39 protein-coding genes and 1 pseudogene (2 of these 40 only partly in view) are annotated in these 57,671 nt (G+C 70.9%); 26 read left to right on the top strand and 14 right to left on the bottom strand.

The window, feature by feature from the left end; genetic code table 11:
- Both WMF19_RS12940 and WMF19_RS12935 read right to left on the bottom strand, forming a co-directional pair.
- A protein-coding gene (locus tag WMF19_RS12940) for an SUMF1/EgtB/PvdO family nonheme iron enzyme (RefSeq protein ID WP_437899367.1) crosses the window boundary here: on the bottom strand, positions 1-1,449 show its 5' portion. 573 nt of this gene lie to the left of the window's left edge; the window shows 1,449 of its 2,022 coding nt (coding positions 1-1,449); it begins with the start codon at positions 1,447-1,449; the stop codon falls past the left edge of the window.
- Between the two features lie 200 nt (positions 1,450-1,649).
- Complete coding sequence (locus tag WMF19_RS12935; protein WP_437899366.1) at positions 1,650-4,043, bottom strand: glycoside hydrolase family 9 protein; 2,394 nt, start codon at positions 4,041-4,043, stop codon at positions 1,650-1,652.
- 316 nt (positions 4,044-4,359) lie between these two features.
- On the opposite strand from WMF19_RS12935, the gene WMF19_RS12930 reads away from it, so the two are divergent.
- From WMF19_RS12930 to WMF19_RS12905, 6 genes and pseudogenes are all read left to right on the top strand, one after another.
- Positions 4,360-4,626, top strand: coding sequence for a hypothetical protein (locus tag WMF19_RS12930; RefSeq protein WP_272103018.1), 267 nt, complete (start codon positions 4,360-4,362; stop codon positions 4,624-4,626).
- Between the two features lie 73 nt (positions 4,627-4,699).
- The gene (locus WMF19_RS12925; protein WP_437899365.1) at positions 4,700-5,164 is read left to right on the top strand and encodes a PfkB family carbohydrate kinase; all 465 of its coding nucleotides are present in this window, start codon (positions 4,700-4,702) and stop codon (positions 5,162-5,164) included.
- Between the two features lie 156 nt (positions 5,165-5,320).
- Positions 5,321-10,402: pseudogene (locus WMF19_RS12920) on the top strand (AAA family ATPase); the annotation flags it as partial.
- A gap of 220 nt (positions 10,403-10,622) precedes the next feature.
- Positions 10,623-11,117: a response regulator gene (locus tag WMF19_RS12915; protein ID WP_437901623.1), complete on the top strand. Its 495-nt coding sequence runs from the start codon at positions 10,623-10,625 to the stop codon at positions 11,115-11,117.
- 102 nt (positions 11,118-11,219) lie between these two features.
- On the top strand, positions 11,220-17,189 hold the full coding sequence (locus WMF19_RS12910) for an AAA family ATPase (protein ID WP_437899364.1): 5,970 nt from the start codon (positions 11,220-11,222) through the stop codon (positions 17,187-17,189).
- A 110-nt stretch (positions 17,190-17,299) separates the two neighbouring features.
- Entirely contained in the window at positions 17,300-19,027 is a 1,728-nt protein-coding gene (locus WMF19_RS12905) for an ATP-binding protein (protein ID WP_437899363.1), read from the top strand.
- 33 nt (positions 19,028-19,060) lie between these two features.
- Here WMF19_RS12905 and WMF19_RS12900 read toward each other — a convergent pair whose 3' ends face one another.
- On the bottom strand, positions 19,061-20,377 hold the full coding sequence (locus tag WMF19_RS12900; protein WP_437899362.1) for a metallophosphoesterase: 1,317 nt from the start codon (positions 20,375-20,377) through the stop codon (positions 19,061-19,063).
- 198 nt (positions 20,378-20,575) lie between these two features.
- On the opposite strand from WMF19_RS12900, the gene WMF19_RS12895 reads away from it, so the two are divergent.
- The 4 genes from WMF19_RS12895 (at position 20,576) to galK (ending at position 25,260) form a co-directional block, all read left to right on the top strand.
- Positions 20,576-21,478, top strand: coding sequence for a bestrophin family protein (locus WMF19_RS12895; protein ID WP_437899361.1), 903 nt, complete (start codon positions 20,576-20,578; stop codon positions 21,476-21,478).
- A 176-nt stretch (positions 21,479-21,654) separates the two neighbouring features.
- Positions 21,655-22,479: a shikimate dehydrogenase gene (aroE, locus tag WMF19_RS12890; RefSeq protein ID WP_437899360.1), complete on the top strand. Its 825-nt coding sequence runs from the start codon at positions 21,655-21,657 to the stop codon at positions 22,477-22,479.
- Between the two features lie 179 nt (positions 22,480-22,658).
- Positions 22,659-23,861, top strand: a complete 1,203-nt coding sequence (locus WMF19_RS12885; protein WP_437899359.1) for a vWA domain-containing protein — start codon at positions 22,659-22,661, stop codon at positions 23,859-23,861.
- A gap of 286 nt (positions 23,862-24,147) precedes the next feature.
- The gene (gene galK, locus WMF19_RS12880; protein ID WP_437899358.1) at positions 24,148-25,260 is read left to right on the top strand and encodes a galactokinase; all 1,113 of its coding nucleotides are present in this window, start codon (positions 24,148-24,150) and stop codon (positions 25,258-25,260) included.
- Between the two features lie 76 nt (positions 25,261-25,336).
- On the opposite strand, the gene WMF19_RS12875 is transcribed toward galK, so the two are convergent.
- From WMF19_RS12875 to WMF19_RS12845, 7 genes are all read right to left on the bottom strand, one after another.
- Complete coding sequence (locus WMF19_RS12875) at positions 25,337-26,329, bottom strand: NAD-dependent epimerase/dehydratase family protein (RefSeq protein ID WP_437899357.1); 993 nt, start codon at positions 26,327-26,329, stop codon at positions 25,337-25,339.
- Between the two features lie 24 nt (positions 26,330-26,353).
- Positions 26,354-27,358: an ABC transporter permease subunit gene (locus tag WMF19_RS12870; RefSeq protein ID WP_437899356.1), complete on the bottom strand. Its 1,005-nt coding sequence runs from the start codon at positions 27,356-27,358 to the stop codon at positions 26,354-26,356.
- Between the two features lie 2 nt (positions 27,359-27,360).
- Positions 27,361-28,443, bottom strand: coding sequence for an ABC transporter permease (locus WMF19_RS12865; protein WP_437899355.1), 1,083 nt, complete (start codon positions 28,441-28,443; stop codon positions 27,361-27,363).
- Positions 28,436-29,974, bottom strand: a complete 1,539-nt coding sequence (locus tag WMF19_RS12860) for a sugar ABC transporter ATP-binding protein (RefSeq protein ID WP_437899354.1) — start codon at positions 29,972-29,974, stop codon at positions 28,436-28,438. The genes WMF19_RS12865 and WMF19_RS12860 overlap by 8 nt, the downstream gene beginning before the upstream one ends.
- Before the next feature lie 98 nt (positions 29,975-30,072).
- On the bottom strand, positions 30,073-31,101 hold the full coding sequence (locus WMF19_RS12855; protein WP_437899353.1) for an ABC transporter substrate-binding protein: 1,029 nt from the start codon (positions 31,099-31,101) through the stop codon (positions 30,073-30,075).
- A 938-nt stretch (positions 31,102-32,039) separates the two neighbouring features.
- Positions 32,040-32,465 carry a hypothetical protein gene (locus WMF19_RS12850; RefSeq protein WP_437328920.1) on the bottom strand — a complete coding sequence of 142 codons (426 nt, stop codon included), beginning with the start codon at positions 32,463-32,465 and terminating at the stop codon, positions 32,040-32,042.
- Positions 32,466-32,677: 212 nt separating this feature from the next.
- Entirely contained in the window at positions 32,678-35,149 is a 2,472-nt protein-coding gene (locus WMF19_RS12845; RefSeq protein ID WP_437899352.1) for a DUF3656 domain-containing U32 family peptidase, read from the bottom strand.
- Between the two features lie 381 nt (positions 35,150-35,530).
- Here WMF19_RS12845 and WMF19_RS12840 point away from each other — a divergent pair, with 381 nt between their 5' ends.
- A complete protein-coding gene (locus WMF19_RS12840; RefSeq protein WP_437899351.1) occupies positions 35,531-38,284 on the top strand; it encodes an MXAN_6577-like cysteine-rich protein in 2,754 nt (917 codons plus the stop codon).
- Between the two features lie 102 nt (positions 38,285-38,386).
- Here the strand turns inward: WMF19_RS12840 and WMF19_RS12835 are convergent, their stop codons facing one another.
- Positions 38,387-39,358, bottom strand: a complete 972-nt coding sequence (locus WMF19_RS12835) for a CheR family methyltransferase (protein ID WP_437899350.1) — start codon at positions 39,356-39,358, stop codon at positions 38,387-38,389.
- 274 nt (positions 39,359-39,632) lie between these two features.
- Here WMF19_RS12835 and WMF19_RS12830 point away from each other — a divergent pair, with 274 nt between their 5' ends.
- The gene (locus WMF19_RS12830; RefSeq protein ID WP_437899349.1) at positions 39,633-40,511 is read left to right on the top strand and encodes an alpha/beta fold hydrolase; all 879 of its coding nucleotides are present in this window, start codon (positions 39,633-39,635) and stop codon (positions 40,509-40,511) included.
- Positions 40,512-40,883: 372 nt separating this feature from the next.
- Positions 40,884-41,669: a CPBP family intramembrane glutamic endopeptidase gene (locus WMF19_RS12825; protein WP_437899348.1), complete on the top strand. Its 786-nt coding sequence runs from the start codon at positions 40,884-40,886 to the stop codon at positions 41,667-41,669.
- Between the two features lie 91 nt (positions 41,670-41,760).
- On the opposite strand, the gene WMF19_RS12820 is transcribed toward WMF19_RS12825, so the two are convergent.
- The 3 genes from WMF19_RS12820 to WMF19_RS12810 all read right to left on the bottom strand — a co-directional run bounded on the left by WMF19_RS12820 (position 41,761) and on the right by WMF19_RS12810 (position 45,826).
- Positions 41,761-43,200 (bottom strand): glucuronyl esterase domain-containing protein, encoded by a 1,440-nt coding sequence (locus WMF19_RS12820; RefSeq protein WP_437899347.1) that lies wholly within the window; start codon positions 43,198-43,200, stop codon positions 41,761-41,763.
- 407 nt (positions 43,201-43,607) lie between these two features.
- Positions 43,608-44,312 (bottom strand): glutathione S-transferase family protein, encoded by a 705-nt coding sequence (locus WMF19_RS12815; RefSeq protein ID WP_437899346.1) that lies wholly within the window; start codon positions 44,310-44,312, stop codon positions 43,608-43,610.
- A complete protein-coding gene (locus WMF19_RS12810; protein ID WP_437899345.1) occupies positions 44,309-45,826 on the bottom strand; it encodes an isochorismatase family protein in 1,518 nt (505 codons plus the stop codon). The genes WMF19_RS12815 and WMF19_RS12810 overlap by 4 nt, the downstream gene beginning before the upstream one ends.
- Positions 45,827-46,164: 338 nt before the next feature.
- On the opposite strand from WMF19_RS12810, the gene WMF19_RS12805 reads away from it, so the two are divergent.
- From WMF19_RS12805 to WMF19_RS12745, 13 genes are all read left to right on the top strand, one after another.
- Positions 46,165-46,533 carry a response regulator gene (locus tag WMF19_RS12805; protein WP_437328911.1) on the top strand — a complete coding sequence of 123 codons (369 nt, stop codon included), beginning with the start codon at positions 46,165-46,167 and terminating at the stop codon, positions 46,531-46,533.
- A 13-nt stretch (positions 46,534-46,546) separates the two neighbouring features.
- Positions 46,547-47,296 (top strand): GAF domain-containing protein, encoded by a 750-nt coding sequence (locus tag WMF19_RS12800; RefSeq protein WP_437899344.1) that lies wholly within the window; start codon positions 46,547-46,549, stop codon positions 47,294-47,296.
- Positions 47,293-47,817 (top strand): chemotaxis protein CheD, encoded by a 525-nt coding sequence (locus tag WMF19_RS12795; protein WP_437899343.1) that lies wholly within the window; start codon positions 47,293-47,295, stop codon positions 47,815-47,817. The genes WMF19_RS12800 and WMF19_RS12795 overlap by 4 nt, the downstream gene beginning before the upstream one ends.
- 5 nt (positions 47,818-47,822) lie before the next feature.
- Positions 47,823-49,544 (top strand): chemotaxis protein CheA, encoded by a 1,722-nt coding sequence (locus tag WMF19_RS12790; protein WP_437901622.1) that lies wholly within the window; start codon positions 47,823-47,825, stop codon positions 49,542-49,544.
- Positions 49,541-51,301 carry a methyl-accepting chemotaxis protein gene (locus tag WMF19_RS12785; RefSeq protein WP_437899342.1) on the top strand — a complete coding sequence of 587 codons (1,761 nt, stop codon included), beginning with the start codon at positions 49,541-49,543 and terminating at the stop codon, positions 51,299-51,301. The genes WMF19_RS12790 and WMF19_RS12785 overlap by 4 nt, the downstream gene beginning before the upstream one ends.
- Positions 51,298-51,876, top strand: coding sequence for a chemotaxis protein CheW (locus WMF19_RS12780; RefSeq protein WP_437899341.1), 579 nt, complete (start codon positions 51,298-51,300; stop codon positions 51,874-51,876). The genes WMF19_RS12785 and WMF19_RS12780 overlap by 4 nt, the downstream gene beginning before the upstream one ends.
- Positions 51,873-51,998, top strand: a complete 126-nt coding sequence (locus WMF19_RS12775) for a hypothetical protein (protein WP_437899340.1) — start codon at positions 51,873-51,875, stop codon at positions 51,996-51,998. The genes WMF19_RS12780 and WMF19_RS12775 overlap by 4 nt, the downstream gene beginning before the upstream one ends.
- A 74-nt stretch (positions 51,999-52,072) precedes the next feature.
- Positions 52,073-52,879 (top strand): hypothetical protein, encoded by an 807-nt coding sequence (locus tag WMF19_RS12770; RefSeq protein ID WP_437899339.1) that lies wholly within the window; start codon positions 52,073-52,075, stop codon positions 52,877-52,879.
- 250 nt (positions 52,880-53,129) lie between these two features.
- Positions 53,130-53,315 carry a hypothetical protein gene (locus tag WMF19_RS12765; protein WP_437899338.1) on the top strand — a complete coding sequence of 62 codons (186 nt, stop codon included), beginning with the start codon at positions 53,130-53,132 and terminating at the stop codon, positions 53,313-53,315.
- A gap of 286 nt (positions 53,316-53,601) precedes the next feature.
- The gene (locus tag WMF19_RS12760) at positions 53,602-54,534 is read left to right on the top strand and encodes an integrase (protein WP_437899337.1); all 933 of its coding nucleotides are present in this window, start codon (positions 53,602-53,604) and stop codon (positions 54,532-54,534) included.
- A gap of 232 nt (positions 54,535-54,766) precedes the next feature.
- On the top strand, positions 54,767-55,564 hold the full coding sequence (locus tag WMF19_RS12755; RefSeq protein WP_437899336.1) for an integrase: 798 nt from the start codon (positions 54,767-54,769) through the stop codon (positions 55,562-55,564).
- Between the two features lie 97 nt (positions 55,565-55,661).
- Positions 55,662-56,633, top strand: coding sequence for a helix-turn-helix transcriptional regulator (locus WMF19_RS12750; protein ID WP_437899335.1), 972 nt, complete (start codon positions 55,662-55,664; stop codon positions 56,631-56,633).
- Positions 56,634-56,647: 14 nt separating this feature from the next.
- Positions 56,648-57,671: the 5' portion of an RNA polymerase sigma factor gene (locus tag WMF19_RS12745; protein ID WP_437899334.1), read on the top strand. 8 nt of this gene lie beyond the right edge of the window; 1,024 of the gene's 1,032 nt are visible here — the first part of the coding sequence; it begins with the start codon at positions 56,648-56,650; its stop codon lies beyond the right edge, outside the window.

Here is a 57,671-nt window from a genome sequence, read left to right as displayed (position 1 = left end):
GAGCCCCTCCGACTCGACGGTTCGACGCGGGCGCTCGCAGGCCTCGCAGTCCGAGTAGGCCTTCACCGTCACCTCGGTGATGTCGAGGCAGAACGGCCTCACGGTCACGCCGTGCCGCGGCGTCTCGTCGCTGGGCGTCTCCGCGTCCGCGTCGGAGCCCATCTGGAACTCGGCGCCTTCGATGAGCACCATGCCGTCCGGGCAGCCGCCCGAGCCGGCCGACGGCTCGCGCAGGAACAGGAAGAGGACCACCCCCGCGCCCGCAGCGCACGCGGCGGCGGCGAGCGGCGCGGCCCGCCGGAGGCGCGTGGCGCGCGCGCCCGAGGGGCCCCGCGCCGCGGGCCGCTCCGCGGCGCGCTGGTGGAGCACGGTGTGGCCAGCCCCGGAGTCAGGGGCAGGGCTCGCCGGCCCAGGATCGCCCGCGAGCGCGCCTGAGCTCGCGAGCGCGCCTGAGGTGACAGGCTCTCTCGCGAGCTCGTCGGCATCATCAGCCGCGCCCGGAAGAGCGACCGGCGCGGCCACGGTCGTCGCGAACGCGGCCGGGTGATGGCGGCCAGCGGGCGCGTCGACCTCCGCGCTCCGGGCCTCCAGGCCCGGAAACGCATCGACCATCTCGCGCGCCGACTGGAATCGGCAGGTCGGATCGACGGAGAGCGCCTTGGAGAACCAGTCGTCGATCGGCGCCGGCAGGCCTGGCCTCTGCTCGCTGGCGGGGCGGAACCTCCCCTTCAGGACGGCCGCGCCGACGGCGACGAACGAGCTGCCCTGGAACGGCAGCGCGCCGGTCAACACCTCGTAGAGGATGACGCCGAGCGACCAGAGATCGGAGCGGAGATCGACGTCCTTGCTCCCCTCGAGCTGCTCGGGGCTCATGTAAGGAGCCGATCCGATCACCATCCCGGTCTCGGTGAGCGCGGGGTCCGCCGCCGGCACCGCCGCGTCGCCCGCGACCTTCGCGACGCCGAAGTCGAGCACCTTGACGAAGAGCGGGTATCCCTGGCCCCCCTCCGTGATGATGACGTTGTGGGGCTTGATGTCGCGGTGCACGATGCCGAGCTCGTGGGCGCTCTCGAGCGCGCTCCCCACCTGCCGCACGAGCGACCTCGCGGTGGCGAAGCTGAGGCGGCCGCCGCGCTCGAGGAGCTCGGCCAGCGAGAACCCGCGCAGGAGCTCCATCACGAGGTACGGCACGGCGCCGTCGACGACGCCGTAGTCCATGACCTGCACCACGTGCGGGTGCGCGATCCGCGCCGTGGCCCTGGCCTCGCGCTGGAAGCGCGCGACGAGGGCAGGACGCTCCGCCGCCCGCTCGGGGCGGATGAACTTCACCGCGACGTCGGTGTCGAGGGCGAGGTGCCGCGCCGCCCACACGACTCCCATCCCGCCCTGCCCGAGGGGCCGCAACAGGTGCAGCTTGTCCGCGATGACGAGGTCGGGTCGGAGCTCCACGAGGACCAGGCGATGGTACCACCGGCGCGCCGGTGGCTGCACCGCGGCCGGCGGAGCCTGCCGTCAGGTGGTGGGGGCACTCCCCCACTCTGCCGGAAGATAAGACCGCCAAGGCGCCATAAGACGCCAAGATTTTTATGTTTTCTTGGCGTCCTTGGCGTCCTTGGCGGTTCAAAAGACCCCGCCTTCGGCCAGCGCGGCTACGGCTTCGCCTTCTCGTCGAGGAAGCCGGTCACCCACGCGAACGGCGCGTTCCAGTTGATCGTGATCTCGTTCAGGCTCCAGGCCTCGATGTTGTCCACGAAGCACCGCTGCGGGACGCACCCCTTGAGGCCGGCGCTCTGGGCATAAGGATCCTGGAGCGAGGAGTTCGGCCCGCCGGAGACGGCGCCGGGCGGCGCCTTCGGGTACTTGCTGTTCGCCTGGTGCGCCCAGAACCGGTGGTGCGGGTTCTCGAGCGGCTTGTCGCCGTAGCCGGTCACGTACGACTGCCCGAGCGGGTTGCGCCCGAGGATGTAGTCCATGCCCAGCACCACGCCGTCGAGGTACTTCGGCTGCTTGGTGAAGTCGTGGGCGAGCGCCACAACGAGCATGTTGTTCAGCAGGCCCGAGTTCGAGCCCCAGTCGTACTTGCCTTCATGCGTCCGAGCGATGAGCGTCCGGTACCCCTCCTTGTCGGCGATGGCGAGGTACTGGTCGGCCGCCTTCGCGATGCGACCGCGGATCTCCTTCTGCCACGCCGCGTCCACGTGGCCGGGCACGATCGCCATCGAGATCTGGCCGAGCCCGTCGGTGACCCGCCAGTTCATCGACGCCGCGCCCCCTTCGACCTCCGTCGGGAACCGCGCGTTGAGCGGCGAGTCCTGAAGGAACTTCTTGTACTCCGGCTTCCCCGTCGTGACGAAGAGCTCCGCCGCCGCCCAGTAGAACTCGTCCTTGACGTCGGTGTCGTCGTAGGGCCCGCCGCCCTTGTCGCCGCCGGGCGGCGCGTAGAGGGCCGGGTTCTGCTTCGCCGCCGCCCAGGCGCGCTCGGCGGCCTTCAGGCACTTCGCCGAGAACGCCGCGTCCACCGTCTTCCAGATGCGCGCGCACTGCGCCCCCGTGGCCGCGACGTTGAGCGTCGCCGCGGTGCTCGGCTTGTGGAGGAAGCGCGCCTGCTTGTCCTCGTGCGGCGCGAGGCCGAGGCCCGTCCACGACTCGTCATGCATCTTGTGGTGGACCATGCCGGCGAGCGGCTTGCCTTCCGGCACCTGCATGCCCATCAGGAACTCGAGCTCCCAGCGCGCCTCGTCGAGGATGTCGGGCACGCCGTTCTTGCCCTCGGGGATGTTGAGCTTGCCGTCCGCGAAGTCGGCGCTCGAGGTGCCGAGGTTCTTCGTGCGCTCGTACCAGTTGAGCAGCGTCCACACCGAGATGCCGCCGTTGACCACGTACTTGCCGTGGTCGCCGGCGTCGTACCAGCCGCGGGACGCGTCGAGCGCATAGTCGCAGCCGCTGTCCTTCAGGCAGCGCGTGCTCTTGTCGTGGAGGTGCCCCGCCGGGCGCGCCAGCTCGGGCTTGCCGGCGAACGGCATCTTGATCTCGATGCCGCTCCGGTTGTGGTAGAAATACGCGAGCGCGTCGTACTTGAGCTTCTGGTAAAGGCCCGTTCCGATGTCGAACGGGTAGCTCTTCTCCTCCCCCACCTTGAGCACGTAGCCCTGGCCCGGCGCCTTGACGGCCGTGAAGTCGACGAGGTGGACGTGATCGCCGGAGGCGCCGTCCTTTCCGAAGACCTTGGTCTGGCCGTGGGCGACCGGCTTGCCGGAGGCGTCGAGCAGCTCCCACGCGACCGGCGCTGTCGCCGCGCTGTTCACGCTGGCGATCTTGATGGCGCCTGGCAGATACCCGACCTGGTTCACGGCGACCTTCGGCGCCCCCGCCTCGGTCACGGGCGCGGCGGCCTTGAACTGCGGGTCGTCCAGGCGGATGTCGTCGATGCAGACCTCGAACGGCTCCTTGGCCGACGCCATGGCGCCGCCGATGTGGAACGCGAGCTCCGCCGTGGCGTCATCGGCCTTCCCCATCGTGAACTTGCCGGAGAAGGTCTTGGGCTCGGTCCCGAGGATCACGGTGTCCGACCAGTACTCCTCGTAAGGCGGCCCCGACATCCCGACCTTCGGGCGCGCCTTCGTGGGCGAGGACGCCCACGCCTTGTACTGGATGGTGTAGCTGTGCCCCTTCTGGATCACCATCTCCCGGTGGCGGAACTGGGCATCCCAGTTGTTTGACCCCTTGTTCGTCACCGTGACGCAATAGGCCCCCTTCTTCACCTCGGCGCTGCCCGCGCCAGGCGCGGTGAACGAGGTGTTCCAGGGCAGGCTCTTGTTGTCGTCGAAGTCGGATGCCTTGAGCAGGTTGGTCCGCGCGGGCTCGGAGCCCCCCGAGGCGCTCGCGTCGGCGCCCGCGCCGGGGCTCGCGCCGGCGGGAGGGGCGGCCCCCGCTCCGGGGCCCTGCGTGACAACGCATCCAGCGCTCAGCCCGAGCGCGAGCGCGAGCGCAGACACCCGCCCCGCTCGGCGGAGGATCGACTGCTTGAGAAAAAGGTCCTTCATAAGTCCTCGGTTCACGACTGGGAGCAATCGGCGCATAGAAAGCGGCGATTCTGTCCGTCTTGTCAAGCGCAATCCTTACGGACGCGCGGGTTCGAGGCGTCGCGGCGGCCGTCCCGTCAACGTTCGCCAGCCAGCGATGCGCAGCCCTGCCATCACCCGCCATCCCGCGCGGCGCTGCGGCGCGCGGCGATTCCGCGCGATCTGCGGCGCGCGGGAGGCCCGGCAAGTTCGCGCTGGTACCCGTGGCGAGGCCGCACTAACCTCCGCCGCACCTCGCGCCGTACCAGGATGGCGACCGAGCACCCCAGGAGACGACATGGCAAAGCACAGCTTCTCAGTCCCCTTCAGCGGTTCCTCTCAAGACATCGTCGCGAAGGCCAAGGCGGCGATCGAGAAGGCCGGCGGCAAGTTCACGGGCAACGAGGGCAAGGGCGACTTCTCGGTGCCGACGCCGGCGGGGACCGTGAAGGGGACGTATGCCGTCTCGGCTCAGAGCTTCTCCGTGGACATCACGGACAAGCCCTTCATCGTGCCCGGCAGCGCGATCGAGTCCCAGGTGCGCAAGTTCCTCGAGACGGCCTGAGCCCTCTCGGGGCGCACGCCGGCGAGCGCTCCCGCCCCGGAGCGGGAGCGCTGTGGCTCGGAGCGGGAGCGCGGTGACATCGAGTCGCGACGGTCTGGTGACGGTGACGCTCGACGCGGCCGTGGACCAGACGCGGGAGTGCCCGGGCTTCGCGGCCGGCGCGGTGAACCGCGTCGCTGCCCAGACCTTCACGGCGGGCGGCAAGGGCATCCACGTCGCCGCGTTTCTGGCCGAGCGCTCCGGGCGCGCCGGGCGGGTCACGGCGACGGGCTTCCTCGGCAGCGACGACGCGGCGCCCTTCGAGGCGCTGTTCCGCGAGCGCGGCATCGAGGACCGCTGCCTGCGCCTGCCCGGCGCGAGCCGGGTCGACATCAAGGTGGTCGACCGCCTGGGCCCGGAGGGCCCGAGGGGCACCGACATCAACCTGCCGGGCCTCGTCGTGCCAGCGGCGGCGCCTCGGGACGGCCTTCGCGGCCGGCAAGCTGGCCGCGGTCGGGCCGGTGCTGCCGCCCGACGAGCGCCTCCAGGAGCTCCGTGACGCCACGCGGATAGAGCCTCTCGACGACGCCGCGTGATCCCTCGCTGCGTGCTGGAGGCGAGAATGCAACGCGAGGCACCATAGAAACCAGCGCGTGCGATCGAGCTCATTCACGATAACGAGTGACAAGCGCCATCGTATCGTCGAGAATGAAACATGGACCACGTTACGGGGGAGGTCCTGCAGACGGATACGTGCGTCGCTCGAGCGGCCGAGTCCAAGAGCTGCGCACCAGCGATGCAGAACGCTCTCTGCGGCGAGCCGCCGAGTCCGCGCGCGCTCGCGAAGCCTGTCCTCGTGCTGGAGCCCTGGGGCGATACCTCGCTGGCGCGCGTGCTCGACCAGGGCCCGCTGCCGGTGGGGGGCGCGCTGCGCCTGGGCGCCGCGCTTGCGAGCAGCCTGGGCGAGGTGCACCGGCGCGGCGTCCTCCACCGCGACATCAAGCCGCACAACGTCCTGGTCGACGCCGAGCGGACGCGCGCCTGCTTGATCGACGTCGGGCTCGCGACCCGTTGCGCGCCCCGGCTCGCCGCGCAGAGATCGCCGGAGGCGGTCTCCGGAACGCTTGCGTACATGGCGCCCGAGCAGACGGGCCGGATGAACCGAGCGCCGGACGCCCGGGCGGACCTGTATGCGCTGGGCGCCACGCTCTACCAGCTGCTGACCGGCGCGCTGCCCTTCGACGCGACCGACACGCTGGAGCTGATCCACGCGCACATCGCCCAGACGCCCGTGCCCCCGCACGAGCGCGCGCCCGAGCGAAACATCCCCGAGGCCGTGAGCGCGATCGTGCTCAAGCTGCTGGCCAAGAGCCCCGAGGACCGCTACCAGACGGCGAGCGGCGCGGCCTGGGATCTGGAGCGGGCGGCGCGGGCCTGGGTCGAGACGGGAACCGTGGCGCCGTTTCCGCTGGCGAGGCGCGACTGGGACGATCGGGTCCGAGCGCCCTCGCGCCTGTTCGGCCGGGAGCGCGAGGGCGCCGCGCTCGCGGCGCTGTTCGACCAGGCGTGCGGCGGCGCGACGGTCCTGGCGCTGGTGGCAGGGCCGTCGGGCGTGGGCAAGTCGGCGCTGGTGCAGGCGCTGCAGGGCCAGGTGCGCGCGCGGCGGGGGATCTTCGCCGCCGGCAAGTTCGACCAGCTGCAGCGCAGCACGCCGCACGCGGCGCTGGCGATGGCGCTGCGGTCGGTGGTGCGGCGGCGGCTGGCGGACCCGGCCGAGGTGCTGGAGCGCTGGAGGCAGGCCTTTCAGGAAGCCGCGGGGCCGAACGGGCAGATCCTCGTCGAGCTCATGCCCGAGCTGGCGCACATCCTGGGCGAGCCGAAGCCGCTGGTCGAGCTCGGGCCGATGGAGGCCAAGCTCCGCTTCCAGACGACGGTGCTGCGCTTCGTGCGGACGCTGGCCACGGCCGAGCACCCCCTGGTGCTGTTCATCGATGACCTTCAGTGGGCGGATGCGGCGTCGCTGGCGCTCCTGGGCGGGCTGCTGAAGGAGCCTGCGGGCCAGCACCTGCTCGTGGTGGGGGCTTACCGGGACGAGGCGGTGAGCCCGGAGCACCCGTTGAACGCGCTGCTCTCGGCCCCCGCGGCCCCGGGCGCCGTGACCGGACGGATCGTGCTTTCGCCGCTCGGCGCGGAGGCGGTCGCGGCGATGGTGGCGGACATGCTCGATCGGCCCGTGGCCGAGGTGGAGGAGCTCTCGCGGCTGGTCAAGGACAAGACGGAGGGCAGCCCGTTCTTCGTCGGGCAGTCTCTGCAGCTCTTGCACGAGCGGAAGGTGCTTTCGCGCGACGCGGAGACGGGGCGGTGGCGATGGCAGCGAGAGGCGATCGAGCGGGCGGGGATCACGGACAACGTCGTCGCGCTGCTGACCCGCAGGCTAGAGCTGCTGTCGCCCGAGCTGCAGCGGGCGCTGCAGACGGCGGCGTGCGTCGGCAATCGGTTCGACGCCGAGCTCTTGGCGCACCTTTCGGGGCAAGAGGTGGAGACGGTCAGCGCCCTTTTGGCGGAGGCGGCGCGCGAGGGGCTCTTGGTGCACGAGGCCGAGCGGGGGCGCGAGGCCTACGCCTTCGTGCACGACCGGGTCCAGCAGGCCGCCTACGAGGCGCTCACGGCAGAGCAGCGGCTGTCGCTGCACCTGTGGATCGGCCGAGCGCTGCGGGCTCGGCACGGCGTCGCGTGCGCCGATGGGGAGCTGTTCGCGACGCTCTACCACCGCAACCGGGCCGCCGAGCGGCTGACGGACGCCCAGGAAAAGCGCGATCTTTCGGAGCAGAACCTGCGCGCGGGGCAGCGAGCCAAGGCCAGCGCGGCCTACGCCCAAGCCGCGGCGTTCCTCGGGAAGGCGGCGTCGCTGCTGGGCGAGGAGGGGTGGACCGAGGCCCCGGAGACGACCTTCGAGGTGCACCTGGTCATGGCCGAGGCCCTCTGGCTCGCGGAGCAGATCGACGAAGCGGAGCGGCTCTTTCAGCGCTGCCTGGAGCGATCGCGGGACCCGCTCGAGCGCGCGCGCGTGGCCAGCGTCTTGATCGTGTTTCTTCATGTCACCGGCCGCTTCGCGCAGGCCATCGAGCTCGGCCTCTCGGCGATGGCGTGGCTCGGGCGGCCGCTGCCGAGGACCCCGGAGGAGCAGCAGGCGCTGTTCGACGCGCTCATCACCGAGATCGAGCCCGCCCTGCATCGCATGACCGTCGAGGACTGGGAGGCGCTGCCGATGAGCGCCGACCGCGCCCACGCGCTGCGGTGCAGGCTCCTGGAGGTGCTGGGGCCCTGCGCCGCCTTCTGGATGTCCTCGCTGAGCCGCTGCTGCTGGCCGATGATCGTGCTGGAGACGCTGCGGTACGGGCTGACGAGGAGCTCGTTCGCGGGCTGCGTGTGCACGGCCTTGCTCCTGGCCTACCTCCTGGGGAAGCTGCCTCTGGCGCGCCAGCTGAACGAGCCCATGCTGGCGCTCATCGATCGGCACGACGTCGCGCGCGCCACCGCGCGCTTCAACGCCACGGTGGCCGCCATGTACTGGACGCCGCCTCCGAAGATGAGGGAGCTGTACGCGCGCGCGGCGCGCACCGCCGCCGAGGAGCGCGACCTCGTCGCCGAGGCGTTCAGCGAGATCCAGGGGGCGATGTTCCAGCTGATCGCCGGAGATGACCTCGATCGCGTCGCGCGCGACCTCGACCGCATGGCCTACCGCGACCCGATGGCCATGGACTTCCGGAACATCATCGCCCGCTCGGTCGCCGCGCTCTCGCAGGCCCAGGCCGCGCGCGCCGTCGAGCGGACGCTCGCGGAGATCGCGCGACCCGCGCGGGACGCGAAGGCGATGGCGCTCCTGACCGCCACGATGGCCATGGCGGGGTGGACCGGGGTCCATTTCGGCGCTGACGCGTGGGCGGTCGAGGCGGTCCTCGCCGTCGAGCCGGAGTGGCAGGTCTCGTGGGGCACGCCCATGCTCATCGCCCTAACGTTCGCGCTCTGCGTCGCCGGAGCGCACGCCCTCCCCACCGCCACCGCCGAGCGGCGCGCGCTGCTCGAGGATCGGCTGGCCTTTCACGGCGCGCGCCTCGCCCTCTGGGCCCAGGGCTGCCCCGAGAGCTTCGAGGCCGCGCGCCTGCTGATGGAGGCGGGCCGCGCTCGCGCCCGGGAAGAGCACGAGGAGGCCGGGCGGCTGTACGACCAGGCCATCGAGCACGCCCGCGACCAGGATCTGGTCAGCACGGAGGCGCTCGGCTTGCGCTTGGCCGGCGAGCACCGCCTCGCCCGCGGGCACCGCGCCCTGGCCCGCGCCTATCTCTCGGCCGCGCACGACGCCTACCTGCGCTGGGGGGCGCGCGCGGCGGCCGCGCGGCTCGCCCGGCGCTACCCGGACAGCATCGCGGCTCCGGGCCGCCCGGCGCTCGCGGCGGACGAGCCCCCGGAGGGGGCGTCCGCGCCGACGAGCACGATCATCACCGACCGCACGCTCCACGCGTACCTGGACATCGCCTCCGCGCTGCGCGCCGCGCAGGCGCTCTCCGGCGACCGAAACCTCGGCTCGCTCGTCGGCCGCATGCTCCGCCTGCTCGCCGAGTACTCCGGCGCTGAGCGCGCCGTGCTCGCCCTCATGCAGGGCGGCGAGCTCGTCATCGCCGCGCTGCTCACCGTCAATCCCCGGCAGGTCAAGCTGGCGCTCAACGAGCCCGTCGCCGGCTCGACGCGGCTGCCGGCGACGCTGGTGCAGTACGTCGCGCGCAGCAAGGAGCCGGTGGTGCTCGGGCAGGCGGCGTGCGACAGCCGCTTCGACGAGGACCCCTACCTGCTCGCCCACCGGCCCGGCTCGGTGCTCGCCGTGCCGCTTGTGCACCAGGGGCGCCTCTCCGGGGTGATGTACCTGGAGCACCCGAGCGTGGAGGACGCCTTCCCCCAAGCCCGCGTCGAGCTGGTGACGCTCCTCGGCGCGCTGGCGGCCACGGCCGTGGAGAACGCCACGTTCTACACCGAGCTGTCCGCGTACAACGAGCGGCTGGAGCGCGAGGTGGCGCAGCGCACCGGCGAGCTTGAGGCCGCCAAGGAGGCGGCCGACAACGCCAACCGCGCCAAGAGCGATTTCGTCTCCAGCATGAGCCACGAGCTGCGCACCCCGCTCAACAGCATCCTCGGCTATGCCCAGCTGCTCGGCCGGATGACCGATCTGCCCGCCAAGGCCGCCGACTCGGCCCGCATCATCCACACCGCCGGCACGCACCTGCTCGGGCTCATCAACGACGTGCTCGATCTGGCCAAGATCGAGGCCGGCAAGATGGACCTGCACCCGACCCCGGTCGACCTGCCCACGCTCCTCCGGACCGTGGCCAACCTCTGCCGGGTGCGCGCCGTGGAGAAGGGTCTCTCGTTCGCTTACGAGCGTGTCGGCCCCGAGCGGCTGGTGGTGCGCGCCGACGAGAAACGCCTCATGCAGGTGCTGCTCAACCTGCTGGGCAACGCCATTAAGTTCACCGAGCAGGGCGTGGTGACGTTGCACGTCGAGGTGCTGGAGCCGCCGGAAGAGCGAGGGCGCACGGTGCGCTTCCAGGTCGAGGACACCGGCCCCGGGATCGCCCCCGAGCACCTGGGGCGCATCTTCGAGGCCTTCGAGCAGGTCGGTGACGAAAGGCGGCACGCCGAGGGCACGGGCCTCGGGCTGGCGATCACGAAGAGGCTCGTCGAGCGGATGGGCGGCAGCATCGAGGTCAAAAGCCAGCTCGGCCACGGCTCGGTCTTCACGGTGACGCTCCGGCTGCTCGAGGTGGCCGCGGCCAAGGCCAGCGCGGGGCTGTCGTGGGAGGCGATCATCGGGTACGAGGGCGAGCGCCGCACGATCCTCGTGGTGGACGACAAGGCCGAGAACCGCGCGCTCTTGCGCGACTTGCTAGAGCCGCTGGGCTTCGAGCTGCTGGAGGCCGACAGCGGCGAGCGGGCGCTCGCGCTGGCCGTCGAGCGAACTGGCCATGCCGGGCATGGACGGCTGCGAGGCGACACGGCGCTTGCGGCAACGGCCCGAGCTCGCCCGAGTCGCGATCATCGCCTCGTCCGCCAGCATCTCGGAGGCCGAGCGGCAAACGAGCCTCAGCGCCGGATGCGACGACTTTCTGCCCAAGCCGGTGCAGGCCGGCGCACTCTTGGAGCTGCTCCGAGCGACGCTCCAGCTCGAGTGGAAGCGCCAAGCAGGGCCGGGCGCGGCCGTGACCCCTCCCCCCATGACCGATGCGGAGATCGGCCTGCTCACCCCCCCATCGGCAGAGGAGCTTTCGCGGCTCCTCGGTCTGGCCGACCAAGGGCACGTCTCCGGGGTGCTGAACGAGCTCGGTCGGCTCGAAGAGGCCGATCCGCGGCTCGGAGCGTGGATCGAGCAGGTGCGCGCGGTGGCGCGGAGCTTCCAGATCAAGCGGCTCCGCGCCCTGCTCCGGGCACAGGTCGCGAGCGTGTCACGGCAGCTCCCCTGACTGCTGTGCGGGCGAGCCCAACGAGCGTTTAGAGATGGCACGACCGAGCTCGTACACGATGGGGCATGACGCTCGTCAGCTCATGAGCGAGAAATATCCCCTATGGAGTACGTTCTCGGCGAGGTCCTGCACTCCGGAGCGGACATATGCATCGCGCGAGCCACCCACGCCAAGACCGGCGGCAAGGTGGTGCTCGAGCTGCCGCATGGCGAGCCGCCGAGCCCGCGCGCGCGGGAGCAGCTCAAGCACGAGCACGCCGTGCTGCGCGCGCTCGAGGTCCCCGGGGTCATCCGGGCCTTGGGCCTCGAAGAGCTCGACCGCAAGCCGGTGCTCGTGCTGGAGCACTGGGAAGGCCCCTCGCTCGCCCGCGTGCTCGACCAGGGCCCACTGCCCGTCGGGGTCACGCTGCGCCTCTGCGCCGCGCTCGCGCGCAGCCTGGGCGAGGTGCACCGGCGAGGCATCCTCCACCGCGATATCAAGCCGCACAACATCCTGGTCGACGCCGAGCGGACGCGCGCCTGCCTGATCGACTTCGGGCTCGCGACCTTTTGGACTCCCCAGCTCGCTGCGCAGAGGTCGCCGGAGGCGGTCTCCGGAACGCTGGCGTACATGGCGCCCGAGCAGACGGGCCGAATGAACCGAGCGCCGGACGCCCGGGCCGACCTGTATGCGCTGGGCGCCACGCTCTACCAGATGCTGACCGGCGCGCTGCCCTTCGAGGCGACCGACCCGCTGGAGCTGATCCACGCGCACATCGCCCGGGCGCCCGTGCCGCCGCACGAGCGGGCGCCGGAGCGGAGCATCCCCGAGGCCGTGAGCGCGATCGTGCTCAAGCTGATGGCCAAGAGCCCCGAGCACCGCTACCAGACCGCCAGCGGCGCGGCCTGGGATCTGGAGCGGGCGGCGCGGGCGTGGGTCGAGACGGGGACGGTGGCGCCGTTTCCGCTGGCGAAACGCGACTGGGAGGATCGGGTCCGAGCGCCTTCGCGCCTGTTCGGTCGGGAGCGCGAGAGCGCTGCGCTCGCGGCGCTGTTCGATGAGGCGTGCGGCGGCGCGACGGTGCTTTCGCTGGTGGCGGGGCCGTCGGGCGTGGGCAAGTCGGCGCTGGTGCAGGCGCTGCAGGGCGAGGTGCGCGCGCGGCGGGGCATCTTCGCCTCCGGCAAGTTCGACCAGCTACAGCGCAGCACGCCGTACGCGGCGCTGGCGCAGGCGCTGCGGTCGGTGGTGCGGCGGCGGCTGGCGGATCCGGCCGAGGTGCTCGAGCGCTGGAGGCTGGCCTTTCAAGAAGCAGCGGGGCCGAACGGCCGGATCCTCGTCGAGCTCATGCCCGAGCTGGTGCACATCCTGGGCGAACCGAAGCCGCTGGTCGAGCTGGGGCCGATGGCGGCCAAGCTCCGCTTCCAGACGACGGTGCTGCGCTTCGTACGGACGTTGGCCACCGCCGAGCACCCGCTGCTGCTGTTCATCGATGACCTGCAGTGGGCGGATCCGGCGTCGCTGGCATTGCTGGGCGAGCTGATGGCGGAGCCTGCGGGCCAGCACTTGCTGGTGGTGGGGGCTTACCGGGACGAGGCGGTGGGCCCAGAGCCCCCGCTCAGCGCGCTGCTTTCGGCGCCCGCGGCCCCGGGCGCCGTGACCGGGCGGATCGCGCTATCGCCATTGGGCGCGGAATCGGTCGGCGCGATGGTGGCGGACATGCTCGATCGGCCCGAGGCCGAGGTGGAGGAGCTGTCGCGGCTGATCAAGGACAAGACCGACGGCAGCCCGTTCTTCGTCGGGCAGTTCCTGCAGCTCTTGCACGAGCGGAAGCTGCTTTCGCGCGACGCGGAGACGGGGCGGTGGCAATGGCAGCGAGAGGCGATCGAGCGGGCGGGGATCACCGACAACGTCGTCTCGCTGCTGACCCGCAGGCTAGAGCGGCTGTCGCCCGAGCTGCAGCGCGCGCTGCAGACGGCGGCGTGCGTCGGCGACCGGTTCGACGGGGAGCTGCTCGCGCACCTTTTGGGGCAGGAGGCGGAGACGGTCAGCGCCCTGCTGGCGCAGGCGGCGCGCGAGGGGCTTGTGGTGCACGAGGGCGAGCGGGAGCACAAGGGGTATGCCTTCGTGCACGACCGGGTGCAGCAGGCCGCCTACGAGGCGCTCTCGGCAGAGGAGCGGCTGTCGCTGCACCTGGGGATCGGCCGAGCGCTGCGGGCAAGGTATGGTTTCGCGTGCGCCGATGGGGAGCTGTTCGCGACGCTCTACCACCGCAACCGGGCCGCAGAGCGGCTGACCGAGGCCGAGGAAAGGCGCGATCTCGCCGAGCAGAACCTGCGCGCGGGGCAGCGGGCCAAGGCCAGCGCGGCCGACGCGCAGGCTGTGGCGTTCCTCGGGACGGCCGCGTCGCTGCTGGGCGAGCAGGGGTGGATCGAGGCCCCGGAGACGACCTTCGAGGTGCACCTGGTCATGGCAGAGGCGTTCTGGCTCGCGGCGCAGGTCGACGAGGGGGAGCGGCTCTTTCTGCTTTGCCTCGAGCGAGCGCCGGACCCGCTCGAGCGCGCGCGCGTGGTCAGCATCTTTATCAGCTATCTCCAGGTCGCCGGCCGCTTCGCGCAGGGCATCGAGCTTGGCCTCACGGCCCTTTCGTGGCTCGGACGCCCGCTGCCGAGGACCCCGGAGGAGCATCAGGCGCTGCTCGGCGCGCTCATCGCCGAGATCGAACCCGACGTGGAACGCATGACCCTCTCGGACTGGAAGGCGCTGCCGACGAGCACCGACCGCGCCCACGCGCTGCGATGCAGGATCCTGGAGGTGCTGGGGACCTGCGCCATCTTCGGGATGCCCTCGCTGAGCTGGTGCTGCCGGCCGATGCTCGTGCTGGAGACGCTGCGGCACGGGCTGACGAAGAGCTCGTTCGGAGGGGGTGCGGGCACGGCCTTGCTCCTTTCGTACGCCCTGGGGAAGGTGCCTTTGGGGCGCCGGCTGAACGAGGCCATGCTGGCGCTCCTCGATCAGTACGACGTCTCGCGTGGCTTCGCGCTCCACGCCGGCGCACTGGCCTCCGAGTACTGGACGCCGCCTTCGAAGATGGGGGAGCTGTTCGCGCGCGCGGCGCGCGCCACCGCCGAGGAGCGCGACCTGGTCTTAGCGGCCTTCAACGAGGTCCAAGGGGTGACGTTCCAGCTGATCGCCGGGGCCGACCTCGATCGTATCGCGCGCGACCTCGACTGCATGGCCTACCGCGACCTGGTGGCCACGGAGTTTCGGAACATCGGTGCCCGCGTGGTCGCCGCGCTTTCACAGGCTCCGGCCGTGCACGCCGTCGAGCCAACGCTCGACGAGAGCGCGCGGCTCGCGCGAGACGTGAAACCCAATATTTTCTTGGCCGGCACGATGGCGGGTTGGACTGGGCTCCATCTCGGTGCGGACGCGCAGGCGGCCGAGGAGGTCCTAGCCGTCGAGCCGGCCTGGCAGGCATCGTGGGGCGGTACCCCTCTCCTCGCCTTCACCTTCACGCTCTGCGTGGCCGGAGCGCATGCCCTCCCCACCGCTGCCGCCGAGCACCGCGCGCTCCTTTCGGACCGGCTGGCCTTCCACGGCGCGCGCCTCGCCCTCTGGGCCCAGAGCTGCCCCGAGACCTTCGAGGCCATGCGCCTGCTCATGGAGGCGGGCCTCGCCCGCGCCCGCGAAGAGCACGAGGAGGCCGGCCGGCTATACGACCGAGCCATCGAGCAGGCCCGCGACCACGGCCTGATCAACGCGGAGGCGCTCGGCCTGCGCCTCGCCGGTGAGCACCGCCTGGCCCGTGGGCACCGCGCGTTGGCCCGCGCCTATCTCTCGGCCGCGCACGACGCCTACCTGCGCTGGGGGGCGTGCGCGGCCGCCGCGCAGCTCGTCCAGCGCTACCCGGACTGCATCGCGGCCTCGGGCCGCCCCGCCCTTCCGGCCGGCGCGCCGGCCGAGCCGCAGGACGGGGCGTCCTTGTCGTCCACGAGCACGACCATCACCGACCGCACGCTCAACGCATACCTGGACATCGCCTCCGCGCTGCGCGCCGCCCAGGCGCTCTCCGGCGACCGAAACCTCGGCTCGCTCGTCGGCCGCATGCTCCGCCTGTTGGCCGAGTACTCCGGCGCCGAGCGCGCGGTGCTCGCCCTCATGCAAGGCGGCGAGCTCGTCATCGCCGCTCAGCTCTCCGCCAACCCGCAGCAACTGGAGCTTTCGCTGAGCGAGCCGGTCGCCGGGTCGACGCGCCTGCCGGCCACATTGGTGCAGTACGTCGCGCGCGGCCAGGAGCCGGTGGTGCTCGGGCAGGCCACGGCCGACAGCCGCTTCGACGAGGACCCTTACCTGCTCGCCCACCGCCCCGGCTCCGTGCTGGCCGTGCCGCTGGTGCACCAGGGGCGCCTCTCCGGGGTGATGTACCTCGAGCACCCGAGCGTGGAGGACGCCTTCCCCGAAGCGCGCGTCGAGCTGGTCACGCTCCTCGGCGCGCTGGCGGCGACGGCCGTGGAGAACGCCACGTTCTACACCGAGCTGTCCGCCTACAGCGAGCGGCTCGCAGGCGAGGTGGCCCAGCGCACCGCCGAGCTCGTGGCCGCCAAGGAGGCGGCCGACAACGCCAACCGCGCCAAGAGCGATTTCGTCTCCAGCATGAGCCACGAGCTGCGCACGCCGCTCAACAGCATCCTCGGCTATGCGCAGCTGCTCGGCCGGCTGCCCGACCTGCCCGCCAAAGCCGCGGACGCGGCCCGCATCATCCACACCGCCGGCACGCACCTGCTCGGGCTCATCAATGACGTGCTCGATCTGGCCAAGATCGAGGCCGGCAAGATGGACGTGCGCCCGACCGCGGTCGACCTGCCCACGCTCCTCCGGACCGTGGCCAACCTCTGCCGGGTGCGCGCCGTGGAGAAGGGTATCTCGTTCGCTTACGAGCGTGTCGGCCCCGAGCGGCTCGGGGTGCGCGCCGACGAGAAGCGCCTGATGCAGGTGCTGCTCAACCTGCTGGGCAATGCCATCAAGTTCACCGAGCAGGGCGGGGTGACGTTGCGCGTCGAGGTGCAGGAGCCGCCGGAGGACCGATGGCGCACGGTGCGCTTCCAGATCAAGGACACCGGCCCCGGCATCGCCCCCGAGCACCTCGGGCGCATCTTCGAGGCCTTCGAGCAGGTCGGCGACGACAAGCGGCACGCCGAGGGCACTGGGCTGGGGCTGGCGATCACGAAGAAGCTCATCGAGCGGCTGGGCGGCAGCATCGAGGTCGATAGCCAGCTCGGCCGAGGCACAATCTTCACCGGGACGCTCCGGCTGCTCGAGGCGACCGCACCCCAGGGGAGCGCGGGGCTGTCGTGGGAGGCGATCATCGGGTACGAGGGCGAGCGCCGCACGATCCTCGTGGTGGACGACGACGCCGAGAACCGCGCGCTGCTGCGCGACTTGCTGGAGCCGCTCGGCTTCGAGCTGCTGGAGGCCGACGGCGGCGAGCGCGCGCTCGCGCTGGCCCTCGACCGGACGCCGGACGTCATCGTGATGGACCTGGCCATGCCGGGCATGGACGGGTACGAGGCGACACGGCGCTTGCGGCAAAGGCCGGAGCTCGCCCGGACCGCGATCATCGCCTCGTCCGCCAGCACCTCGGAGGTCGAGCGGCACGAGAGCCTGAGCGCGGGATGCGACGACTTTCTGCCCAAGCCGGTGCAGGCCGGCGCGTTCCTGGAGCTGCTCCGAGGCACGCTCCAGCTCGAGTGGCAGCGCCGAGCGGGGCAGGGCGCCGCCGTGACCATGCCCTCGATGACCGACGCGGAGCTCTGCACGCTCCCCGCCCCACGGGCCCAGGCGCTGGCGCGGCTCGTCGAGCTGGCCGACAGAGGGCTCGTCTCCCAGGTGCTGAACGAGCTCGATCGGCTCGAGGAAGCCGACGCGCAGCTCGGAGCGTGGAGCGGGCAGGTGCGCGCGGTGGCGCGGAGCTTCCAGATCAAGCGGCTCCGCGGTCTGCTCCAGGCGCAGCTCCGATACGGCATCACGGCAGCTCCCCCGACCGCGCAGCCCGAAAGACGGCAATGGCGGGCGCGCCCAGGCGAAAAATTTTAGTGAGGGGACGTGTTAGAAGGTTGTCGCGACCGGTTCACGCAGGCGCTACGTTGCCATCGTCTCCGATGAACAGAACCTCAGAGCCTGGTGTCCCGTCGTATACCATCCTGATGGTCGACGATGTGCCCGAAAGCATGGCCGTGACAGCCGCTCAGCTCGAAGAGCGCGGCTTTCGGGTCGCTGTCGCTCAAGATGGTGAAGATGCGCTGGAGCGGGCCGAGCTCCTCTTTCCCGATTTGATACTGCTCGACGTATTAATGCCGGGAATGGACGGCTTCGAGACGTGCCGGCGCCTGAAAGCGTCTGAAAGCACCAAGGGCATTCCGGTGATCTTCATGACCGCCCTGGGAGAGACGGCCCACAAGGTGGCCGGGTTCGAAGCCGGCGGCGTCGATTACGTCGTCAAGCCTCTGGAGCTCGACGAGGTTCTGGTGCGAGTCAAGACACACCTGGAATTGTATACGATGCGCGCGGAGCTCGAGGCGCAGAACGTGCAGCTGCGGCGGGAGATCGAGGAGCGCGAGCGATTGCAGGCCGCGCTGCGCTGCGCCCACGATAAGCTGGAGCGGAGAGTGGCGGAGCGCACGGCCGAGCTCGCCGCGGCCAATGATCTCCTGAAACAAGAGAACGGCGAGCGCAAGCGGGCCGAGGAGACATTGCGCGAAAGCCAGGGCATGCTGCAGGCGATCATCGACAATTCGGCGGCCATGGTCTACGTCAAGGACCTGCAGGGCCGATACCTGCTGAGCAACCGCCGGTTCAGGCAGCTGTTCCACGCGACGCTGGAGTCGAGCGCGTCGAGCGCGTCGATCATCGGCATGACCGACCACGATCTCTTCCCTCGGGAGCAGGCGGAGACATTCCGCTCGTTCGACAGGCGGGTGCTGGAGGCCCAGGAGCCCCTGGAGACCGAGGAGGTGGTGCCGCAGGGCGACGGGATGCACACCTATATCTCGGTCAAGTGCCCCCTGTTCGACGCGGAAGGCAAGCCCTACGCTGTGTGCGCTATCTCCACGGACATCACCGAACGCAAGCGGGCGGAGGAAGAGCGGGAGAGGCTGCTGGCCAGCGAGCAGGCGGCGCGTTCCAAGGCCGAGGCCGCCGACCGGATGAAGGACGAGTTCCTCTGCACGCTCGGCCATGAGCTGCGAACGCCGCTGACTTCTATCCTCGGCTGGGCGCATATTCTTCTCCGCGCGGACAAGTCGGACGCGGCCAGGGTGCAGCGCGGCCTCGAGGTCATCGAGCGCAACGGCATGGCCGAGCTGGAGCTCGTCGAGACCCTGCTCGACGTCTCCGCCATCCTCTGCGGCCAGGTGGACCTGAAGCGGCAGCCGGTCAGCATGGCCGAGGTCATCCAGGCGGTCGTCGACTCTGTAACTCCAGCCTCGGAAGCGAAGGACGTCTGCATTTCGCTTTCGCTCCGCTCAGCGACCGGCCGGGTCTGGGGCGATCGCGGTCGCCTGGAGCAGATCGTGCGCAATCTGCTGAGCAACGCCGTCAAATTCACGCCCGCTGGCGGGCGCGTGGCTGTGTCGCTGGAGGAGATGGGAGCAAAGACCCAGCTCCGCATCAGCGACACCGGCGAGGGGATAAGCGCAGATTTTCTTCCCCACGTGTTCGACAAATTTCGCCGGGCAAACAGCTCGACCACCCGCTGGCACAGCGGACTTGGGCTGGGGCTCTCGATCGTGCAGGATCTGGCGAGGATGCACGGCGGAGAGGTTCACGCCGAGAGCGCCGGCGAGGGTCGGGGCGCGGTGTTCATCGTGGACTTGCCTCTGATGCCGGTGGTCGAGGAGACCGCTGCTCCCGCAGGGGAAGCGCGCTCGGTCTAGCACTGCTGCGGGAAGGCGACGGCGCCCGGCCCGTCAGACGCCGTCGCCGGCGAGGTGGACCTTGAGCACGCTCTCCTCCGCCGGCACGCCGAGCCGGAGGGGAAAGCCGTAGTGTCCTGTCCCGCGATGGACGTAGAGCCGATCGGGGCCGCGGGCCCACAGGCCATGATCGGGCATCTTCACGAAGAGCTGGAGGGCGGTCCAGGAGCCTCCGAGGCTGACAAGGCCGAGCTGCCCGCCGTGGGTGTGGCCCGAGAGCACGAGATCGCCCTCCCCCTCGCCAAGGTGGCGGAACGCGCCCGGATCGTGGAGCAGGACGAGCCGGAGCGCGCCCTTCATGCGCGGGTGACGGGCGCAGACCGCCGCCATGCGCTCCGCGCGATCGCGGTAATGGAAGTCCATCCCGAGGACCTGGACCGGCCCGGCGGCGGTCTCGACGAGCGCCGCGTCGTCCACGAGCAGGCGCACCCCCGCGCGCGCGAGCGCGGTCGCGACGTGGCGGGGCGACTCGTGATCATGGTTGCCGTGGCACGCGAACACACGCCCCTCCAGGGCGCGGAGCGGGGACAGGGCCTCGGCGAGGTGATCCGCGGTGTCCTGCGACTCCATGGTCAGGTAATCGCCGGTGAGCACGACGAGATCGGGATCGCGCTCCACGGCGCGCTCGCAGATGCCGCGGAGCCGAGCGACCGACATGAACGGACCGAGGTGCGGATCGGTGATCTGGACGATGCGGAGGGGCCGGCGCGCGCCGGGCGCCCCCTCGCGCGGGAGCGGGTGGCGGCGCAGCCCGTCGACGGGGGCGCGGTCGACGACGAGCTCGATCTCCTCCCGGCGGGCGGTGAGCGACTGGAGGATACCGACGACGGCGAGGGCGAAGGGCACCCAGAGGCCGTACGGCGTGGCCCCGAACCCGCTCGCGATGGCCCACGGGAATGACAGGAAGATCGCCGCCACGAAGTAGGACGCGGGGATGCTCACGAGCACGCGGTAGGCGAGCGGCCGCATCCGGGGGCGCGAGAGCAGGAGGAAGTGCAGGTACACAGCGCCCTGGAGGTACGCGAACCCCGGCGCGAGCGGGCCGACGTGGCGGAAGAGCGCGCACGAGATCAACGTGTGGATGCCGAGCAGCACGCCGACGAACCGCGCGTAGAGCCCGCCCCGGCGACGCCTCGCCGCTGCCACGACGACGAGCCAGGCCAGGACGGAGGCCGCCCAGAACAGGACGATGGGGGACACGAACTTCAATCGACGGCTCCAGGCGACCCAGGCGCACAGGACCACCGTGGTCAGCTCTGCCTGGACGGACGCGGAGTGTCCCGCGTCCAGCGCGTCCGCGCCAGGCGCCACCGGAGGCCGATCGCCTGATTTGCGCGGCGCCGGCGTGGACGCGCCGGTCGGGCGCCCTGCTCGCCACGCTCGCCGGCCGGCGCGCTCCCGGCGGCGTTGCGGCGCGAGGATTGGTACGTTCGATGAGGGGCTGAGGCCTCTTCATGTCCATGGCTCCTTCCGGTGCTCCGGGAGGGCATCGCAACGAGGGTCGTCCCGATGATCCCCTACACCAGGCGCGCTTGGCTGCCGATGCTTGTCTCGCCGCGGGGCTCCTTGTCGCCGGGCGTGATGCGACGCGTGCTGGCCTTCGGGGTCATCGCCGCGGCGCTCTGGCTGGCGCACGGGCTCATCCCCCGCGTGTCGCTCTCGATCGGCATTCACGAGGTCGCCGGCGCGGTGATCGCGCTCATCCTCGCGTTCCGCACGAACACGGCCTACAACCGCTTCTGGGAGGGTCGCACCCTCTGGGGCTCGATCGTGAACTCGAGCCGCAACATCACGCGCATCGTGAACGCGCACGCCGCGGTCGACCCGGGCGCGGCGCGCGAGGTCGCCGTCTGGGTGGTGGTGTTCGTCCACGCCGCGCGGCGCTCGCTGCGCGGGCAGGCCGAGCGCCCGGAGATCGACCGGCTGCTCCCGGCGGAGCAGATCGAGGCCCTCGCGGAGCACGCTCACCCGCCGCTCCGCGCAGCGCAGCAGATCTCCGAGCGCCTCGCGGCCTTCGTCCGGGCCGGGAGCCTCGAGCGCAACATGGCTGTGTGCGCCGAGGAGCAGCTGAGCGTCCTCGTCAACTGCCTGGGAGGCTGTGAGCGCATCCTCAAGACCCCCACGCCGCTCGGCTACATCCTGCTGCTACAGCGGGGCGTGGCGCTCTACCTGGCCACGCTGCCCCTCGCCCTCGTCGAGGCGCTCGGGGCGCTGACGCCCGTCGTGACGATGATGGTGGCGTATCCCGTCCTGATGATCGAGGCGCTCGGCGGGGAGCTCGACGACCCGTTCGGCCACGAGCCGAACGACCTGCCCCTCACGCGCATCTGCGACACCATCGAGCGCGACCTCCTGGGGTCGTCGCCGCTCAACCTGGTGATGGCGTCGAAGGCCGAGAGCTACCAGGACTGAGCGCGACGCGGCGATGGGAGCTCCTTCCACGCCTCTTCCCGAGGAGGGCGGTGGAAGGCGCTCTGCCTCTCAGCCGCCGTGGTGACGCCGCGCGCTCTTGGCAATCTGCTGGACAGTATCGTAGATCTGCGGCGCTCGCGGGCGTGGCCCCGCGTCGCTGAGGCCTGGACGCACCCATGACCGACCGCTACGCCATCATCGGCAATCCCATCTCCCAGACCAAGTCGCCGGCGCTGCAGACCGCCTTTGCCGAGCAATGCAGGCAGGACATGGTGTACGGCGCGATCCTCGCCGAGCTGGATGGCTTCGCCGCCGCCGTGCGCGAGTTCCAGAAGAGCGGCGGCAAGGGCATGAACATCACGATGCCCTTCAAGATCGAGGCCTTTGCGCTGGCCGACGAGCTGACGCCGCGCGGCCGTGCCGCCGGAGCGATCAACATGTTCACGTTGCGCGCCGACGGCACCCTCCTCGGCGACAACACCGACGGCTTCGGCATCGTGCGCGACATCACCCACAACCTCGGCCGCTGCCTCGAAGGCGCGCGCGTGCTGCTCCTCGGCGCGGGCGGCGCGGTTCGCGGCGCCTTGTTGCCGCTCTTCGATGAGCAGCCGGCCGAGATCTTCGTCGCCAACCGCACGGCCAGCAAGGCCGTGGAGCTCGCGGCCGAGTTCGGCCCGCATGCCGGCGCCATCCAGCTCGCCGGCGGCGGCTTCGCCGACATCTCCGGGCGCTTCGACGTGATCATCAACGGCTCCGCCTCCTCCATGGCCAACGAGGTGCCGCCCCTGCCCGCCGACGTGTGGAACGAGGGCTCGCTGGCCTACGACATGGCCTACAAGAAGGAACCGACCGCGTTCGTGCAGGCCGCACGCGCGGCCGGCGTGGGTCAGACCACCGACGGCCTCGGCATGGTGGTCGAGCAGGGCGCCGAGTGCTTCACCCTGTGGCGCGGCATGCGGCCCGACACCGCGCCCGTGATCGCTGCGCTGCGGGGAGCCTGAGAGGCGCGCCCGAGCCGCCGGGGTCGCGCTCCGGCGCGCCTTGGCACAGAACGCCCCCTGTCTAGCCACGTAAGTGCCGGAAATCACACGACTCTGACTCGGTACGCGCCATGCACCGCGGCATGCCCGGCCGCGTCCGACGTCGGCATGTGACGACCCAGGCGGCCGAGGAGATCCCAATGCATACCCGTTTCCGCTTCGCTTTCATGGTGGGAGGCCTTCTCGCGCTGGGAGCGTGCTCGGGCGGATCGAGCTCGGCGGAGGGCGGCGACGGAGAGATCCCGGGGAGGGGAGCGGGCGCTGACCCCGGTGCTGGCCCCGATGCGAGCTTCGGCACAGGCGCTGCGGTCGGCTCAGCCGCTTCGGGAGGTGTGTCGGATGGAAGCGGCCCTCCGAGCGAAGGCTCCCCCGGCGGAAGCCTGGGCACAGGAGGCGGCGGAGGCGCAGGCGGCGGAGGCGGCGGAGGCGCAGGCGGCGGAGCCAGCATCGCGCCTGGCACGCTCACCGCGGGCGTCTGGGACGACAACCGCAACTTCGACTTCTTCCTCTCGTACCGGAGCACGCTCTATTCGCAGCAGCTCCCGGGCATCTTGCCGTTCACCGAGGCCGACCATCAGGCCGCGCACAACCTCTTCGCGGCGCCTCCAGGAAAGAAGGAGACGCTGGACGTATCGCTCATCATCGACACGACCGGCAGCATGGGCGACGAGATCACGTATCTCCAGACGGAGTTCATCGCGCTCTCCGACTCCATCTTCGCCAAGTACCCGAACGCCCAGCAGCGCTGGTCGCTCGTCCTGTACAGAGACACCGAGGACGATTACATCGTCCGCTGGTTCGACTTTCGCGCCGATCCCGACGAGTTCCAGGAGAAGCTCGCCGAGCAAGGGGCGAACGGCGGCGGCGATTTCCCGGAGGCGCCGGACATGGCGCTCTCCAAGACGGCCGACCTCTCCTGGCGCACGGGCGACGACACCGCGCGCCTCGCCTTCTGGGTCGCAGACGCGCCCCACCACGAGAACAACGCCGCGGCGATGGCAGGCGGGATACGAGCCCTCAAGGACCTCGGGGTGGCTGTCTATCCCGTCGCGTCGAGCGGCGTGGATGAGCTCACCGAGCTCAGCATGCGCTCCGCCGCGCAGCTCACGGGCGGCCGATACCTCTTCTTGACGGATGACTCCGGGGTCGGCGGGGCGCACAAGGAGCCGACGATCCCCTGCTATTACGTGACCAAGCTCGATCGCGCGATCCTGCGCATGGTCGACATCGCGCTCTCCGGCGTCTACCGCGAGCCGGAGCCGTCCGAGATCCTCCGCACCGGCGGTGATCCCCAGGACGGCGCGTGCGAGCTCGCGTCAGGGAGCGAGGTGCTCGCGTTTTGATCGGACCGCCTGTCGTCGCCCCCGCTGCGGCGGCTGACGTCGCCCGCAGGCCCTGGAGCCAAGGCGGCTCCCGCGGGCCGCGGAGTGAATACCGCCCCTTCGATCGCCGCAGAGACGAGCGCGGTTGCACGCACCGCGTCTTCACGAGACCGGGCGGACCGGAGTAAAACCGGCGCAAAACCGACGTAAAAACTGCTCTGCCAGCCCGGCGCAGATCCCGCAGTTGTGGCTTGACGCCTCCGGAACATTTGGGTTTCCTGTGCCCCGTCGACATGGGTACGCTGCAATGACGGTGAAGGGGAAGGGCTTCGAGGTCGTCTTCGGCCGCCCGGCGAAGGTCCTGGGCGAGGCGCCGGGGCGCGTGAACCTGATCGGCGAACACACCGACTACAGCGGCGGCTACGTGCTGCCGACGGCGATCCCGCAGAAGACGCGCGTCGAACTCGCGCCGCGGGACGACCGGCTCATCCAGGTCGCGACGGCGAACGTGGACGGCGGCGCCCAGCTCTCGTTCCGCGCCGGCGAGGAGGCGCGCCGCGGACTGTGGCTCGACTACGTGCAGGGCATCACCGCGGTCCTCCGCAGCCGGGGCGCATCGATCCCCGGCTTCGACGCGAGGATCGAGTCGACGGTGCCGCTCGGAAGCGGCCTGTCGTCGAGCGCATCGCTGCTCGTGGCGCTCGCCCGCGCCCTGCGGACGATGCTCGGCCTCTCCATCGACGACGTGGAGATCGCCCGGATCGCGCACGCCGCAGAGCACGACTTCGTGGGCGCGCCGGTGGGGACGATGGATCAGATGGCCGCGAGCCTCGCCGACGAGAGCACGGCGCTCTTCATCGACACGAGGACGCTCGCGTTCGAGCGCATCCCGCTGCCCGCGGAGGCCGAGCTGCTCGTGATCGACTCCGGGGTGGCTCACCAGCACGCGAGCGGCGATTACAAGACACGGCGCGCGGAGTGCGAGCGCGCGGCCGCGGCGCTCGGCGTCCCACAGCTCCGGGACGTCGACGCGGCCGTGGAGCCGCGCATCGCGTCGCTGCCGGCGCCGCTCGACCGGCGCGCCCGCCACGTCGTGACCGAGAACGCTCGGGTGCTCGCCGCCGTGGCCGCGCTCCGCGCGGGAGATCTCGCCCATCTGGGCGAGCTCTTCGACGCGTCCCACCGGTCGATGCGCGACGATTTCGAGGTGTCCGTGCCGGCGGTCGACGATCTGGTGGAGAGCGCGCGGGCGCAGCCGGACGTCTTCGGCGCCCGGCTGACCGGCGGCGGCTTCGGCGGCGCGATCGTGGCCCTGGTGAAGCGCGGGCGCGCAGCGAGCGTGGGGCGAGCCGTCGTGGAGGCCTACGCGCGCACGCCGAACCGCCGGGCGAGGGTGCTTGTAGGCGGGCCCGTCCCCTAGCAGAGAAGCTCGGCGTCGGCGTGATCGTCAGGCTCGTCCACCGCGGGAAGGGGCCGCCGTGGGGAGGCGGGGCCCATCAACCGGGGTACCACGTGACGCGCGGGTCATCGGGCGCGCGCACGTAGTCGAAGGCGGCGTCCGTGAGCCGCGCCAAGTCGTACTGCGGGCGCCAACCGAGCAGAAACTTCGCCTTCGAGTTGTCCAGCCACGTCGAATGGAACGGCGTCTTCACCCTCACGCTCGGCAGGCCCCGCGTCGCCTCCAGGTAACGCGCCAGCTCCCCGTAGTCCACCGGCTCGTCCATGCAAATGTTGAAGGTCTGCTGGCGAGCCTTCTCATGATTGATGGCCTTGAGGATCGCGGTGACCAGATCCTCCACATGCACGAAGTTACGCTTCACCGGCTCGCCGCGGCGGTCGAGCATCACCGGCACGGCGCCCGAGCGGACGTACCCCTCTGCCGCCTCGGCGCCGACCAGATCGCGCCACCTCGGCCCTCCGAACACGTCGTCGCCGAAGGATAGCTGCGCCTTGAAGTCGTCCTTCTCCATGATCCAGGGCGCGCGCAGGCAGCATCCGTTGAGCTCATATTGAATGTAATACTGCTCGAGCATGACCTCCTCGAGCACCTTGGACAGCGCGTAGCAGCCCGGGTAGGCGCTGTGCCGCTGCGCCTCCGTGACGGGGACGGGGTGCGGATAAAAGAAGTGGCCCATCCCGGCGTCGCCCCCGACCAGGATGAATTGCTCGAACGTGGGGCTGACACGGCAGGCCTCCAGCAGCCAGAACATGCCTTTGACGGCCACGTCCATGATGCTCTCGGGGGTCTCCTTGCTGGTCGCCAGGTGCAGCACGTGGCTCACCCCCTCGGTCGCCTCGTTGACGACGGCCCTGTCCTCGATGGCCCCACGCAGCACCTCCACGCGCGCCGTCCGCTCCACCATGCGGTTGTGGCACAGCGCGCGGACCTTCCACCCCTCGAACGCGGGGTTCGACAGGAACCTTCGGATGAATGTCTGGCCGACCTTGCCCGCCGCCCCGGTGACCAGAATTCGCTTGGTCTCGCTCATTCTATCGCTCCTCGCTCTCCGGCATCATCGATGATGACCGTACTCCACCCCCCTGGCTGCGGGGGCCGATCGGATCAGGACCTGCTGCATGACGATGAAGACCAGCAGCAGCAGCCCGATGCTGATGTGGTGCCAGGGCGACGGCAGCCGTCCATCCAGGTTGATCACCGCCCGCACGATGCCCGTGATCATCACGCCCATCACGGTGCCGACGACGCTGCCAGCCCCCCCGGTCAGCAGCGTTCCACCGATCACCACCGAGGCGATGGCCTCGAGCTCCAGCCCGGCGCCGATGTTCGGCTTTCCGGCGCTGTCGATCAGCGCCGTCGTGACCCCGCCGAGGCCCGCGCACAGGCCGCACAACGCGTAAAGACACACCGTCGTGGCGCCCAGCGGCACCCCCATGAGCAGCGCGGCCTGCCTGTCCCCGCCGATGGCGAGGACGTTCCGACCGAAGCTCGTGCTACGGCCAAGGATCACGCCGAGCACGAGGACGATCAAGAACAGGAGCGCCGTCGCCGGGACCCAGGTCCGGTCCAGGCCCGGGATCGCCACCGCGAAGCCGAGCTCATCGACGATCCAGTCCAGCGCAGGGTGATCGATGCCGATGGGCTGCATGCTGACGAGGAACGCCGCGCCGCGAGCGAAGAACATGCCCGCGAGCGTCACGAGGAACGGGGGCAGAGAGAAACGATGGATCAGGTGCCCCGTCATCGCGCCGAACGCGACTGACACGGCGAGGCCGACACAGAACGCCAGCAGCGGGTGGCAACCACCGGCGACCAGCGTGCCCACGAGGACCGTCGTGAGCGCGACGACGGAGCCGACCGAGAGGTCGATGCCCCCCGACAGGATGACGAAGGTCATACCCACCGCGCAGAGGCCCATCGCCGCGTTTCCCTTGATCAGGTCGACAAGGAAACGCAGGCTGCGCGCCGCGTCGTAACAGACCAGCACCCCCGAGTAGAGCGCGATCAGGAGGACCGCGGTCACCATGAGCGGCAGATCCCGCCGATCCCAGCTGAGCATCCCTACTGCCCCCGCTTGAGGCCGAGCAGCTCGAGCAGCCGCCGGCGCGACTCCTCCGAGACCAGCAGACAGCTGAGCAGCATCACGCCGGCCTTGGGCATCGGCTCGATCTCCGAGGGGACGTGCTGGATGTACATCGTGGTGGAGAGCGTTTGTATCAGCAACGCTCCTATCAGGGTGCCACCCAGATAGAAGCGCCCGCCGGTGAGCGCCGTACCGCCGATCACCGCGGCGAAGATGGCGTCCAGCTCCCGCAGGCGCCCCACGCGATCGGGGTCGGCCGTGGAGATGTACGAGGCGGCCACGAGCCCGGCGATGCCGGCGCACAGGCCGGAAAAGCCGTACAACCAGAGCTTGATGCGGCGGTCGTCGACGCCGGCGAGCCGGCTTGCCCGCTCGTTGTCGCCGATCGCTTCCATGAACAGACCGAGCGCCGTCCTCCGGCAGAGCAGCGCGGCGACGACAAACACGGCGGCCACCAGCAACATGGAGAACGGCAAGCCACCCACGTGACCGTTGCCGATGAACGCAAACGTCGCATCCGTGTGCGTCACGGGCTCGGCGCGGGTGATGAGCATGGCGACGCCGCGAACACCGACCATGCTGATCAAGGTCACGATGATGGGCTGGATGTTCAGCGCCGTCACCAGCGCGCCGTTGAACAGGCCGACGGCGCCGGCGACGGCGAGGGACAGGAGCGCAGCCAGGAGCGGCCCGCAGTGAGCCTCCTTCATCAGGATCACGCAGGTGGCGCCGGACAACGCCATGACCGAGCCGACCGACAGGTCGATGCCCCTGACGGCGATCACCAGGGTCAGGCCGATCGCGAGGAGCATCACCTCCGAGCCCTGGTTGAGCAGGTTGATGGGCGTCCCGTAATAGGCCCCGTCGCGCTCGACGATGGAGAAGAAGTTCTTGGACAGGACCGAATTGAACAGGAGGAGCGCTAGGAGGCCGAGCAAAGGCCAAGCCTCGCGGCGCCCGCGCATGAGCAGCAGGGCGCCGGCGCACCCGGTGAAGAGGAGGATCGCGATGCCCGTGGGGTTCGCGTTCGTGGGCGCCGCTTCCGTGATCTTCTCAAGCATCGGGCGGCGCCTCCTTCTGATGGGCGATGGCCTGGATGATGGACGAAGGCGTCACGGACTCTCCCACGAGCTCGCCCTGCTGCTTGCGGTCTCTCAGGACCACCACCCTGTAGCAGTTGCGCGCGACCTCCTCGAGCTCCGACGAGATCAAGACCGTGGCGACCCCCTTCTCGCTGAGCGACTTCACCAGCGCCTCGATCTCCAGCTTGGCGCCGATGTCCACGCCGCGCGTGGGCTCGTCGAGCAGCAGGATCCGCGGCTGCATGGCCATCCAACGCGCGAGCAGCACCTTCTGCTGGTTGCCGCCCGAGAGCAGCTTGACGGGCGTCTCCGGGGACGGCGTCTTGATGCTCAGGGTCTTGATGTAGTGCTGGACCAGACGCTCCCGCTCGTGGCGCGGGAGCACCCGCAGCGCCCCCTGGGAGGCCTGCAAGGCGAGCAGGAGGTTCTCTCGCACGGAGAGGTTCGGGATGATGCCATCCACCTTGCGGTCTTCAGGGCAGTACGCGAGGCCGGCCCGGATCGCGTGCCGTGGCGTCTTGATCTCGGTCGCGCGTCCGTTCACCGCGAGCTCGCCGCGATCGGCGGGCTCGATCCCGAAGAGCATCCTGGCGGTCTCGCTTCGACCAGAGCCGAGCAGCCCCGCCAGCCCCACCACCTCGCCGGGCCGCAGCGCGAGCTCGATGGGTCCGATGACCCCCTTTCTCTCGAGGCCGCGCGCGGCGAGCGCCGGCTCCGCGGCGCTCGCCGCCCCTCCCGGACCGGCAGGGCCGACTGGCCCGGCCCTGTCTTTCGCGCCGAGCTTGACGCCCAGCATCGCCTGGACGAGCTCCAGGCGAGGCAGCTCGCTGCTCGCGTACTGCCCCACCAAGCAGCCATTCCTGAGCACCGTGATCGTGTCGCTGACCGCGTAGACCTGATCCAGGAAGTGAGTCACGAAGAGGATCGCCAACCCCTGCGCCTTCAGCCCCCGCATGACGTCGAAGAGCCGCAGCGTCTCCGCTTCATCCAGGCTGGAGGTGGGCTCATCCAGGATCAGGATCCGCGCGTCCACCGCGAGCGCGCGGGCGATCGCGACCATCTGCTGCAGCGCGGTGGGCAGCGCCGCCACCGATCGCGACACGTCGAGATCCAGCGAGAGGCGCGCGAGGGCCTCACGCGCCTTCGCGCGGACGGCGCGCCCGTCGATCAGGCCGAAGCGCCGAGGCTGCCGGCCCAGCATGATGTTGTCCGCGATGGAGAGGTGCGGGATCAGGCTGATTTCCTGGTGCACCGCGCTGATCCCCAGCGATTCAGCGTGGCGGGGAGAGGTCGGCCGGATCACCGTACCGCCGAGGCGCAAGGTCCCGGCGTCGGGAGAATAGACGCCGGTGAGCAGCTTGATCAGCGTCGACTTGCCGGCTCCGTTCTCCCCCATCAACGCCTGGATCTCGCCGGCGCGCGCCTCGACGTGCACGTCGTGCAGAGCGCGAACTCCGGGGAAGGATTTGCTGAGGCCCTCGACAGAGAGCAAGGCTTTCGAACCAGGCATGCGGCTGCTGCTCCGTACGTGAGCGCCGCGCGACGGGCGGGCTCACGAGCGTGATGGTGCTCGCGCCGCCCCAGCGGGGCGCCGGCGCCGATCGCTCCTCAGTAGGGCCGCGAGGCGATGGCCGCCGCCGCCTGCTCGCGTTCGAAGATCTGGCCAGGGACGATCGTGCGCTTCGGCACCTTCTCACCGCGCACGATCTTGTCGATCGTATCGAAGAGCAGGGGGCCGTGCAGGGGGTTGCACTCGACCGTCGCGTTCAGCTTCCCCTCCATCATGGCCTCGAACGCCGGCTTCACGGCGTCGATCGATATCACCAGGATGTCCTGCCCGGGCTTCAACCCTGCCGCCTGGATCGCCTGGATCGCCCCGAGCGCCATGTCGTCGTTGTGCGCGTAGACGGCGTTGATCTCGCCCTTGTGGGCCGAGAGCAGCGTCTCCATCACGGCTTTTCCCTTGGTGCGCGTGAAGTCACCGCTCTGGCTCGCGATGATCTTCATGTCCGGATGCTTCGCGATGGCCTCGGCGAAGCCGGTCTTGCGCATCACCGCCACGTCCGCCGCCGGCGTGCCCACGAGCTCGATGATCCGTGCGTTGCCGTTCGTCTGCTTCGCGAGCCACTCCCCTGCCCTGCGCCCCTCCCAGACGAAGTCCGCCACCATCACCGTCTCGTACAGATCTTCCTCGGCGTCCACGCCCCGGCTCGTGAGCACCACCGGGATCCCGGCGCGCTTGGCCTCCTTCAATGTGGGCTTCCAGCCCACGGATTCTTGCGGCGCGATGACGATGACGTCGACGCCCTTGGTGATGAACCCGTTGACGGCGTTGACCTGGTTGTTGTGCACGTTCTGACCGTCTGCGAAGAGGAGCTGCACGTGGCGCTTCTCCGCTTCCTCCTGGATCGACTTGCTGTGCGCGATCCTCCAGGAGCTCTCGGCGCCCGTCTGCGAGAAGCCGACCACGATCTCGGACAGCTTCTTCGGCTTCCGCCCCGCGGCGTCGGCGTCCGACGCCGGCTTCTGAGAGGCGCGCGCCGCGTCGCTCTCCTCGCGGGAGCAGCCGGCGGCCACGGACGCCGAGCCCAGGATGGCCAGGAAGAGCCTCCGTGACACGTGGTTTTGAGGGTTCATGCTCTTCGACATAGATCACGCCGCCCCCGACGGTGGTCAGCCGGCCGCGTCGCCAGCACCGCCGGATCTTTGTAAGGAATCATCTCCGGTGAACAGCACTCGAGATTTCACGACAGCCGCCGAACGAGCGCGGTATGACGTGTTCTCTGGGAGCACCCTCGGCCCGATGCCAATCCCCATCGTTCAGCGATCGCTTCCGCGACGACCGAGCGAACGGAGCTGGTGTAAAAATCGTTCAGAAGACGAATGCCTCGGTGCGCGTGGCGACCCGAGCAAGGCACAGCAACAAGGATACCCCTCGCCAACAATGTGAACGATCACATGAGCACCGTCAATTCCAATCGACCGGGCCGTAAGGTTCCCGAGCCCGAGGGAGCACGAGGCTGGCGGGGCTCCTCCGGAGCGCCGCGGCAAGAGGCGCGGGCGCCTTACCGCGATCATCGCCGGCCCGCCGCGCGCCGGCGGCGACGGCGCTGAAGCGCCTGTGTGACCGCAGCCCGATGCCCGCCCCTCTTGACGCGGCGCTCCGGAGGAGACCTGTCCGCCGTCGGGGCGCGAGGACGGTCGCTGACGGCCGTTTCGAATTGACATCGGTATTGTGAACGTTCACATTATGCCTCTGGGCCCCTTTGGCTTTGCCCAGGACTGGGGTCGTCATGAGGACCGGGACCTCTGTATCCGGACCGATCTCGCCCCCCCCTGCCTGGGAGACTGCGAGCGCATCCTCAAGACACCCACGCCGTGCTGCTGTTGCAGCGGGGTGTGGCGCTCTGCCTGGCCACGCCGCCCCTCGCCCTCGTCTCGCCGAGGGGAACTCTATGGGTTATCTGCTGGGTTGAAAATGGAGTCGAGAGGTCCGAGGCCGCTCCGCAGAGCCGAGCGCACGGCGCGGCGCCAGCGCGGGCGGCTCGGTCTGTTGATCGGCGTTCGCCGTGCGCTCACTCCGCGCAGCGCGTCACGTCGCTCGTGTCGGGCTGGAAGCATGTGACTTCCTCGCCGCTTCCTTCTTCACCGCAGTCCCAATAGTAATCAGCCACATAGCCGTAGCGGTCGTCGAAGCGGACGCTGCGGAGCTCGCAGCTATCGCTCTCGCGCTCTGCTCGGTCGAACAGCGCTTCCACCGGATCTGCTTGCTCGGGCGCCTCAGCGAACGTCCAATCGCCGCGCGGAGCGTCGATCCCGCTGTGAGCGGTGGCGACCACGGTATCGCCGGAGACCGCGGCGAGCGTACAGCCACCGTTAAAGCCAGTGCCGCAGATCTGGATGACATACTCCGCTGGCCGGTCGGCGCGCCATTTCGCGCGGTTGTCGTCGAAATCGGCACCGTTGCAGCCAGCGAGCAACCAACACCCCGCCACCATCATAGCCCATGTTTTCATGCCCGCGGAGCTCAGCAACTCGCATGCCGGAGCGAGAAGCGAGCGGGGTTGGCCGACGAGGAGCGCGCAACGCATGACACTCCGATCATGGCCGCTGGCCACCGAGCAGGGTGTGCCGTCCCAAGGTCGGGGTGTCCTTCTCCTCATGTGAGGATCAGGTCAAGTGAGGATCAGGTCGAGAGCCATGGCCGTCCCTGTCACGCCTGCAGCACGCGCAGCGACCCCCGCACCACCCCGTAGCTCCCCTCGGCCCGCAGCCCGCGCGCGACCTCCGCAGGCGCCACCTCCCCGGCGAGCAGCCGCCGGTACGCCTCCACCACGCGCCGCGCCCCCTCGGCGTCCTCCCGCACCAGCTCGATCCGGAACCGCCGCACGCCGCTCTTCGCGAGCCTCGGCACGAGGTGCGCCGCGCTCTGCGGCGCCGCGTGGAACACCGTGTTCCGACACCCCACGTCCGCCTCCAGCGGGTGATCCATGCCCGCCCGGTCCCGCAGCGACAGCGCGTGCTGCTCGCACGGGCGGCCGCAGGTGCGGTGATCCTTGCCCTCGGACAGCGTCGCCGCGATCACGCAGTGCTCCATGTGGAAGAGCGGCATCGGGTGGTGCACCACGACCTCGGCGAACGGCCCGAACGGCGAGTCCAGCAGCGACTCGAGCTGGGCGGCGTCGAGATCGAACGACGGCGTGAACGCGGCGAGCCCCCGCGAGAGCACCTCGCGCGCGGCCAGCTTGTTCGTGACGTTCAGCGAGAAATCGCCGATCCGGGGCACGCCCGGCGTGGCGTCGAGCAGCGCGCCGAGGCTGCGGACCAGGATCGCCGCCGGCCCGAGCGAGAGCAGGTACCTGTCGATCTTCTCCTCGCCCGGCTTGCGGATCCGCGGCGGCGCCACCCCGACGGAGGCCCCGGCCGCCATCAGCTCGCGCGCCGCGGCGCCGAGGCCGACCATCTCCAGGAAATCGAGGTAGACGCCGCTCGCGCCGGCGTCGAGCGCCGCCCGCGCCTGCGCCACGTTGCGGCACAGCACGAAGAGGCCCGGCGCCGGCGGCGGGGCGTCCGGCGGTGCGATCCCGGCGACGAGCCCCTCGGCCTCCAGCGGCGCCGACGGATGGGGGCGGTGCGACGCCTCGAGCAGCGCCGCGACGAGCGCCCGGCGGGCGCGGTTGAGCGCCGACGGCGGCACGAGCGCGGGCCCGTCGAGCGACAGCCCGACGCCGCGCAGGACGAACGGCGTGTCGCCCAGCCGATCCAGCTGCTTCCGCAGCGTGGCCTCGTCGAGCGGCGATCGATCGGCGCGGCCGAGCGGAGTGTCGATCTCGACCGAGGCCGACGCCCCGCCCTCCGTCGCCGCCGAGAGCCGCGGGCGCTCGCCGAGGCGGCCCTCGAGGCGGACGTCGATCGCCACCCGCCGCGGGGCGCGGTCGAGCGCCTCGCGGACCGCGCGCGTGGCGACGGGGTCGCTCGTGCGAAAGACCCGGCGCCCGCGCAGCCCCCGCGCGCCGCTCAGCACGTCCTCCGGCAGCCGCCGGTCCGGCCCGAGCCAGACCTCGACGTCGCCCCCCGCCGGCGCGCGCTCGACCTCGCGGCCAGCGGCCCACAGGCCCCAGATGCGGCCGCCGATCTCGCCCTCGCCGGCGAACCCGCCCTCCACGAGGATCCCCTCGCCGCGCGCGAGCGGCTGCGCGGCGCGGACGACCACCACCTCGTGGCCGCGCCGGCGCCCGGCGCCGCGCGCCTCGCCGACCTCGATGCCGCGGTGATCGCAGGTGCGGCCGTCGACGAGGCGCTGGTGGTCGACGCCGCGCAGGAAGCCGGGGCCCGAGCCTCGCGAGAACGCCTGGAGCGCCGCCTCCCGGTCCGTGGCCCCGGGGCCCGCTCCCGCGCCGACCGCCGCGTCGATCGCGGCGCGGTAGAGCCGCGCGGTGGCGCCGACGTACTCCGGGCCCTTGAGGCGCCCCTCGATCTTCACCGAGGCGACGCCGAGCGCGACGAGGTCGGGGATGACGTCGGTGGCGTCGAGGTCCTCCGGCGACAGGAGGTAGGCCGCGTCGCCGAGGTCGCGCAGCGCGCCGTCGACGACGAGGCGGTACGGCAGGCGGCAGGCCTGGGCGCAGGCGCCGCGGTTGGCGCTGCGGCCGCCGATGGCCTCGCTCGTCAGGCACTGCCCCGAGTAGGCGATGCAGAGCGCGCCGTGGACGAAGACCTCGAGCTCGACGTCGGTCGCCCGGCGGATGGCGGCGATGTCGTCGAGCGAGAGCTCCCGGGCGAGGATGACGCGCGCGGCGCCGAGCGATCGCGCGAGCTCGACGCCGGCCGCGTCGGTGCAGGTCATCTGCGTGGAGGCGTGGATCGGGAGCCCGGGCGCGAGCGCCCGCGCGAGGCGCATCACCCCGAGGTCCTGGACGATGACCGCGTCGACGCCGGCCGCGGCGCACGCCTCGATCGCGCCGCGGACCGCCGGAAGCTCGTCGTCGAACACCAGCGTGTTCAGGGTGACGTAGCCCTTCACGCCGTGGGCGTGGAGGAAGCGCACCGCCTCCTCGAGCTCCGCCGCGTCGAAGTTCGCGGCCCGCGCGCGGGCGTTGAAGGGCGACGCCGCGCCGCCTCCAGCGGCGCCCCCCCGGAGGCCGAAGTAGACGGCATCGGCCCCGCCGCGCACGGCGGCTTCCATGGCAGCGCGATCACCGGCGGGAGCGAGGACTTCAGGGCGCGCGGGCCGCGACATGCGGGCGGTTCTAGCAAGGGGTGGCGCGGTTGTCGCTCTCTACCACCTGGCGCGCGCGGGCTCGCCCTCCCGAAGAGCCTGCCAGACCGCGCGCCTTGACCTCGCTTCGCGACGTGAGGCACGATCGTGCAGCGGCCCACCCGGCCGAGCTGCCGTCGGGTCGTCGCCGGCCGGCGCGGCGAGGCCTCGATGGCAGGGTCGGATGAGCGGAGCGGCCACGTCAGCCATCAACCACCAGCGCGGAGCCCGGGAGCCGGACGTCGGAGAGGCGCTCGCATTCTCCGCCGGCTCGCGCGGGTCGACGGCGCGCGCCGCAGGGGGATGCCGATGAACAGACACGGTTTTCGCTTCGGACAGGCGCTGTCGATGGCCGCGCTCTGGCTGCCTGCCGCGGTCCTCTCGACGACGTCCGCGTGCGGCGGCGACGACACCCTGGCGCCGCGCTGCGAGGCTCCCTACTCGGTCTGCGACGGCGTCTGCGTGGCGCTGCACGCCGATCCGGAGCACTGCGGCGCGTGCGGCCAGGAATGTCCGGCCGGGGCGGCGTGCGTGAAGGGCGCCTGCGAGCCGCTGGGGACCGGCGGTGACGGCGGCGGCGGTGGTAGCGGCGGCGGCGGCGACGGCGGCGGGCCATCCGAGTGCCGCGAGGGCCGCTACGTGAAGCGCTGCGGCGACGAGTGCGTCGACACGCGCACCGACCCGGACCATTGCGGCAAGTGCGGCGCGCAGTGCCCGCCGGGACGCGCGTGCGCCGGCTCCACATGCCGGCCGATCTGCCTCCCGGGCCTCACCGACTGCGCCGGCAGCTGCGTGGACCTCGCCGCAGATCCGCAGCACTGCGGCCGGTGCGATCGCGCCTGCGACCCCGGGCGCCCCTGCGAGGGCGGCACCTGCGCGTGCAGCGCGGAGCCCTCCCGGGACATCGGCTCCGCCGTCCCGCAGCGGGTGACCGGCACGACGATCGGCGCCGACGACGGCCGCTGGCTGACCTGCTCGGGGCCCGGCGCGGCCGATCAGGCGTTCCTGTTCACGGCGCCTCGCGCGGGGACCTACCTGTTCGACACCTTCGAGTCTCCCTACGACACGGCGCTCGGCGCTCTGCGGGCCGACACGTGCGAGGAGCTCGCCTGCAACGACAACGCGGGGAGCCTCCAGTCGCAGATCTCCGTCGATCTCGCCGACGGCGAGCGCATCCTCGTGGTGGTGAGCGGCGCGCGCGGCGCGCAGGGCGACTTCACGCTCCGCGTGGCCGAGCCCGGGCCGGTCCAGTGCGCGCCGACCGTCCTCGATCCCGTCGTGCCGCAGACGGTGACGGGCACGACCGTCTTGCGCGAGGACACGGTGTCCGCGACCTGCGACATCAGCGCGACCCCGGACGCCACGTACTCGTTCACGGCCCCGTCGGACGGCACCTACGTGTTCAGCGCGCACGCCCCGTCGGACCTGATCGTCCAGGTCCTCGACGGCGGCACGTGCACGGGCCCCTCGCTCAACTGCCGCTACGGCGCCGGCGAGTCGAACGCGTTCGCGACGCTCGAGGCCGGTCAGACGGTGCTCGTCGCCGTGGCGGACCCGGCCGGCCCGCTGGCGAGCTTCACGCTGGATCTCTTCGAGGCCCCGCCGTGCCCGGGCGTCCAGATCGGCGGGACCCTGCCGCAGACGGTGACCGGGAACAACGAGCACCTCCGCAACCTGATCTCGGCGTGCGCGACGTTCTCGACCGGGGGCGAGGCGACCTACGGCTTCACGGCGCCGCGCGAGGGCCTCTACACGTTCGACGCGTCCGGCTCGAGCTTCCCCGTCCTCATGGAGGCGCGCCGCGCCTCGTGCGACGGCGAGCTCATCGCGTGCGTCGACGGCCTGTTCGAGCCGGCGCTCATCACGCTCTCGCTCGCGGCCGGCGAGACCGTCGTCCTCGTGGTGGACACCGCGGGCGCGACGGGCGACTACCGGCTCGAGGTCAACGAGGTGCCGTGCCCGTTGATCGATCTCGGCTCGACGGTGCCGCAGACGGTCACGGGCACGACCGCGGATCTCGCCGATCACCTCGCGCCGGACTGCGCCTCTCGCGGGGCCCCCGAGGCGACGTACCGCTTCACCGCCCCGGCCGACGCGCTCTACGTCTTCGACACGAACGGCTCGGCGCTCGATACCGTCCTGGAGGTGCTGGACGGCTCGTGCTCTGGCCCCTCGCTCAGGTGCAATGACAACGTGGACCCCGCGGGGGTCGTCACCCACTCGCGGGCGAGCCTGTTCCTCTCCGCCGGTCAGACGGTGATCGTCTCCGTGGACAGCGTGTCGACGAGCGGCGATTACACGCTCAACATCACCCAGCGGGAGGCGCCGCCGTGCCCTCTCTTCGAGCTCGACGGCGTGGTCCCGCAGTCGGTCACGGGCAACACCGAGGGCTATCCCGATCTCCTGGCGCCCTCCTGCGCCTCGGTGCCCGGCGGGGAGGCGACGTACAGCTTCACCGCGCCCGCAGATGGCTTCTACCGCATGAACACCGTGGGTTCCGCGATCGATACGGTCCTGTCCGTGCGCGACGGCGGGTGCGAGGGCGACGAGATGGCCTGCGTCAACGATAGCAGGGACTCGAGCAAGCTCGTGTGGCTGGACGCCGGCCAGACCGCCCTGATCAGCGTCGACAGCCACGGCGCGGAGGGCGCCTACATGCTCAACCTGGACCTGTTCGACGGCACCGGCACGTGCGATAAGCCCATAGAGCTCACGCCCCTCGCCTCGCAGACCGCGACCGGGACGACCAAGGGGAGCCTCGCCGAGGTGGACGCGAGCTGCGGCGGAATCGACGCGCCTGAGGTGGTCTATCTGTTCACCGCGCCGGAGGCGGGGACGTACACGATCGATACGGTCGGCTCCGACTACGACACCGTGCTCGCCGTGTTCGACGGGGACTGCTATGGCGAGGAGATCGCGTGCAGCGACGACGTGCTCGGGGAGGAGCTGCACCTGTTCACGTCGGAGGTCACGGTGTCGCTCGACGCTGGGCAGACCATCGTCATCGTGGTCGACGGCGCGTTCCAGGAATCCGGCGTTTACAAGCTCAACATCCATCCGTGACCACGCACCACGCACCGCGCACCGCCGAGCGCCGTCGCGTGTCACATCGAGAGAGGCTCCGTCGGACGAGCTGCTGTTCAGGAGCAGCTCCCCGGAGGAGCGCTACTGGTTCCGGCTTCCCTTGAGCCCTGCCAGAGGCTGGAGCTGATAAACGGACGGCGCGATGCATCGCACGCGGGGGTCCGTCCCGTGAAGGCCCTCGGCGTGCCCGAGGAACAGGTGCCCTCCGGGCGCGAGGCTGGCGATGAGCTTCGCCACGATCTCCGCCTTCGTCGCGGCGTCGAAGTAGATGAAGACGTTCCGGCAGAAGATCAGATCGAACAGGCCGAATCGCTCGGGCGCCGCGTCGAGCAGGTTGAAGCGCCGGAAGGTGACGATCTGGCGTAGCTCCGGCCCGGCCTTCATCAGGCCCGCGCTTGCGCCCGTCCCGCGGAGCATGTAGGCGCGCAGGCGCTCGTCCGGGATCTCCGAGGCCCGCTCGATCGGCCACACCGCGCGTCGCGCCTGCTCGAGCGCACGGACGGACAGGTCCGTCGCCAGGACGCCGATCCCGGGAACGCCCGCCGGCGCGCCGCCTGCCCAGCGCGGCGCCCGTCCCGCGGCGCCGCTGCCGTCGGAGGAGGACAGGCTGTCGAGCAGCGTCATCGCTATCGAGTAGGGCTCTTCCCCGGTCGAGCAGGCCGCGCTCCACGCGCGCAGCGGGCGGCGGACGCGCGCGCGGGGCGCTCCGCGGTCCGGCGCGCCGTGCCCCGCGCTCTTCTCCCACGCCGGGAGGATCTCGCGCTCGAGGAGCGCGAACTGCTCGCGTTCCCGGAAGAAATGGGTCTCGTTGGTGCAGATGCAGTCGAGCATGTGCACGAGCTCGTCCTCGCCGCCCGCCGCGGTCACCCGGCGGTAGTACTCGCCAAAGCTGCGGAGGCCGAGCACGCGGAGCCGGGGCCCGAGCCGGCAGAGCAGGAGCGGCTTCTTCTGCGGGCCCAGCGAGATGCCCGAGAGGCGCTTGACGAGCCTCTGGAACAGGACGAACTCGTCGTCGCTGAGGGTGCGCGTGCCCGGCTCGGCGACCGCGATCATGGCCTGTCCCCTTCCCCGGCCGGCGCGCCGTCGAGCAGTTGATCCATGGGCACTTGCGCGCCGAAGGCCGGCGCGGGCTCGATCACAGGTTCACCCCACTCACCTCCTGGCAACATCACCGTACCACGGGAGTCCGTGGCATCTCCACGCGGAACTGCGCCGCTCGTACACGTGTGCTCCCTGGTACACTGTCCTGACCCCGGTCGGTCTCGGCGCCTTCCCGACACGCACGGAGCACCTGGCATCCTCGGAGCATGTCAACTACCTTGGGGCCATGCTCAACGGCGTGGTGGAGCCGGTCCGGCTCGGGAAGACGGCGCTTCCAGACGGCCGGCGGCTGGGCTGGGCGGAGTGGGGACCGGAGGACGGCATCCCGGTGCTGCTCTGCCCCGGCGGCGCCACGAGCCGGTCGATGGGGTTCGGGGGCGACGTCGTCGGCGGGCTCGGCGTGCGGCTGATCTCCGTGGATCGCCCGGGGCTCGGGGCGTCGGACCAGGCCCCGGGCCGCACGCTCGGCGACTGGGCGCAGGACATACGGCGCTTCCTCGAGGCGCGGCAGCTGTCCGGCTTGGCGGCCGTCGGGTTCTCGGCGGGCGCGCCGTTCGCCCTGGCCTGCGCGGCGGCCGGCGTCGTGGCTGGCGTGGCCGTGGTCGCTGGGACCGATGAGCTGGCGAATCCGGTGTTCGCCGATGCGCTGGCGCCGGACGTGCGGCGGCTCGTGGAGCTGGTGGCGACCGACCCTGCGCGCGCGGAGGCGTTCTTCGCCGGGTTCAGTGCCGAGGCGATGTGGAGCTTCGTCATTCCGACGCTCGCGGACGTCGACCGCGCGGTGTACACCGCCCCGGTGTTCGAGCGCGTTTACCGGCGCGCGATGGATGAGGCGTTCTCGCAGGGGCCGGCCGGCTATGCGCGCGACACGGTGCTGACGATGAGCCCGTGGCCGTTCGACCCAGGGAGCATCCGCGCGCCGGTCGACCTGTGGTACGGCGCGCGGGACACGAGCACGGTGCACTCGCCGGACTTCGGTGCGTCGCTCGCCGGACGGCTGCGCGCGGCAGAGCGGCGCGTGCTCCCGGAGGCGGGAGGGTCGCTGCTGTGGACGCATGCGGAGGAGATCCTGCGCTCGCTGCTTGGACGCACGCGCGGGATGTGAGCCCCACGCGGGATGCCTTCGGGGGTGGTGGACGACTTTGGCCAAAGGTGGGGTCTTTTGAACCGCCAAGCCGCCAAGGACGCCAAGAGAATCACAAAGTCTTGGCGTCTTATGGCGACTTGGCGGTTCCATCAGGGGCCTTTTGAACCGCCAAGCCGCCAAGGACGCCAAGAGAATCACAAAGTCTTGGCGTCTTATGACGACTTGGCGGTTCCATCATTTGACCCGGCTGCTTCGCGCAATGGCTGGAGCGGGGACAACCCCGGCCGCCGTGGCGGTCGCTGCCGACGGCCGCCTTCCAATCGCCGCCCGGGCGCGGCCACGGGGAACATCCTGCGCGCGCCGCTGTCCCGCCGGTCCATGCCTCGTCCGGTGGCTCGGTTCTTCCTCCTCGCCTACGCTATCACATGGCTCTGCCAGCTGCCTCTGCTGCTCCAGCAATGGGGCGCCGGCATCCCTCCCGGCGTCGTCATGGCGCCGCTCGTGCTCGGCGCCGTCGGCCCCTCGCTCGCGGCCGTGGTGTGCGCCTGGAAGGAGGGCGGCCGAGCGGGGCTCTCGGGGCTCCTGTCACCCCACCGCGCCCCGACGGGCTGGGGCTACGCGCCGCTCGCGCTGTGCACGCCGGCGGCGCTGCACCTCCTCGGCCTCGCGCTGCTGGCGCTCGCCGGCGGGAGCCTGCCGGCGACGCTCCTGTACACGCCTGTTACGCCGGAACACCGAGGGATCGCCGTCCTCGCCCCGCTGGGTGAGGAGCTGGGATGGCGCGGCTATGCCCTCCGGCGGCTCCTTCCGGCGCAGGGACCCGTACGCGCCAGCCTCGTGCTCGGCGTCGCATGGACGTTCTGGCACCTGCCCGCCATGTGCCTGCCGGGCGTCCCGTGGTGGTCGTGGCCGCTCAGCCTCCTGTTCATCACGTCGCTCAGCGTGCTGATGACGGCGCTGCACCTCCGCTCCGGCGGCAGCGTGCTCGTCGCGTGGGCGGCGCACCTGGGCATCCACTTCGACAACGTCTCTCGCGCGCACATGTCCGGCGACGGCGCCGCGCCGCTCCTGGTCACGACGATCGTCGCGCTCGTGGCCGCGGTGATCACGGCGCGGCGGATGCAGCTACAGACACGGGGCGCCGCCACGGCGCAGCCTGCGCCTCGCGCGGCGTGAAGCAGGGCGGCTGCGCCCGCATCCCACGCTCCTGCGCCCCGCTCTACGCGCACCTCGGCTCAGGGACGATCGCGCCCTCCGAACGGCGCCATCATTCGAGCGTTGGAGCTTCCCAGTCCACCCAGTCCGCCATGCTGAGCGAGCCGCCCGAGCCCACGACGAATTCCCCTGGCGCCTCCCCCTCGTGCTTCAGAAATTTTGAAATATTTTTCACGAGGAGATCGGTGTATTCGTTCTTGTACGAGCAATGCGCCGTTTCGGCGACCTTCGAGTGGTAGCTGACGTTCTTCTCCACGCCCAGCGCCTTGTAGGCCGCTGCTCCGGCCGCCGTGGCTGTATGACCCGCGGGGGCGCCCATCTGAGCCTGGTGCGGGTTCTCGAGGACGAGCAGGCCGCGCGGCGCCATCATCGCGATCAGGGCGTGCGTGTCGATCGGGAGCTTGACGGCGTTCGAGACATTGTTCTTGAAGACAAATGGCTCGAAGTTGTTGCTGAGCCAGTTCAGGCCGAAGTAGTTGTGGTCCGTCCGCTCCTTGCCCAGCACGTCGGCGATGCGGTAGGCCGGGACTCCGGCGGTGCTCGTTTCGTGGGGGATCGTCAAGGCGATCCGATCGTCGAAGGCGCCGATGGCAAATGCTCCCTTGCCGTTGCGCGAGCATCCCGTGACACCGATCCCGGTCGGATCGATGATATCGCCTCCGGACGCCTGGATGACGTCGAGGATCCGGCTGGCGCCCCAGGCCCATGCCATCAAGAGGCCCGCGGAGTGGTTGCCGCCGTAGATGTCATAGAATTTTCCCGGGTTGGGCTTTCCTCTGGATTGCTCCGCGGTGCCCTCCCGGCCGATCTCATTGTGGTTGTAGTAGATGACGGCGACACCTTGATCCAGCATGCGGCTTTCACCCAGCGAGATGCCGCCGAACCCTCCTTTTCCGCCCACGTTGACGATTGCGGGGAAGGGAGCTTCCCCCTTGGAGGGCAGCACGATGTCGGCGCTGAAGTCGATCGCCTTCCCCTGGGCCTCCACGTGTACGGTGACTTTGTTCGCGGTGACGGTGCCGGTCACCACGTCAGGCGTCGGCTTCTCGCCGTAGATATATTTCTCGGCTTGCTTGCGTATCTCCTGCCTTCGGCAGTGCCATTCTGCCTTGGTGGAGACGCTGGTTCCATCGAGCTTCGTGAACGGGTCTGGCAGCTTGGAGATCTTGGGTAGAGCGCTTGCTTCCGGCAGGGAAGCGACCTCGCAATCGGCGCTCTCGTTCTCGACAGGGGTTTCGTCGGGACCCGTACCCGAGCTGGAGCTCGACGTCGTGCCGCCGCTCGAGCTGGAGCTGGAGCTGGACGTCGTGCCGCCGCTCGAGCTGGAGCTCGACGTCGTGTCGCCGCTGCTGGTCGCACTCTCGCTGCCCGAGCTGCCCCAGCCGCCCGCGCCTCCTTGCCCGGATAGGTCCGTTTCGGACTGCCCGCAGGCAGCGGCTGTGAGGCAGAGACCGAGGGCAACGCGGGCGGTTCGAGTGGCGAGCGTTCGCATGGATGGACCTCCTGGAGCGGGCATAATCAACGCTCGTCGGTTGAATTTGCGCTCACCGGAACGGCAGCTGGTATCGCGGCGCAAATAAGACGTCCGAGCGCGCATTCATGTCAAGAACAAGCTAGTGCAACTATTCAGCTCGCCACGCAACGGAACGGCGATCGATCGCGCTCGGTGAGTCCCGGTCGAATGACAGCTCCGAAAGATTCAGTGGCGTTGGCCGACTTCAGCCCAGATGAAGCGGCGGATCGCCGAAGTTCGTCCCCGAAACCATTTCGGCGAACGCGATCAATCACCTTGAATCACAGATTCGTGAGCTCGAGCCCGTGCGCGAGGGCGGCGCGCTCGACGACCTGTCCACGCATCGGGCGGGCCGCCTTCACCCCGCTGCCGGCGGGGCGGCCGCGCTACGTCGCAGCGGCGAGCGCCCGCGCCTGCGCGAACAGGTCGGGGCGCGCCCGGTCGTGGGACCAGCCCTCGGGATACGAGGCCACCGCCGAGGGGCGACCCCGCACGCTGCGCTCGTAGGCGTCGAGCGCTGGATAGCCGGCGAGCGACAGCCCGCGCCGCTGCATGTAGGCGAGCACGGGGTAGAACGCGCAGTCCGCGAGCGTGAAGGCGTCCGACGCGATGAACCGTGTCTCCTGAGCCCGCGTTTCCCACAGCGCGAGCTCCCGCTCCACGCCCGAGAGCGCGCCAAGGATGGCCGCCCGCCGGTCCGGCGAGATGGCTGCCGCGCCGGCCTCGAAGAGGCTCTCCAGCGGGTCGTAGACGCACGCCATGGCCTCGGACTCCTGCGCGAAGGCGAGCGCGCGGGCGAGCGCGCCGGGCTCGGCGAGCGGCGGGAGGAGCGGGGGTTCGGGATACCGCAGCTCGAGGTACGTCAGGATCGCCAGCGACTCGTTCATGACGGTGCCGTCGGGCTCGACGAGCACCGGGGCCTGGCCCCGCGGGTTGAGGGCCAGGAACTCCGGGGTGCGCGTCTCCCGGGGCTCCCGCATCACGCGCAGGCGGCGTGGCTCGAAGGCGAGGCCCTTCTCGTGGACCGCCATCAGGACGCGCCAGCTCGAGATCGAGCCGTTCACGAAATACACCGCGCGCTGCGCGCTCATCGGTCGCCTCCGGGCTCCTGCGACGCGCGGAGCGTGCGAAAATTGAGCGCCTCGAAGCCCGGGCGGTACGCGGCGGCGTCGAAGGTGGGGTCGATGTTCTCGGCGCGGAAGAGCTGCAACATCCGCTCTGCCTCGGCGCGCTCCGCCGCCTCACGCTCCGGCCCGGGGACCGCGGATCGGGCTCGGGCGCGCGCCTCGGCCTCGGCGCGATCGGACGTGGGCGCGCCGACGCCCCAGACAGCCCCGGTCGCCGGATCGTGAAACGTGCCGATGTGCCGGAACGTGAGCGAGATGCGCGAGGGCGACGTCGGGCCGTCGCCCTCGCCCTCCGCGTCCCCCTCCTGGCGGATGGCGTGATAAAATCGGCCGTTCGTCTCCAGGTCCATGACGAGCAGTGAGCCGTGCGGCAAAGGGACCTTCTGGAGAGCGTCCCCGTCCTCGGCGCGCTTGGGCCGGAGCACCATGGTGCGCTGTCGTCCGAGCGACACATTGACGATGAACGACGGGCGCACGAGGTCGAGCGTCTTGTCGGAGTGCTCGCTGATCCAGTCGCGCCCCGTGCGGTAGAGCTGGAGCAGGCAATGGTTGAGCGGGTGCCCGACGCGGCGCTCGACCTCCCTGCGGATGCGGTCGACGGCGGGGGTGAAGGGGCAGAGATCGGGCTGCTCGTCGACCGGGTGGCGATAGAGCGGCATGGCGCCGTCGGGCGAGCGCTCGCCCTGGATCGCGACGAGGCGCGGCACCTCCCCGCCGCGGTGGCGCATCGTCGTCCAGGCGACCTCGCGCTCGACAGCGGCGAAGGCGCCCGCCTCCCCGGCGAGGCGCTCGTCGAGGGCGCCGCACCACAGCGCCGTCTCGCCCGCGCCGATACCTGCGATGTGCAGCGGCCCGGGTCCGTCGGAGAGGAGGTCGGCCCAGCTGCGTCGCCGGCCGCCGAGGCCCTCGATCTCGCGCAGCGCCACGGCGTGTTTGCCCGCGGTGCCCGCCGCGGTCGCGTCCCCGAGGATGTCGACGTCGTAGCCGAGCCGGCGCGCGTCGCGGGCGGCGGCGAGGACACACACGTTGGTCGCGACGCCGCACAGGACCACGGCGGTCACGCCCGCCTGCTCCAGCCGGGCGTGCAGCTCGGTCTCGCGGAACGCCGAATACCAGCGCTTCTCGACATGCCATTCCGCGGTCCCCGCGGGGCGCTCGGCGCGCGCCGGGACGAGCGCCGGGAACAGCTCGGCGCCCCATGTGCCGCGGGCGCAGCACGCGCTGCCGGTGTGCGTCTGCCCGCGGAGCGCGTCCGGGGCCGCGTCGATCTCGCCGTAGACCGACGTCACCCACACCACGACCCGCCCCTGCGCGCGCGCCGCGCGCACGAGCCAGGCCACGGCCTGCGCGAGCTGGCGCGGATCGCAGTGCCGCTTCGAGAACGCGCCTCCCTCCGCGAGGAAGTCGTTCTGCATGTCGATGATCAGCAGCGCCGTGCGCGCAGGATCATGGGAAGGCGGCCCGGCTCTCACGTCCATCGTGTCCTGGTACCACCGGACGATCGCACGGCCAAGCTCCCGCGCCGCGACGCACAACCCGGAACAGAGGCCCGCCGGGCTCCGCCAGACACGGGCGCTCTCGCCGTGGCGTCCGGCCTCGCACCTGCGCTGTCGAGAAGGCTGAGTCCGGCGGGCCGACCCTCGGGCCCAGCAGGAAAGACGCTGTGTGCCGAAGTGGTCTCGCCTCGATTGATGTTTACTTGGGGCGTGTCCCGAGCGTACCTTCAGGAAAGGCGACGCCCCTTGGGGAAAGGTGGCGTTCGAGCCGCACGGGCGAGCGCTCGAGTGGTCTTCGTTGCCTGCGAGGGGAGGCGGCGGTGTCTCGAAAGAAGATCCTGCTGGTGGACGACTCGGAGACCGTCCTGATGATGGAGCAGATGATCCTCCGGAAGAGCTATGACGTGGTCACTGCCAAGGACGGCAGCGCCGGGGTGGTCAAGGCGCTCGCCGAGCGGCCTGATCTGATCCTGCTCGACGTGATCATGCCCGCGATGGATGGATTCGAGGCCTGCCGGAGGCTGCGATCGGAGGAGGCGACGCGGGAGACGCCGATTGTCCTCGTCACGAGCCGAGGCGAGGTCTCGCACAGGGAGGAGGGGTTTCGCAGTGGCTGCTCGGACTACATCACGAAGCCGATCGACTCCCTGGAGCTCCTCGAGAAGGTCAAGAGCTGTCTCGGCGAATGAGGTGAAGACCGACATGTCGCGTGATGGACAAGCTGAGCGCTGGGTGGAGCACGCGGTGCGCCGCGAGGGATCGCCGAGAGCGCACGTGAGCGCGCTCGAAGGGCAGAAGAAGAGGCTCGCGCGGCGCGCCCGCGCGCTCGGCCGGCTGCTCGGCCGGGCTCGGAGGGCCCATGGGCGCCTCGAGGCCCGCGCCGCCCGCGCCGAGGCGGCGCTCGCGCACGCCGAAGGCCGATGCGCAGCAGAGGAACAGCAGCGCTCGCAGCTCGCGAGCCTCTATGTCGCGAGCCGCCGGCTCCTGCCGCTCCGGACCCGTGAGGAGGCGTGCCGCGCCCTCCAGGACATCATCGCGAACCTCGTCGGCTCGGAGGAGATCGCCGTCTTCGAGATCGATGGCAGCGGGGCGGCGAGGGTCGTCGCGGCCTACGGCGTCGATCCGTCGTCCGCCGTCCTGGTGGCGCCGGAAGAGGGCGTCGTGGGCCGCGTGGCGCGGCGGATCGAGCCGTATTTCCGGCAGGGCGCCGCGCTCGGCAGCGACGCGGCAGCCCCCCAGGCCCCCTGTGCGCGCGGCGAGGGCGACGTCATGGCCTGTGTCCCGCTCACGATGGACGAGCGCGTGGTCGGCGTCATCGCCGTCTTCCACCTGCTCTCGCAGAAACCCGCGCTCGGGCCGCTCGATAAGGGTCTTCTCGAGGCGCTCGGCACCCTGGCTGCCGGACCGTTCTGCGCGGGGCGGGAGCGCTGCGGCGCCCCGGAGATGCGATGACGATGCTCAAGCCCCCGTCCCAGCGGTTCGGCGCGGGAGGAGCGCGGCTGAGCGTGCCCCCCCCGCGCGGCCCGCTGGCCCACTACCTCACGCCGGGCAACATCTTCGCGTCGGACGAGCCGACGATCATCACCACGATCGTCGGCTCGTGCGTCGCGATCTGCCTCTGGGAGCCGGCGCTCGGCGTGGGCGGCATGAATCACTACGTGCTCCCCAGCTGCCCGAACCTCGGCTTGGCGCTCGGGCGCTTCGGAGATACCGCCTTTCAGCAGCTCGTCGATCGCCTCGCGGCCTTCGGCGCCACGCCCCGCTCGCTCCAGGCCCGGATCGTCGGAGGCGCCTGCATGATCTCCGCCTTCCGGGAGCGGGACTCTCACCTCGGGCACCAGAACGTGGCGGTCGGGCTCATGATGCTGCGCGCCGCCGGGATCCGGGTCGTCCACCAGGACACGGGCGGCAGCCAGGGCCGGAAGCTCATCTTCCGCACCGACGACGGCAGCGCCGCCATCCAGCCCCTGTGATCGCGATGGATGCCGAGCGGGCCGCGCTCATGCAGATGTTCGCCGCCGAGACAGCGGAGCACCTCGACGAGCTCGAGGGCGCGCTCCTCGAGCTCGAGCGGCGGCCCGACGCCGGCCACCTCCTGGAGCGCATCTTCCGCGTCGCCCACACGATGAAGGGCAATGCGAGCTCCGTCGGCGCCCACGGGCTGAGCGAGCTCACCCACGCCGCCGAGGACGTGATCGAGGATCTCCACCGGGGCACGCTGCCGGTGACCGGCATGGTGGTCTCCTTGCTCCTCGAGACGGTCGACTCGGCGCGCCGCCAGCTCGCGGAGATGGACGGCGGAGAGGAGCCGCCGGGGTCGACCTCCCTGCCCGCGGGCGTGCTCGAGCGGCTCAGGAACGCCCGGCGCACCGAGCGAGAGGGGACCCCCTCGACGTCGAAGGGGGCCACCTCGAGCGCCGCGGACGAGGGCGACCGGGGCTCGGGCGCGAAGACCGTCCGCATCACGGTCGAGAAGCTCGATTGCATGGTCGATCTCATCGGCGAGGTCGCGATCACCCGGAACCGGATCGCGCGCGAGGTCCAGCTCGCGGGCGGCGCCGTCGGCGCGGCGCTGCGCGACGGCCTCGAGGAGCTGGATCGGCTGAACACCAAGCTCGAGGAGGCGATCCGCCGCGCGCGGATGGTGCCTGTCGGCCCCTGGTTCCGGCAGTACGAGCGCGCGGTGCGCGATCTCGCGCGGTCGCACGGCAAGCTCGCGCGCCTCGTGGTCGTGCACGGCGAGGTCGAGGTGGACACCGCGGTGATCGAGCGCCTCCGCGACGCGCTGACCCACCTCATCCGCAACGGCATCGATCACGGCCTCGAGCCGCCCGAGGTGCGGAAGGCGTGCGGCAAGGACCCGCGCGGGACCATCACCCTGCGCGCCACCCACGAGGGCGGCGGCATCGCGCTCCGCGTCTCCGACGACGGCGCGGGGATGGACCGCGCCCGGATCGCGGCGCGGGCCAGCGCGCAGGGCAGGTGCGCGGACCCCGCTGCGCTCTCCGACAGCGAGATCTACGGCATGGTGTTCGAGCCGGGCTTCTCCACCGCCACGACCGTCTCCGACCTGTCCGGCCGGGGGATGGGCATGGACGTGGTGCGGCGCCGCGTCGAGTCGCTGGAGGGCTCGATAGGCATCGAGAGCGCCGCGGGGGTCGGCACCACGTTGATCCTCCGGCTCCCGCTCACCCTCGCGACCATCGAGGGCTTCTCGGTGAGCGCCGCCGGCGAGCGGTATGTCATCCCGCTCCGCGCGGTCGTCTCCTGCGTCGGGCTCCCGAGCGGCGCCTCCGCCGCGGGCCCTGGCGGCATCCTCCACGTGCACGGGCGCGCGCTGCCGTGCGTGCGGCTCCGCGACCTCTTCGCCCTCTCCGGGCCTGCGCCGGCCCGCGAGAGCGTGGTGGTGGTGGCCCACGAGGGGGGCCAGGCCGGCCTCGTCGTCGACTCGCTCGACGGCGAGGGCAGGACCGTCATCAAGCCGCTCGGCCGGCTCTTCCGCCGCACCCGGGGCATCACGGGCTCCACGGTCCTCGGCGACGGCAGGCTCGCGCTGATCCTCGATGTGGACGCTCTGCTGAACGACCTCTCCCGCGGCCGCGACGGCGGTGGCGAGCTCCCGCCCCTGGATCGACGGCGGCGAACGCCGCCCTTGAAGGCGCGGGAAGGGGCGATGGATCCGGAAGGAAGGACACGATGAACCGGCTCAAGATTGCGATGCGTCTGACGCTCTCGCTCACGTTCATGGCGATGCTCATGGTCGCCATCGCGATCTCGGGGCACCTCAGCCTGACGTCCATCGCGCAGCAGACGCACGAGATCCTCGTGTCGGACGTCCGGGAGCTCGCGGTCGCGATGCAGCTCGAGCGGGACCTCATGGAGCTCCGCCGCTACGAGAAAGACTGCTTCCTCAGCATGGGCGATCGCCCGCTCCAGCAGGGTTATCAGGAGAGATGGAACGAGTCCGAGGCGGAGATCCAGCGGCGGCTGGACGAGCTCGAGCGCATCGTGACGCTGCCCCGGGAGCGGGAGTCGGTCTCCGCGATGCGGCGCGACGTGGCGAGCTACGTCGTCGGCTTTCGCCGCGTGATGCAAGACGCGCTCGCCGGGCAGCTGCCCACGGCCCAGGCGGCGAACACCGCGATGGCCGGCGTCAAGAGCGAGATCGATCGGTTCGAGGACTCGGCCGAGAGCTTCGCCCAGGCGAGCACGAGGGACATGGAGGCGTTGCAGGCGTCGCTCAGCGGCGACGCGCAGCGCGCCTCGCGGGAGATGGGCCTCATCGCCTTCGCGGCCCTGGCGGTCGGCGTGGTCGTCAGCGTCCTCGTCTCGCGCAGCATCACGGGGCCGCTGAGCTCGGCCGTGGGGCTCGCCAGGCGGATCGCGGAGGGTGATCTGCGGCACCGGGGCGTGGCCGCGGGCCGCGACGAGGTCGGGCAGCTGGAGGAGGCGATGGCGGAGATGGCGGACAAGCTCTCGACCGTCCTCCTGGAGATCCGCACGGGCGCCGAGTCGCTCGCCGCCGCCTCGACGCAGATCTCGGCCACCTCGCAGAACCTGTCGCAGGGCACGAGCGAGCAGGCGGCCGCGGTGGAGGAGACGTCGGCGAGCCTCTCGGAGGTGAGCGGCTCGATCCAGAAGAACGCCGAGAGCAGCCAGCAGACAGGCGAGCTCGCCAACGGCGCCGCGGCCGCCGCGGACCAGAGCCTCGAGGCGGTCCAGCGCACCGTCGCCGCGATGCGCGACATCGCCGAGAAGGTGTCGATCGTGCAGGAGATCGCCTACCAGACCAACCTGCTCGCGCTGAACGCGTCGATCGAGGCGGCCCGGGCCGGCGAGCACGGCCGCGGCTTCGCCGTGGTCGCGAGCGAGGTCCGCCGGCTCGCGGAGCGGAGCCAGGCCGCCGCCAAGGAGATCGGCGCGCGCGCGTCGACGAGCGTGCAGGTCGCCGATCGCTCGGGGCAGCTGCTCGAGGAGATGGCGCCCGCGATACGACGGACCTCGTCGCTCACGCAGGAGGTGGCGACCGCGTCGGTGAGCCAGGCCGACGCGGTAGGCCAGGTGAACAGCGCCATGCGCCGCGTCGACGAGGTGACGCAGCGCAACGCCGCGATCAGCGAGGAGCTCGCCAGCACGGCCGAGGAGCTCGCGGCGCAGGCCGACGCGCTCTCGGGCATGCTGCGCTTCTTCCGGGTCGGCGACGAGCTCGCGTTCCCCGAGCGCACCCGCGTGCCGCGCGCCGCGGGCGACGCGCGGCGCCTCGCGCCGCCTTCCCGGGAGGGCGCCCCGGCCTCGCCGGCCGCCTCGAACGGCGCCGCCGTGCTCGCGACGCTCGCCCGGGCCAGGACGAACGGGGCCGCGCGCGCCCCCGCGGCGCTGCACGAGGACGCCGAGTTCGAGCGCTTTCCGTCGCGGGGCGCGGATCGGGCTACCTCCGGGCGCGCGGAGGTCCCGTGAGCGCCGCGCCGGAGCCTCGATCGTCGCAGTACATCTCGTTCTTCGTTGGCGGGGACGAGCTCGCGGTGGACATCCTCCGCGCGCGCGAGATCGTCGAGATCACCGCGATCACGCGGGTGCCGAGGATGCCGCAGGCCGTGCTCGGCGTGCTCAACCTGAGGGGGCGGGTGATCCCGGTCATCGACCTCGCCGTCCGGCTCGGGCTCCCGGCGTCGGTGAGCACGCGGCAGAGCTGTATCCTCATCGTCGAGACGGAGTTCGACGGCGAGCTCACCCGGATGGGCCTCTTCATCGACGCCGTGGGCGACGTCGTGGACCTCGACGCAGCGGCGATCGAGCCGCCGCCGCCGTTCGGCACGCGGGCCCGCCTCGACCACCTCCTCGGCCTCGGCAAGGTGGGCGACAGGCTGCTCTTGCTGCTCGACATCGACCGGATCCTCTCGCCGGAGGAGCTCTTCGCGGCCGCGTCGCTCGATGCCGAAGGCGGCGCCCGCGCGGCGCTGCCGGGTGCGCCGGCGCAGGGCGAGCCCGAGGCATCGCAGTCGGCCTCGAGCGCGTCGCGATCCCCCTCGTGACCCTCTGCGCCGTGGGCTGGATCTCGAACCGTGATCGATGGCAGACCCCCGGCGACGCGCTCGGCAGGCACCGCGCGCGCACGCCGGGGCTCTTCGGCTGGGAGCTCGATCCCGACGAGTGATCCGCTTGCGCTCGCCGGCCGAGCTCAACATAGAATCGCGTTTGCGGGGGAGGGCGAAAGGAGAGCGCAGAGACATGGCGGCTTATGGGTACAGTCACGTCCCCGACCGGGGGTTCCACGCATTTCTCGGTGATCTCGAGGAAGGGGCGTGGAAGGAGATCTCGATCGACAAGTACGACGCGCCGGATCAGGTAGCGCCGCTGCTCTTGGAGGCGCCGCGGCCGGTGGCGTGGAAGCTGCGCGCGCGGTGGAGCATCGCGCGGCTCGACGAGGTGCTGGCGGTCGCGTCGGACGACGTGCTCCGCTCGCTCGACGCGGCATGGGATTCGGCGCAGCGGGCGTTCGATTACACGGTGGCCGCGGCCGAGGAGCACGAGGACGCGCCCGTGCGCACGGCCGCGACGCGGGTCCGGCGCGCCATGCTGAAGGGTGGCGGCACCGGGCAGACCACCCTGACCTATGGTGCCGAGGTCGATTTCGGGCGCTCGCAGCTGGAAGCGGCAAAGAACAAGCGCATGGAGGCCGATCTCAAGAAGATCGGCGCGCTCCCTCACATCAAGCGGATCGAGGCGGCGACCGACGCGCTGGCGAAGGCGATGGGTCGCGGCGCGGTGGAGGGCCGGCCGGGAGCGCGGTCGATGCGCCTGCGCGAGGCCATGGGGGTCTGTGTGACCGCCTTCAACAGCATCCACGACGAGATGGTCTGGCTCCTCGAGCACCTGCCCGCGGGGAAGAAGCGCGAGCAGATCGAAGCGCTGCACAGGCCGTTCCTCGAGCTGCTCAAGCGCTATCCCCCGCCGGCGTCAGCGGCCAGCGCCGCGACCGAGCCGGAAGAGGAGGGAGCCGAGGCCGACGCGGCCTCGGGCGACAAGCCGGCGTGAGGCGCCGCGGTTCCTTGCAGCAGCGGAGAGCAGGTCGCCGGTAGGCTCGCAGGTGCTGCGAGCGGGTCGCGACCGGGCTTGCAGCACCTGCGAGCGGGGCGCGACCGGGCTTGCAGCACCTGAGAGCGGGGCGCGACCGGGCTTGCAGCACCCGAGAGCGGGGCGCGACCGGGCTTGCAACACCTGCGGGCGGGTGGCGCGGGCGCTTGCGGCACCTAGCACGACTGCGGGGCGTGATAGGCTCGCGCCCGTGCCCCGCCGCCGCTCCGCCGCCGAAATCCTCCGCTCGGTCCCGGCGCGCAACCGCCTCGTGCTGCTCCAGCTCGGTGTGGACCTGGACGATCCAGCGGACGCGGAGCTCTTCATCTCGGGCGTGCGCGCCGCCGAAGCGTCGATCGCCGAGCAGGAGCGCTGGGAGCGGGAGCGGCTCGGCTGACGCCGTGCATTCCTTCCGCGGTCTACATTTCCCATATCCTGCACCGTCGATCTGGCGAGGGGGCGGTAGCCCGCCTGCTACGAGAAGATGCTCCACAACCTCGCCGCCTTCGTCGCGCTCGCCTGCGCCGGCTGCTGGCCGCGAATCGAGGGACAGGCCCTCGCGGACCTCGTGGCCCCCGACGATCCAGTGAGCTTGTCAAGTGCAAAGGGTGGGCGCCGAGCACGACAAGGCTCGGCCCCGGGACCAGCAGGAGATCCACGGGGGTTAGCTATAGCTTCCGTTATTGATTGCGTTGCTTCCGATATTGATGCATAGTCCGGGCACAGGCGCAGGCACCTCCGAACCACCTCGGGGGTCAGGAGCGTGCGCCGAGGACCGTGTCCGTCTCACCGGGGTGGTGATCATGGGCTGCGACGAAGCCGCGAAGAACGGCACCGAGCTCCAGAGCGTGTTCGACGGAGTCGATCTCCCTGACAACACGCGTCGGGTCTATAGCGCGCAATGGCACCATTTCGTGGGGTGGTGCGTCACGCGCGCCTCGCGCGCGCGCCCGGTTCGCGCGCTTCCGGCACGGCCGCGCCTCGTGGTCGCCTATCTCGCCGCGCTCGCCGAGGGCGGCCGGTCGGCTTCAACGCTGAGAGGCGCCTGTACCGCCATCAGCAAGGCGCATGAGCTGCGCGGCTTCGCGCCGCCGACGAGCCATCCGATCGTGGTGGCCTGGCGGCGCCGGCTCATCGAAGCAGGCGATCAAGAGCCCCAGAAGGCCGTCGAGCTGACAGCGGCCCAGGTCGCGCAGATGACAGCGGCCATGGGCGCTCACCTGGTCGACCTGCGCGATCGCGCCCTCGTGCTCGTCGGCTATGCGGCGAGGCTCCGGCGCTCGGAGCTCGTCGGACTGGATGTCACCGACATCGTCTTCTGCAATGAAGGGATCGAGCTCCTGGTGCCAGCGCGGAGGATCATCATCCCTCCTGGGCGTCACCAGCACACGTGCACCCCGGCGGCGGTGCGGTCGTGGATCGACGCTGCCGCGCTCGCGCCGAGCAGACCGCTGTTCGTCGGGATCAACCGATGGGGTCAGCTGGGCGGCCGGCTGTCCGATCGCGCAGTCGGCTTGATCGTCCAGACCAGGGCCAGCAAAGCCGGCCTGTCGATCGAGGGCATCAGCGCGGACTCGCTCCGCGTCGGCTCCCGGGACGAGCGCCGGCTCCTGTGAGGTCGCGGAGTTGGCGACGCGCCGGTGCTCGCGCCGGACGCGTAGCCGGTGCCAGCCCCTCTCTCTCTATAACTTCCGTTATTGCTCGCGTTGGTTCCGATGTTGAAGCACAGTCTGGCAAGGCGACAGACGCATTCCTGACGAGCCGCGAAGGCCGAGCGCAGCGACGGGTCGGCGCGTCAGCGCCTCAGTGTGTCTAGGGGCGTGTTCAGCTCACGGGGGGCTGGCAACCATGGATCGCGACGAAGCCGCGAAGACAAGCACGGAGCTCCAAAGCCTGTTCGACAATGTCGCGCTGTCCGACAACACGCGCCGGCTCTACGCGGCTCAGTGGCGGAAGTTCGCGGCCTTTTGCGCCGCGCGCCCTTCGCCCGCGCTCCCTGCGCGGCCCCGGCTCCTGGTCCTCTATCTCGCCATGCTCGCCGAGGAGCGCCCGTCGGCTTCTACGCTGAAGGTCGCTTGCAACGCGATCGCCAAGGCTCACGATCTGCAGGGCCACGCGCCGCCCACGAGCCACCCGTTCGTGATGACGTGGCAGCGTCGCCTCGCGGACACATGCTCTCACGAACCGCAGAGAACGGCCGGCCTGACGGTGGCTCAGCTGCGGCAGATCGTGACGGTCATGGGGGATGACTTGGCCGCCTTCCGCGATCGTGCGCTGCTGCTCGTGGGCTTCGCGGCGAGGCTTCGACCCGCGGAGCTCGTCGAGCTGAACGTCGCCGACGTCGTCCGCCGCGGCGAAGGGATCGAGCTCCTGGTGCCGGCGCGGCGGATCCTCATCGCGCCGGGGCATGATCCGATCACGAGCACGCCGCTCGCGGTGTGCTCGTGGATCGACGCCGGCGCGCTGGTGCCCAGCGGGCCGCTCTTCGTCGGGATCAACCGATGGGGCCAGCGCGGTGGACGGCTGTCCGAACGCGGCGTCACCATGATCGTGCAGGCCAGGGCTCGCAAGGCGGGCCTGTCGAACGAGGGGATCAGCGCGGATTCGCTTCACCTGGGCTCGCGAGACGAGCGCCGACTTCTGTAGCGGGCGCGGCGTCGGTGCCGCACCCGGACCTGATAGCGAAGAGCACTACGCCGCGGCTGCCGGCTTGGGCTGCGCCGCGCCTTCTGGAGGTCAGAGCATGCACCGGGTACTCGATGCGATGGTGTCTTTATCGCCGATAGCGCTGGGGATCGTGGCGTGTTTCGCGTTCGGCCTGGCCCTCGCCGCGCGCGAGGCGCTGGGGAAGGAACGCGGGTTCCGCGCGGCCGCGGAACGAGCGCGCGATGCGGCCCTCAAGACGCTGGCCGCGAACAAGGACTGGGAGCTCGAGGAGATCGGCCGGTTCAGGCGCCTGCTCGACTGCCACATCGACGCGATCGTCGCCGAAGCGACGGAGTTTCGAGAGCGGGCCGTCCCGTCGCCCGGGGCGGTCCTGGAGGGCTTGTGCTCCTGGCACGCCGACTGGAAGCGAGATCTGGCCCGGACCACCGATCTCCAGCCGGGCGAGGTGGACAGGCTGTTGAAGAACGCGCTGCCGGTGAGGCCAGGCCTCGCGCGGAAGCTGGAGCTGTTCACCGGCGCGCCCGCTCGCTACTGGGAGCACCTGTGGCGGCTGCACGACGACTACCGCGCGGAGGTGGATCAGACGGTCGTGATGCTGATCGACGGCGCGCAGCGCGGGCGCAAGGGGGCGCCTCCCGAGCCGCGTCCCGTGCTCCAGCTCGTCGATGAGGGCCGCGCCGTAGCGGAGCCGGCGACTCCACGAGTTCCGCCGGTCAGTCGCCCGGTCGCACCGCAGCCGCCCGCGGCTCCGCCCGCCCAGCGCGCCGCCGCGGAGCCCAGGCTCCCCGCCGTCTCCGAGCCGCCGGGCGCGAGCACGGCACGGCGTGAGCTCGGCGGTCTGCCTCCACCACCGAAGCCGCGCGGCAAGCATCCGGGCGCCGCGCCGACGCCGGGCGGGACGCCGGCGCTCGGGCGGGCCTCCACGCTCACGGACTTCCCGGTCCTGCGTGGAGACGCTCGTCCTGGCGACGGCGACGGATGGGCAGAGGTCGAGCGCTCGCTCTTTGAGGCCACCCAGCCCGGCACGGGCAGCAAGCCTCGCGTGTAGGCCGGAGTTTCGCCATGGGAGCCGATCCGATGGATGGGACGAAGCTCGAAGAAGCGCGCGCCTCGGCCGCCGCGCGCCTGTTCGGTGGTGAGAGGGCCCGCCGCGACGTGCTGCTCTGCCTCGCGCGCCTCGGGGTTCCGGAGCGAGATCGCGGTGATGTCGCCGGCCAGGTCTGGCTGCAGGCCTGGAAGAGCTGGCGCACGTTCGACCCGAGGCGCGGCACCGCGGAGCGCTGGTTGAACAGGATCGCGGTGCACGTCGTGGCTCACTACCACGAACGCGCGCGGCACCGCTGGGAGGAGCTGATGGCGGAGCTGCCGGATCCCGTCGATCCCGCGCCGGACGCCGCGGACGCGATGGCGAGCCGCCGCGTCGAGGTTCGCGTCGTCGAGGCGCTGGGAGAGATCGACCCGAAGCTCGGCGCGGTCCTCGTCTCGCACGATCTCGAGGGGATCCCCATGGCGCGCATGGCGGAGGCGGCCAAGATGTCCCTGTCGACGCTCTACAAGCACCGCGCGAGGGCGCTCGCCGCGCTGCGCGCCGTCCTGGAGCGCGAGGGCGACCTGGAACCGTGGCGGGGCCATGATGGGTCCTGCCCGCTGGCAGCCCCTAAGAACCGGAGTACAGTCCACGCCATGACCAGCGATGAGCGGACTGACGCGGAAGACCTGGAAGAAGAGCTCGCATGGGCGGTCGATGCCCAGGTCGTCGCCATGGGCTATATCTATCTTCTGGCCGGCGCACTGAAGCGCGGTGACGCCGATCTGGGGGTCGATCCATCCGCGTGGGAGAACACCATGGGCGCCGTCGAGTGGGCGATGATGGAGCATGTGGACGGGCGCATTCAAGGCCCCATGACCATCACCCTGGAGGACATCGAGCGGATGCGCCGGCTTCACACGATGGGCTCCGCAGCGCTGGCCGGAGGGGAACGGCCGCCCGAGCTGTACCAGCTCTCGCTCCAGTGCATGGAGGGTCTGTTCGGTTCGGATTGGGAGCGAGCCGCGCAAGAAGCTGCCCGCAGCTTGCGCGATCCCG

The organism is Sorangium sp. So ce124 (genome assembly GCF_051525235.1).
Taxonomy (GTDB): domain Bacteria; phylum Myxococcota_A; class Polyangia; order Polyangiales; family Polyangiaceae; genus Sorangium; species Sorangium atrum.
This window is presented reverse-complemented; position numbering and strand designations above follow the sequence as displayed.

What these genes read in the sequence shown, in the direction of transcription:
- WMF19_RS12935 (WP_437899366.1), bottom strand. Translation starts at nt 4,043, where the DNA reads ATGAAGGACCTTTTTCTCAAGCAGTCGATCCTCCGCCGAGCGGGGCGG.
- WMF19_RS12930 (WP_272103018.1), top strand. Translation starts at nt 4,360, where the DNA reads ATGGCAAAGCACAGCTTCTCAGTCCCCTTCAGCGGTTCCTCTCAAGAC.
- WMF19_RS12915 (WP_437901623.1), top strand. Translation starts at nt 10,623, where the DNA reads ATGCCGGGCATGGACGGCTGCGAGGCGACACGGCGCTTGCGGCAACGG.
- WMF19_RS12910 (WP_437899364.1), top strand. Translation starts at nt 11,220, where the DNA reads ATGGAGTACGTTCTCGGCGAGGTCCTGCACTCCGGAGCGGACATATGC.
- WMF19_RS12905 (WP_437899363.1), top strand. Translation starts at nt 17,300, where the DNA reads ATGGTCGACGATGTGCCCGAAAGCATGGCCGTGACAGCCGCTCAGCTC.
- WMF19_RS12895 (WP_437899361.1), top strand. Translation starts at nt 20,576, where the DNA reads ATGATCCCCTACACCAGGCGCGCTTGGCTGCCGATGCTTGTCTCGCCG.
- aroE (WP_437899360.1), top strand. Translation starts at nt 21,655, where the DNA reads ATGACCGACCGCTACGCCATCATCGGCAATCCCATCTCCCAGACCAAG.
- WMF19_RS12885 (WP_437899359.1), top strand. Translation starts at nt 22,659, where the DNA reads ATGCATACCCGTTTCCGCTTCGCTTTCATGGTGGGAGGCCTTCTCGCG.
- galK (WP_437899358.1), top strand. Translation starts at nt 24,148, where the DNA reads ATGACGGTGAAGGGGAAGGGCTTCGAGGTCGTCTTCGGCCGCCCGGCG.
- WMF19_RS12875 (WP_437899357.1), bottom strand. Translation starts at nt 26,329, where the DNA reads ATGAGCGAGACCAAGCGAATTCTGGTCACCGGGGCGGCGGGCAAGGTC.
- WMF19_RS12870 (WP_437899356.1), bottom strand. Translation starts at nt 27,358, where the DNA reads ATGCTCAGCTGGGATCGGCGGGATCTGCCGCTCATGGTGACCGCGGTC.
- WMF19_RS12865 (WP_437899355.1), bottom strand. Translation starts at nt 28,443, where the DNA reads ATGCTTGAGAAGATCACGGAAGCGGCGCCCACGAACGCGAACCCCACG.
- WMF19_RS12860 (WP_437899354.1), bottom strand. Translation starts at nt 29,974, where the DNA reads ATGCCTGGTTCGAAAGCCTTGCTCTCTGTCGAGGGCCTCAGCAAATCC.
- WMF19_RS12855 (WP_437899353.1), bottom strand. Translation starts at nt 31,101, where the DNA reads ATGAACCCTCAAAACCACGTGTCACGGAGGCTCTTCCTGGCCATCCTG.
- WMF19_RS12850 (WP_437328920.1), bottom strand. Translation starts at nt 32,465, where the DNA reads ATGATGGTGGCGGGGTGTTGGTTGCTCGCTGGCTGCAACGGTGCCGAT.
- WMF19_RS12845 (WP_437899352.1), bottom strand. Translation starts at nt 35,149, where the DNA reads ATGGAAGCCGCCGTGCGCGGCGGGGCCGATGCCGTCTACTTCGGCCTC.
- WMF19_RS12840 (WP_437899351.1), top strand. Translation starts at nt 35,531, where the DNA reads ATGAACAGACACGGTTTTCGCTTCGGACAGGCGCTGTCGATGGCCGCG.
- WMF19_RS12835 (WP_437899350.1), bottom strand. Translation starts at nt 39,358, where the DNA reads ATGATCGCGGTCGCCGAGCCGGGCACGCGCACCCTCAGCGACGACGAG.
- WMF19_RS12830 (WP_437899349.1), top strand. Translation starts at nt 39,633, where the DNA reads ATGCTCAACGGCGTGGTGGAGCCGGTCCGGCTCGGGAAGACGGCGCTT.
- WMF19_RS12820 (WP_437899347.1), bottom strand. Translation starts at nt 43,200, where the DNA reads ATGCGAACGCTCGCCACTCGAACCGCCCGCGTTGCCCTCGGTCTCTGC.
- WMF19_RS12815 (WP_437899346.1), bottom strand. Translation starts at nt 44,312, where the DNA reads ATGAGCGCGCAGCGCGCGGTGTATTTCGTGAACGGCTCGATCTCGAGC.
- WMF19_RS12810 (WP_437899345.1), bottom strand. Translation starts at nt 45,826, where the DNA reads ATGGACGTGAGAGCCGGGCCGCCTTCCCATGATCCTGCGCGCACGGCG.
- WMF19_RS12800 (WP_437899344.1), top strand. Translation starts at nt 46,547, where the DNA reads ATGTCGCGTGATGGACAAGCTGAGCGCTGGGTGGAGCACGCGGTGCGC.
- WMF19_RS12795 (WP_437899343.1), top strand. Translation starts at nt 47,293, where the DNA reads ATGACGATGCTCAAGCCCCCGTCCCAGCGGTTCGGCGCGGGAGGAGCG.
- WMF19_RS12790 (WP_437901622.1), top strand. Translation starts at nt 47,823, where the DNA reads ATGGATGCCGAGCGGGCCGCGCTCATGCAGATGTTCGCCGCCGAGACA.
- WMF19_RS12785 (WP_437899342.1), top strand. Translation starts at nt 49,541, where the DNA reads ATGAACCGGCTCAAGATTGCGATGCGTCTGACGCTCTCGCTCACGTTC.
- WMF19_RS12770 (WP_437899339.1), top strand. Translation starts at nt 52,073, where the DNA reads ATGGCGGCTTATGGGTACAGTCACGTCCCCGACCGGGGGTTCCACGCA.
- WMF19_RS12755 (WP_437899336.1), top strand. Translation starts at nt 54,767, where the DNA reads ATGGATCGCGACGAAGCCGCGAAGACAAGCACGGAGCTCCAAAGCCTG.
- WMF19_RS12750 (WP_437899335.1), top strand. Translation starts at nt 55,662, where the DNA reads ATGCACCGGGTACTCGATGCGATGGTGTCTTTATCGCCGATAGCGCTG.